The following is a 55,877-nucleotide window of genomic DNA, read 5'->3' on the forward strand; positions in this document are numbered from 1 at the left end:
CGCTTCCCCCGCATCGCGGGGGAAGGTGCCCGAAGGGCGGATGGGGGCATCGGTGATGCGCAGGCATGACGCACTCGCCATCGATCGCCTTCCCGCACGCAGCCCTGCAGAGTCAGTCAGGGCGCAGCGGATGGATTGGCGCAGCGGCTTTCGTCCAGCACCCGGCGCATCTGGTCGTAGCGCTGCTTGCGCTCTGCCGATTGCGCCTCGTCGGAGAAACGCCAGGTCGCTTCGGCCTGCTCGGCGCGTTTGCGCCAGGCTTCGCACAGGCTCTGATCCGGCACCGGTGCGCAGCGGTCGGTGACCACTTCGCAGGCGCTGCCGCCGCCGGTTGCCGGCCCGCCGGCCAGATTGGTGGTCTGCATCGGCAGGCAGCGTGTGGCCGGTTCGCGGTCTTCGGTGAAGTAGCGGCCATTGTCGTGTGCGGTGCATTCGAACAACGGCGGCGGAGGCAGCGTGGAGGTGGGCGTCAGCGGCGCTGGCGTCGATGCAGCTGCCGGCGCAGCAGGCACGGCAGCAGGAATAGCGGGCGGCTGCCGTGCAGCTGGCGCAGCACGTACTGGCGCGGGTGCAGGCGTGCCGCCCGGTGCAAACGGCACCGCCGCCGGTGCGGTCATCATTTTCTTTTGTTGCTGCATGCCCTTCGGGCACGGCATGTTCTGCACGGTGAGCGCGCCGGAGGGATCGGTGCAGCGGTAGATGGCCACGTCCTGGGCGTTGGCGCCCGATACCCAGCCCAGCAACAGCATCAGCCACAAGGCGCGGCTCATGCGCCGCCGCAGTCGCGTTGCTGACGCGCTTCGATGCCACGTTGTTCGCGGCTGAGATCCTGGCGTTCGCTCTGCAGCGCGCTGTTGTAGCGGCGGATCAACTCCCAGCGGCGGTCTGCCAGCCGCGCGCAGACCTCTTGTTCGGGCAGGGCATGGCACTCGTCGCGGATCTGCACATTGCCGTAAGGCACGATCACCGTGCCGCCGTAGCCGCCGCCGTGGTAACTGTCCTGATAGCCGCCCTGATAGCTACCGCCGCCAAAGCTGGCACTGCCGCGGATGCTGCCCCGCCCGGCGCCGCCCTGCACCGCAATCGCCGGGCGCGGGTTGACCGAGATCGGTGGACGCTGGATACCCCCGCCGCTGATCGGCGGGCCAACCGCATTGCCCACATAGGCCGGCCCCCAGGTCGGCACCCAGCGCGGATTGCCTTCCGGGCTGTCGCTGGTATAGCGCTCGCCGTCTTCGGTGGTGCACTCGTACATCGGCTGCGGCGGTTGCACGGTGACGATGCGCACTTCGCGCGACGGCGCAGCCGGAACCGGGGCAGGTGCCTCCACGCGTTGCGGTCGCGGCGGTGGGTCCTGCGGGCGCTGCATGTCCAGCACCTGCTGGCGACCGCTGCTGCACGGCGCATCCTGCAGAGCCACGGTCCCGGTACTGCTGACGCAGCGGTAGACCCGCACGTTTGGGTCCGGCTTGGCGGCGGTGCTCGCTGCCAAGGCAGGCAGCGCGCAGGCCAGCAACAAAAAGGTTGGAAGAGTGCGCATGCGCCGAGTGTGCGCGCTTGGCGGCCGCGCAGCAAAGTGTGCGGACGGGCGCTGCTCAGGCCCGCGTGCGGGAAAGCGGGCGGGCCGGTGGATTCTGCGTCTGGGGCGTGGCGATGTGGCCGTTCGGCGGCCTGCTGCGTGACGTTGTCAGTGAGCGCTGGCGCTAGACCTGGGGCACGGAGATCTGTGTACGCTGGTTTGAAAGCGCCCTCGCCATGACATCACGTCGGTGCACACCAGCAACAGCTTGGTGTGATTGAAGCGGTGACCTTCGGTCGGCGCGTAGGCGCCGTGCACGATCTTCATGGTGCCGGGCGTCTCTCACCCGGCAGATGCCCGCTGCTGCAGGGCCAGAGGCCGCCCACATACCGCAAGCTCAGTCGCGCAGGCTCTGACCGGTGCGTGCATCGCGGATCGGGGTGGGCTGCGCCAGCCCGCCGACATCGCCCGCCACCACGCCATCGATGGTCGCCAGCAGCGCCGGGTCCAGGGCGTCGCGGCTGCGTGCTGGTGGCTCGCCGGCCAGGTTGGCGCTTGTGGACACCAGTGGCGCCCCCCAGGCTGCGCACAGCGCTGCCACGACCGGGTGCGCGCTGATGCGTACGGCCAGCCCATCATGCGTGCCGGTGACCCAGCGCGGCGCACGGGTGGTGACTGGCAGGATCCAGGTATGTGGGCCGGGCCAGCTGGCCAACACTTCATCCCGGCGGGCCGGCTCCAGCGCGTCGAGATCGACCCAGTCGCGCAGCACCTCAATGCCGGATGCCACCACGATCACACCCTTGTCGACCGGGCGTCGCTTGATCTCCAGCAGGCGTAGCACGGCAGCCTCCTGGGCCGGGTCGCAGCCCAGCCCCCAGACCGCTTCGGTCGGGTACGCGATCACGCCGCCCTTCTGCAGGGTGGCGACGGCGCTGTCCAGGCCTAGCGTGTGGTGCATGCGGGGCCTCAGCCTGCCGCCTTGCTCACGGTTTTCTTGACCACGCGCTTGGCGGCTTTCTTGGCCGCAGTCTTCTTGGCCGGCGCCTTCTTCGCAGCGGTCTTGGTGGCCGCTTTCTTCACCGCAGTCTTCTTGGCTGCCGCGTCTTTCGCTGCGGCATCCTTGGCCACCTTGGCCGAATCCTTCACTGCATTCTTCTTGAGCGTGGCCTTCTTGGCGCCGAAGCCCTTGCGCACCGGCTTGCCGGTGTCGGCCAGCAACTGCTGCACTTCTTCGAACGTCAGCGACGCCGGCTCGCGGTCCTTCGGGATCTTGCCATTGAGCTTGCCATCGCTGATGTACGGGCCGAAGCGGCCGTTGAGCACCTGGATGTCGCTGCCGTCGAATTCCTTGATCACCCGGTTGCGCGCGATCTCTTCCTTCTCTTCGATCAGGAATACCGCACGCTCCAGATCGATGGTGTACGGGTCGTCTTCTTTCTTCAGCGACGCATACACGGTGCCACGGCGTGCAAACGGCCCGAACCGGCCGATGCCGACGCTGACGTCCTGCTCTTTGTCCTGGCCCAACGCGCGCGGCATCTTGAACAGTTCCAGCGCGTCCTCGATCGAGATCGAATAGATGCTCTGGCCCGGACGCAGCGAGGCGAACGTGGGCTTTTCTTCGTCTTCCACGGTGCCGATCTGCACCATCGGGCCGAAACGGCCGATGCGCGCGCTGACTTCCTTGCCGCTGACCGGGTCGGCGCCAAGCACGCGCACGCTGCCGGCGTCGGTCTTGTCCAGCGAATCCTTCTTGTCCTCGACCAGTTCCTTGAAGGGGCCCCAGAACTTCTCCATCAACGGAATCCACTCGGCTTCGCCGCGCGACACCGCATCCAGATCGTCTTCCAGATTGGCGGTGAAGTCGTAGTCCACGTAGCGGGTGAAATGCCCGGACAGGAACTTGGACACCGCGCGGCCGACGTCGGTCGGGCGGAAGCTGCGGCCTTCCATTTCCACGTATTTGCGGAACTGCAGGGTCTGGATGATCGAGGCGTAGGTGGACGGACGGCCGATGCCGTATTCCTCCAGCGCCTTGACCAGCGCCGCTTCGGTGAAGCGCGGCGGCGGCTGGGTGAAATGCTGATCGGTGACGATGCGGTCCAGCGGGATGTTGTCGCCGGCTTTCATCAGCGGCAGCTTGCGGCCTTCGTCCTCGTCCTCGCTGCTCTTGGTGTCCTTGCCTTCTTCATAAACCGCCAAGAAGCCCGACACCACCACGGTGGTGCCGCTTGCGCGGAACACGTGGTCGCTGCCGGCCGACAGGTCGACGCTGACGGTATTGAGCGTGGCCGGAATCATCTGGCAGGCCACTGCGCGGCGCCAGATCAGTTCGTACAGGCGGCGCTCGTCGTCAGACAAAAAGCGCGCCACCTGCGCAGGCGTGCGCAGCGCGGAGGTTGGGCGCACTGCTTCGTGGGCTTCCTGCGCGTTCTTGGATTTGGTGGTGTAGGCGTTGGGCTGATCCGGCAACGACGCGGTGCCGAAATCGCGCGCGATCACGTCGCGGATTTCCGCCAGCGCGTCCTGCGACAGATTCACCGAGTCGGTACGCATATAGCTGATCAGACCGACCGAGCCTTCGTCGCCGAGCGCCACACCTTCGTACAACTTCTGCGCCACCTGCATGGTCTTGCGGGTGGTGAAGCCGAGCTTGCGCGACGCCTCCTGCTGCAGCGTGGAGGTGGTGAACGGCGGAGCAGGGCGGCGCTTGCGCTCCTTGCTGGCCACATCGGTGACATGCAGCACGCCTTGCGCGGCCTGCTGGATGCGCAGACGCGCAGCCTCAGCGGTGTCGCCGTCGGTCACAGTGAATTGTTCGAACTTCTGCCCGTCCAGCTTGATCAGGCGGGCGTTGAACGGCTGCGAGGGATGCCGGCAATGCGCATCGATGGACCAGTATTCGCGCGCGATGAAGGCTTCGATCTCTTCTTCGCGCTCGACGATCATGCGTAGCGCCGGCGACTGCACGCGGCCGGCCGACAACCCGCGCTGCACCTTGCGCCACAGCACCGGCGACAGGTTGAAACCGACCAGATAGTCCAGTGCGCGGCGGGCCTGCTGGGCGTCCACCAGATCGACGGCGATCGCGCGCGGCTTGAGCATGGCTTCCTTGATCGCGCGCGGCGTGATCTCGGTGAACACCACCCGCTGCATGGTCTTGTTCTCAAGCAGGCCGCGCTCTTTCAGGATCTCGGCGATATGCCAGCTGATCGCCTCACCCTCGCGGTCCGGGTCGGTTGCCAGATAGATGTCGTCGGCGCTCTTGGCGGCACGGGCAATGGCTTCGACATGCTTCTCGTTTTTCTCGATCAGGTCGTAACGCATCGCAAAGCCGTTATCCGGATCGACCGCACCCTCCTTGGGGACGAGGTCGCGCACGTGCCCATACGAGGCCAGGACGGTGAAGTCCTTGCCGAGGTATTTATTGATCGTCTTGGCCTTGGCGGGCGATTCGACGATGAGCAGGTGCTTGGGCATGGTGGCAAATTCTTGGGGCGGAGCCCGGGGGGCAGGTAGCGTGGCCTAATTGGCCGGTTGAGGGAAGCAGATCGGCCGTTTCCCACACGTTAACGCCCGGGGAGTACTCCCGGGCGTTCAGTTCTCTTATTAGAAAGATCACGGCGGACGCCGCCGTGTCAAGCGGCGGGCGCGGCGAACTGCTAGCTCTGGCTCATTCCGATCGTCGCCAGCATGATCACCACGACCACGATCGACAACACCAGCATCACCCCGTAAATGGCCAGCACCACGATCGACACCGTGTCCAGGCCGCGCGATTGCAGCTCCGGGCGGTCGGTGAAGGCCCAGCGGTCCACAACCAGCGTGTCGCAGATCTTGTCGTGCGGAGTCTGCTTGCGCTGCGACATGCCGGCCATGAAGGCCGCCACGACCGCGCCGATCCCCAGGGTGAGGACGCTGATCAGCATGTAGGCCAGATAGCGCAACACATTGCGCCAGAACCCGACCCGCGCTCCGTTGCTGTCGGCGCGCACGACCTTGATGCCGCAGGCGAGCTTGCCCAGGCTGGCCTGAAGCCGGCTGGACTGCATCCAGGCGAAATACAGCGTGGGGATGGCCAGGCCGATGCCGTAGGACATCACCACAATGGCGATGCCCAGCGCACTGCCGTCGTCCATCGACGACGCGGAATCGCCCATGCTGGTGCCGAGCGCCACGACGAACACCAGCGGAATCACGATCAGATAGACCGCGAAGGTGGTGATCAGGCTATCCAGGATGCTGGCCGCCACACGCCGCCATAGGCCCGCGTAGACCACTGGCGCGTCATGGGTGACGACTGCAGCAGCGGGCAGTGCCGCTACCGGGGTGTCCCAGGCACTTGGCAACGGCGTGGCGGCCGGGGCTGGGGGCGGTGGGGTGGTAGCAGCGGTCGCCGCCGGGGTTGGCACATGCGCGGCGGGATCCACAGCGCCAGGCGTGCCGGGCCACGACTCGTTGCCCTCGGACGCGACCGGCGCAGAGGCGGTCAATTGACCTGCTGGCGCGTGCTCAGCCGTGTGCGGCGGATGGTCTGCGGCGCCCACAGGCGCGCCCGTCCAGGAGACGGCTTCCGGCGACGCGCCGGAGTGAGTCGGAGATGGCCCAGACAGCGCATCCGCATCCGCCGCGGCAGGCTCTACCTGTCTCGACCAAGCCTGCGACGGAAGGTCCGTCGCCGGGGCTGCGGCAACCGGTGTCGCATCCCGGAGCGCTGTGTCAGCAGGCAGTGCGACGGCCGGCGCAGTCTCGCCCTGTTCGGGCATCGGCGCATCGGCGGCGGTGGGCGGGGATGCTGGCGCCAGCGTGTCCAGGCCCAGTTCGGACGCAACCTCGCTCAGGGTCACCCACTGCGGCAGACCTTCGCGCCAGACCAGACTGGTGTGATCGATGATGCCCTGCGACAGGCGCGCGGCAAGCGTGTCCGTGTCGACCGGCCCCTGGCGTTGCCGCTGTGCGTCGGCGTAGTACCACTGCGTCATGATGTCCCCTTGGATGATGCGTTGTGCGTGCAGCGACCGGTCAGCCGCGGCAGTCCTGCGGAAGTTGGTTGTCGTCGATCTCGGAACTGCACTGCCAGGTGCCGGCATCCGCATCGAAATCCAGCCACAGCGCCTTGCCGTCGATCTTGGGCGAGCCCGGCGCATGCAGCAGGGCCTCGACACCGCAGGCGCTGGTGTCGAAACGGCCGATCTGCACGCTGGTCAGGGTGCCGTTGGCGTAGTGCTCGGGCGTCTGGAAGCCGGTATCCCCATTCTCCGGGCAGCGCCCTTCGCGCGCGAGAAAGTCGGCGATCTGCGGCTTCAGTGGCGCCAATGCAGCAACTGCCGCGGTGACCTTGGCCCGTGTCTGATAGTCCTTGTAGGCCGGCAATGCGATCGCCGCGAGGATGCCGATCATGGCAACGACCACAAACAAGCCTGCCACCGCGCCCAACACCAACAGCAGTGGCCATGCTGGCCCCTTGGCAGGCTGGCGCAGGTGCGGTGACGCAGGGTTGACCGGCGGGGCGCCCGCTGCTGCCATTGGCAATGGCGGCGGGACCGTAGCGGCATGCAGATCCGTGGAAATCGGCGGGCCGAGCGCGTCGGCACAGGCGGCCAGCGGCAGCCACTGGTCCAGGCCTTCGCGCCAGACCAGCGTGTCCAGGGCAATCTGACGATCGCGATACAGGCCCAGCAGAACCTCGTCGGCCACCGGGCCACGCCGCTGGCGGTTGCCTTCGGCGTAATACCAACTGCTCATCCCCGTCCCCTCGCACGCACGTCCGTGGCGGCTTCAGCCTTCAGTGTACGGGTTCAGGCTCGTCCAGGAACATCTGGGTTTCCATCCAGGCATAGGCCGCTTCCGCGCCCGGCTGGTTGAACAACACCATCAGCACCACCCATTTGAGGTCGTCCAGATCCAGCTCGTCCTGGTCCAACGCCATGGCGCGGTCCAGCACCAACTCGCGCTGGTCGGCATCGAGAATGCGGTGTTGTTCGAGGAACAGCAGAAATCCACGGCAATCGACATCGAGCTTGTCCAGCTCCGGGCCGTGATAGATACGCACGGGGCCATCGACATGCGGACGCGCCACGCTTGGGCGCTGCTCGGAGAGCGCGTCCAGCCAGTCGAACGCCTTGCTGATTTCTGCGGGACTGAAGCCGGCCTGGATCAGGCCATTCTGAAGCGAGTCACGGTCACGGACCAGGTCCGCGTCTTCGCTGAAATAATGTTCAAACAGGTACAGCAGTACATCGAGAATGCTCTCTTTCATTGCCCCTCGGCCTGCGTCGCGCGACGCTGTGGAGGTGAAGAAACTAGGGATTGCGGGTATAGCGACCGTGCTCGGTGACCACGTCTCCCTCCAGTTCCATGATGAGCAGCATGGAGGACAGCGCGGCGGCCGTCAATCCGGTGCGTTCGACCAGGGAATCCATAGGGGTAGGGTCGTGGCCTAGTGCCTGCCACAAGCGCTGGTAGTCGGGGTCCGGGCGCGTGGAAGTGGTGGTGCGCGTCGTCCTGGGCACTTGAGTGGGGGCGGCCAGGCGCTCGCGCAAGGCGGTGGCCAACTCGCCCGACAGCAGTTGTAGTCCCTCGATGACCTGGGCCGGTTCCTGCGCCAGCGTTGCGCCCTGGCGGATCAAGTGGTGGCAACCGCGCGCGAGCGGGTTGTGCAGCGAGCCGGGCAGGGCGAACACCTCGCGCCCGGCTTCGGCCGCCAGGCGCGCGGTGATCAGCGCGCCCGAGCGCATCGCCGCCTCGACCACCAAGGTGCCCAGCGCCAGCCCGGCAATGATCCGGTTGCGCGCCGGGAAATGCGCGGCCACCGGCCCGGTGCCGGGCAGGTATTCGCTGACCACTGCGCCGCGTGCGGCAATGCGATCGCGCAATGCCTGGTGATGCGCGGGATAAGCCACGTCGGCACCAGTGCCGACCACCGCCACTGTGATGCCGTCAGGCTGGGCGAGCGCGGCGTCGTGTGCGATCGCATCCACGCCGGCGGCCATCCCGCTGACGATGCCCAGGCCTGCAGATGCCAGGCTCGATGCGAAGGCGCGGGTGTGGTCGCGTCCGCCAGCGGTGGCGGAGCGGCTGCCGACCACGGCCACGCCGGGATGCCAGAGTGCGTTGGGGTCGCCGTCCACGAACAGCGCCAGCGGCGGGTTGGCGATGTGGCGTAGCAGTGCAGGGTAGTCCGTGTCTTGCCAGCCGATCAGGTGGTGGCCGGGTTGTTCGCACCAGCGCAGCGCCGCATCCAGCGCTTGCGGGTCAGGCGTCTGCAGCCGTTCCGATTGCAGGTCGTCACAGCCGGCCGCGCGCCAGGCGCCGGGCCCGGCAGTCAGAACGTCGGACAGGCTGGCGAAAGAGCTCAGCAGCGCGCGACGCGGTGGGCTGCGGCCGCCAGCCAACAGCAACATCAACATTGCGCGCAGATCGGGAGAAGTGAGAGCCATGCGCACAGCCTGGGCCGAAAACGACGACGGCGCCCTCAGGCGCCGTCGCGTTACCGCATCGGACTTTCGGATTACTGCGCGTCAGGATGCTTGACGAAGTAGCCCAGGCCGGTTGGCTTGACGCTTTCCATCACCAGCGCATAGCTGACCTTGTCGAAGGTGCGGAACACCATCGCGTGCGAGGCATATTCATCGGGCAGGCCGACGGTGGAGCCGGACGGGCCGCTGAAATCGTCATCGGTACGCGAGAAGCGCGAATGCTTCACGCGGTCGCTGACGGTGCGTCCCTTGCGCCAGATCGAAAACACCGTGCCGTTGTTGATGCCTTCGCGCGCGCCGCCGGAAATGGCGATCACGTCGCGGGTACCGCCAACGATGAAGGCGTCGGAAATGGCCAGCACGCGCAGCTCGGTCTGCAGCGCCTGGTCGGACGGCGGATGCGGGATGAACTGCAGATCGTACGGCTGCGCTTCCACTGCCACGATGCGATCGCCGGCGCGCACTTCACGGCCGCTGTCCTGCAGCAGCAAGGTCGCCGCCTTGGAATTGCCGCCCGCCGCGCTGCGGGTGATGGTGCCGACGTTGACCTGCGCCATCTCATAGCCGAGGAACTCACGGCGCGTGCTCGGCGCGATGAAGTTCTTCCAGATGTTGCCGGAGCCGGCGGTGATGTTGCCCGCCATATCCAGGTCTTCGTTGGGCTTGGGCAGGCTGAACTTCACGGTCGGACGCACCACCGCAAAGCGTTGGCCCGGCTGAGCGTCTTCCAGGCCGACCACATAAGCGACCTGCCCGGTGGTGGCGCGCGAGCGTCCGCCTTCCAGGCCGACCACGTAGGGCAGCTCGTCGAAGTCTTCGACCACGCGAAGATTCTTCAGGAACGGCTCGACATCGGCCAGCGGAATCGCGTTGATCGGCGCTTCCTGGCGCGGGCCGGGCTGGATCGTGCCTTTCCCCACACGGTCCAGGTAGGCCAGGCTGATCACGTCACCCGGATAGATCAGGTGCGGATTCTGGATCTGTGGATTGGCTTGCCAAATTTCTGGCCACAGCCATGGTTTTTGCAAAAAACGCCCAGCAATGTCCCAAAGGGTATCCCCCTTGCGGACCACATAGGTGTCTGGATGCTCGCCCACCGCTTGCGCGGCAGCGTAGGTCGCGACGGTCAGCATCGCCGCAGCGACGACCGTACGAAGTCGGTTCAACATGAGTGCCTTCTTGCCTGATTCCCCAACAGGTCCGCGCACTATAGTCCAGAAACCGGGGCGCCACGCAAGCATTGCGCTAGAATGCCCCCGTCTTGCCGGCGCCGCGCCGGTGTTTCTGGACGGGTAACCCCATGGCTTTGCTCCCTATTCTCGAATTTCCCGATCCGCGGCTGCGCACCAAAGCCGTGCCGGTCGATGCGACCGAAGTCACCAGCCCGGCGTTCCAGACGCTGCTGGATGACATGTTCCAGACCATGTACGAGGCGCCCGGCATCGGCCTGGCTGCCAGTCAGGTGGATGTGCACAAGCGCTTCCTGGTGATCGACGTCAGCGAGGAAAAGAACACCCCGCAGGTGTTCGTCAACCCGGAAATCATCACCAGGCAGGGCGAGCAGGTGTATCAGGAAGGCTGCCTGTCGGTGCCAAGCATTTTTGCCGATGTCAGCCGCGCCGATGCGATCACCCTGCGTTATCTCGACCGCCATGGGCAGCCTCACGAGCTGAGCACCGATGGGCTGCTGGCGGTATGCATCCAGCACGAGATGGACCACCTGGACGGCAAGTTGTTCGTGGATTACCTGTCGCCGCTCAAGCGCGAAATGGTGCGCAAGAAGCTGGCCAAAATGCGCAAGCATGTGGCTTGAGGTCCGGGATTGGGGATTTGTGATTCGGGATTGGAAAAAGCGGGTTGTTGCTGGTCGTTGAGTCTGCTGTTTCAAATCTTCGGGCGCGGATCCTGGTGTGGTCTGTTTCTTGGCGTGAGTCGTCGAGTCGCCACTGCCCCGGTCCGCGTGCGCAGAGCCTTGAGATTCGGGATTCGGGATTGGATAAGCCGCTGCCCGTCGCGGCTATCGAATTGCTGTTTGCAACTCCCGCTTCTCACCGCGCCGATTGATGCTGGGCAATGCCGCTTTCTGCGCCGGTCGCCAAACCTGCTCGCCCAGCTGTCCACCCCATCTATCAGTTCCCCGCCGCCACCGTCCCGGCTAGCACATCCGCCGTTGCCAATCCCCAATTCCGACTCCCAAATCCCAGCCCTATGAGAATTGTCTTCGCCGGTACGCCGGACTTCGCTGTCGCCTCGTTACGCGTTGCCGCGCAACGGCATGAAGTGGTGGCGGTCTATACCCAGCCGGATCGGCCGGCCGGTCGCGGTCGCGGACTGACGCCGTCGCCGGTGAAGCTGGAGGCGATCGCGCGCGGCATTCCGGTGTACCAGCCGCAGACGCTGCGCTCGCCCGAGGCGCTGGCCACGCTGCGCGGCCTCAATGCCGATCTGATGGTGGTGGTGGCCTACGGGCTGATCCTGCCCAAGGCGGTGCTGGCTGCGCCGACCCACGGCTGCTGGAATGTGCATGCCTCGCTGCTGCCGCGCTGGCGTGGCGCCGCGCCGATCCAGCGTGCGATCGAGGCCGGCGATACCGAAACCGGCGTGTGCCTGATGCAGATGGAAGCCGGTCTGGATACCGGCCCGGTGCTGTTGTCGCAACGCATCGAGATCGGCGAGCAGGAAACCGGCGGCCAGCTGCACGACCGCCTGGCCGCGCTGGGCGCGCAGGTGCTGTCCGATGGCCTGGGCTTGCTGCGTGCCGGCATTCGCCCGGTGGCGCAAGCGCAGCCGGCCGAGGGCGTCACCTACGCGCACAAGCTGGACAAGGCGCAGGCGCGGCTGGACTGGGCGCAGCCGGCGCAGGAACTGGCGCGGCGCGTGCGTGCGTTCAATCCGTGGCCGGTGGCCGAGGCCACGCTGGCCGGCGAGCGGGTGCGTCTGCATGGCGCGGTGGCGCTCGAGTTGGCCCATCAACAGCCGCCGGGCACCTTGTTGGCCGCCAGCAAGCAGGGCATCGACATCGCCTGCGGGCAGGGCGCGCTGCGGGTGCGCGTGTTGCAGCGTGAGGGCGGCAAGGCGATCACCGCCGCCGATTATCTCAACGCGCGCCGCGACCTGCCGGCGCTGCGCTGATGGCCGCCGACACCGCGGCGGCCGGCGTCGCCTCACGGCTGGCAGCCGCGAAGGTGCTCACGGCCGTGTTCGACCAGGGCCGTTCGTTGAAGGCCGAACTGACCGCTGCGCTGCCTGGCATTGCCGATCCGCGCGATCGCGCGCTGGTGGAGGCGATCTGTTTTGCGGTGCTGCGGCGCCGCCCAGCCTACGACGTCGCCTTGCGGCAATGGCTGGAACGCCCGCTGCCGCCGCGCGATGCCGAACTCAAGGCATTGTTGATGGCCGGCTTCGCTCAGCTCGACGTGCTGCAACTTCCCGCGCACGCGGCGCTGTCGGCCACCGTGGAGGCGTGCCGCGCGCTGGGCCGGCCGCGCCAGGCCGGCATGGTCAACGCGATCCTGCGGCGCGCGCAGCGCGAAGGATTTCCGGCGGTCTCGGACGATGCCGGTTGGCCGTCGTGGTTGCGCAAGCAGCTGCGCGCCGATTGGGGCGTGCAGGCCGAAGCGATCTTCGTCGCAAGCGCGCAGATGGCGCCGATGTGGCTGCGCGTGCATCGCGGGCGCAGCGACCCAGCCGCCTATGTGGCGCGGCTGGCAGAGGTGGGCATCTCCGCACAGATCGACACGGTGCTGCCTGATGCGCTGCGGTTGCACAGTGCAGTGCCGGTGAGCCAGTTGCCGGGCTTTGCCGAAGGCGAGGTCTCGGTGCAGGACGGCTCCGCGCAGCAAGTGGCCGACGCGCTGACGCTGACGCCGGCGGCGCGGGTACTCGATGCCTGCGCTGCGCCCGGTGGCAAGGCGGCGCATCTGCTGGAGCGTTACCCGCAGTTGCAGCTCACCGCGCTGGATGTGGATGCGCGCCGGCTGGAACGTGTGCAACAGACGTTGCAGCGCACCGTGCCGAACGCGCAGGTCGCGCTGCATGCGGCCGATGCGGCCGATCCGGCGGCATGGTGGGACGGTCAGCCCTTCGATGCGGTACTGCTGGATGCGCCGTGTTCGGCCACCGGCGTGGTGCGTCGTCAGCCGGATGTGCTGTTGCACCGCCGTGCCGACGACATCGATGCGCTGTGCGCCCTGCAGGCGCGTTTGCTGGATGCGACGTGGCGCACGTTGCGTCCGGGCGGCCAGCTGCTCTACACCACCTGCTCGCTGCTGGCGCGCGAGAACCAGGGGCAGGTCGAGGCCTTCCTGCAACGCACGCCCGATGCGCAGGCGCAGTCCTTGGGTGCGCAGTTCGGCCATGCGGCGGGCCCGGGACGTCAGCGGTTTCCCGGCGAGCAGCACTGCGACGGTTTCTTCTACGCGCTTTTGCTAAAAGCGTCCTGATCGCGCGCCGATGCCGGCGCTCCCTTTTCGCGTCCCATTGCCGCCCGCCATGCTCAAGACCCGTGCTTCAAAGGATTTCTGGTTGCTGGCCATCACCGCGGTGCTGGTGATCGGTGCCGGGCTGGGGTTGCGTGACCCCTGGCCGTCGGACGAGCCACGTTTTGCGCTGGTCGCCAAGCAGATGGTGCTGAGCGGGGACTGGTTGTTCCCGCATCGCGGCAACGAGCTGTATTCGGACAAGCCGCCGATGCTGATGTGGCTGCAGGCGCTGTTCTACACGCTGCTGGGCAATTGGCGGGTGGCGTTCCTGCTGCCGTCGCTGCTTGCGGCGCTGGGTACGCTGGCCTGTGTGTACGACCTGGGGCGGCGGCTGTGGACCCGGCGGGTGGGGGTGTATGCCGCGTGGCTGCTGTTGTTCACCCTGCACTTCACCTTCCAGGCCAAGAAGGCGCAGATCGACCCGCTGGTGGTGTTCTGGATCACCCTGGCCAATTACGGGCTGCTGCGGCACCTGTTGATGGGCCCGGCCTGGCGCTGGTGGACGCTGGGCTGGTTTGCCGCCGGGCTGGGTGTGATCACCAAGGGCGTGGGCATCATCGCGCTGCTGATGCTGATCCCGGCCGGCATTGCCGCCGCACGCGGTTGGCCGGGTGTGCGCGTGCATGTGCGCGACCGCCGCTTCTGGCTCGGGCCGCTGTTCTTCTTCGTGGCGATCGCGCTGTGGTTCGTGCCGATGATGGTCACCGCGCTGACCGCCGGCCAGCCCGAATACCGCGTGTATCTCAACGACATCCTGCTGCGCCAGACCGCCAAGCGCTACGCCAGTTCGTGGGATCACGCGCAGCCGATCTGGTACCACCTGCAGAGCATGGCCACGATGTGGATGCCGACCGTCCTGCTGTTGCCATGGGCGATTCCGGCGTGGCGGCGGCGGTTGCGCCGGCGCGATGCGCGCTATCTGCTGCCATTGGCGTGGTGGCTGCTGGTGCTGGTGTTCTTCACCATCCCCAGCGGCAAGCGCGATGTCTACATCCTGCCGGCGTTGCCGATGTTCTGCCTGGCACTGGCGCCGTTGGCCGCGGGTTTGCTGCGCCGGGTCGGGGTGCAGCGGGTGCTGTTCGGTTTTGCGCTGCTGCTGACTGTGGTCTTCGCCGCAGGCGGGGCGGCGATGCTGATCGGGCACCCCGTATTCGAGCAGAAGATCATGGATAGCCGCGGGGTCGGCAGCGAAGCCACCGACCCGCTGGGCTGGCTGCTACTGGCGGTGGGTACCTGGGGCGTAGCGAGCCTGCTGCTGTTGCGCGTGCGCCGCTCCGCGCTGGCGGTGGTGTCGCTGCTGGGCGCGTGGTGGGTGGCGTTCGGGCTGGTCTGCTACCCGATCTTCAATGATTCCAGTTCGGCCGGTGCGGTGATGCGCGAGGTCGGGCGCCGTATCGGCCCGGATGCCCAGCTTGGCCTGGTGGCGTGGAAGGAGCAGAACCTGCTGATGGCCGACCGCCCGGCGCAGACCTTCGGCTTCAAGGTGCCATGGGAAGAACAGCTGCGACGCGGCGTGGCCTGGCAGGCCGAGCAACCGGGGCAGCGTTGGCTGATGGCGCAGGAGACGGCGCTGCTGGGTTGCGTAGACCGCAGTCGCAGCCAGCTGGTCGGTGTGGCCAATCGACGTCGTTGGTGGCTGGTGCCGGGCGATGCGGTGCGCGGCGACTGCGTGGCCAGCTCCACGGAGCGGGCGGTCGAAGAAAAGGAACAGGGCAACCTGGACGTCGAATGAGCCCTTCACGCGCGCATTTCAGGTCCTGCCTGCATCACGCCACTGCAGTGGCTGGCGATTGTCTAGCAGTCATTCATGCGGGACATCGTTAGCTTGGTCGGCGTCGCTGACGTGCAGTGCCTGTCTCGCCCCCTTCCGCCACCGATCTTTCAATGAATTCACTGCGTACCCAGCCCACTTCGCTCCCGCAGTCCGCACCCGTGGCATCGCGCGCGGGCGTGGGCATCGCCGAGCTGGGGGTGTTCACGCTGACCGCGTTGGTGGTGAGCATGCCCAGCGGCTTGCTGCCGTTCGGCCTGTGCCTGTTGCTTGGCTCGCTGGTCGGCTGGCGCAGCCTGCGTGCCGGCATCGCGGCGCGCAGCGGCGCGTTGCGCGCGGTGGGGTGGCTGACGGTGGTCGTGATCGCAATGTCGCTGCTGTCGATCGCCTTGTTCGAGCACGGCCTGCGCGATGTCGACAACCGCTCGCGCTTTCTGGTGCTGCCCTGGGCAGCGTTATGGGCTTACGCCTTGCAACCCCGCCAGGTCTGGCTGTGGCGGGGCGCATTGGCCGGCGTGTTTGCGGCCATGTTGATCGCATTGCTGCAGGTGATGAATGGCGCCGACCGTGCAGAAGGCTTTACCAATGCGATTGTGTTTGCCGACATCGCGCTGATGTTGCTGGTGGTGGTGGCGTTTTGTCGTCCGGTCGGCGCTGTGCGCTGGCTGGTCGCTGCGGCGGTCGCAGCGGTGGTGGTGATCGTGCTCAGCGGCAGCCGCGGCGTGTGGCTGGCGTTGCTGGCCACCGTGGGCGTGCTGGCCTGGGGCGCGCCGTGGCATAGCGCGCGCATGCGGCTACTGACCTTCGTCGGCGGTGCGGTGCTGGCGGTGGGCGTGGTCGTCAGCGTGCCCGCATTGACCGACCAGATGCGCCTGGGCGAGTTGCAGAGCGATCTGCAACGCTACGAAGTGGGCGACAGCGATTCGTCTGCCGGGGCCCGCATCGAACGCCTGCATGTGGCCTGGGATACCTTGCGCGCGCATCCGCTGACCGGCGTCGGTGTAGGTCGGTTCGATGATGCGATGCGCGAGTTGCCGGTCTGTGCCAGCGGCACCTGGCTGCTGCGCTGCCATCTGGGCCATGCGCATAACGATCTGGCCGAATGGGGTGCCACCCAGGGCGTGCCCGGGCTGTTGCTGCTGATTGCGGTCTATGGCGTGCCGCTGTGGGTGTTCGTGCGCTTGCATCGGCGCAGCGGGCAGGTGCAGTTCCGCGGGCCGGCGGCGGCCGGGGTGATGATCGTGATCAGCTATGCGCTGTGCGGGTTGACCCAGTCGATGTTCGCGCACCAGGTCTCGGCAAGCTTCTACTCGGCGATGGTCGGCATATTGGTGGGCCTGGCTGCACGTCAGGCACAGCCGGCAATGCCGAAGGCTCTCGGCAACGCGTAGTGAGCGGATGTGAGTTGGAGACGCTTCGCGTGTTCGGAAACTGATCGGCTGGAGTGCGGCCAACAAGCATCAAGACCTGCGCAAGCCGTCATGCGTCTGCCCGCCCATGCGAAGCGACTCATCTGTGCGACGAGTACGTGGCCACCGAGCGCATCGGTCGCGCCGCCTGGCGATGAGCGCAGCAGCCGTGCTGACCGCGCTCAGTCGCTGCGTTGATCCGCGGCGCGCGGCGGGTCCTGTACCGGCTGGTTGTGCTGTAGCAGCCACAGCATGATGGTCTTCTGGCGTACGTAATTGGCACGCACGTAGGCGTAGATCAGCCCGTGCCAGCCATCGCGAAACCCGCCGCGCAGCAGATAGCCGCGCCAGAAGCGCCAGGCCGGCGCCAACACCAGCTTGCTCCAGGTCGCGCGCTTGCCACGGGCGTAGTCATGCTCGGCCATCATCTGTGCGTAGCGCTGGGTCTTGGCCAGCTGCTGCATCAGCGACCGATAGGGGTAGTGGACCAGGTCGCCGCGCAAGGTGACCACGGCACCATCGACGCTGGCCGCTTCGTGGATCTCGCGCTTGCCGCGCCAGCCGCCACGGCGTCGGTCGAACAGGCGCAGCACGCGGTCCGGATACGCATTGCCGTGGCGCAAGAAGCGGCCGAAATACTCGGAGAGCCGCGCGAACCGGTAGCCGGCCGCGTCGGCAAAGCCGGCATCGCGTGCCGCCAGGATCGATGCGCGCAAACTGTCGCTGACGCGTTCGTCCGCATCCAGGCACAGCACCCAGTCGTGGCCGGCTTGCGCGACGCAATACGCCTTCTGGCTGCGGTAGCCATCGAAGGCGCGTTGCAGCACGCGCGCGCCATGCGCGCTGGCAATGGCAGCAGTGGCGTCGGTGGAACCGGAGTCCACCACCACGATCTCATCGCAGAATGCCAGCGAGGTCAGGCAGTCGCGTAGGCGATCGGCCTCGTTGAACGCGATAATGCAGGCGCTAATGCGAGGCCGTTCGTCGGGTGCGGTCGAAGAGGACATGTGATGGCCGATTACCTGCTGTTCGCAACGGAGCGTTACGCGTTGCCTATTCTGGCGCCATTGGCGCAGGCATTACAGGCCCGCGGCGACACGGTTGCCGCCTGGTACGAAGGCGGTGCGCGCGGACTGGTGCTGCCGGGCGTGCGCGAAGTGGGGTTGCGCGAGGCGTTGGCCCTGCGTCCGCGTGCGGTGTTCAGTGCGGCCAACTGGGTGCCGCCGTTTATTTCTGGCGCCAAGGTGCAGCTTTTCCACGGCTTCAACGTGCAAAAGCGCGAGGACAATCGCGGCCATTTCCGTGTGCGCGGCTTGTTCGATCTGTATTGCACGCAAGGCCCGGCCACCACTGCGCCGTTTCGTGCACTGGCGGCGCGCGAGGGCCATTTTGTGGTGGTGGAAACCGGCTGGCCCAAGCTCGATCCGGTGTTTCGCGATGACGGCGGGCACAGCGCCACGCTGCGTGCGCCCGCTAACGGGCGGCCGGTGATCCTGTTCGGTTCCACCTTTACCGAGCGCCTGAGCGCGGCACCTGTGCTGTATGAGGAAATCGCCGCTGATATCGCGCGCGGTGCGCACTACTGGCTGCTCACCTTGCATCCCAAATGCGCGCCGGAATTGTTCGACCGCTATCGCGCGCTGGCTGGTGCCAATGCGCGGTTTGTCGAGCCCGAAGAGGTCGTGGCGGCGCAGCGTGCGGCCGATGTGCTGGTCTCCGACACCTCGTCGATCGTCTCCGAGTTCGTGGTGCAGCACAAACCGGTGGTGACCTTCCGCAACCGCGTGCCGCAGCCGCATATGCTGGACTTTCAGCAGCCTGCGCAGTTGCCGCAGCAACTGGCGCGCGCGCTGGCGCCGGATGCCGAACTACGCGGCGCGCTGGCCAGTTATGCCGATGCGATCCATCCGTATCGCGATGGCAGATCGTCCGAACGGGTGATTGCCGCCACTGAGGATTTCATCGCCGGCAAGCTCGGCACACTGCGACGCAAGCCGCTGGGCGCCCTGTGGCGAGCGCTACAGATTCGGCGCGAACTCGGCTATTGGGGTCCGGCGCAGCGCTGATCGTCGGTCGTGGGCGATCTCCCTGCCGATCAGCGAGGCTGGTCCAATCAGCCATCACCAATCACCAATCACCAATCACCAGCGCAGCTTGCGCCGTGCCAGCGCAGCGCCCAGTTGCGTTTGCAGCGCCTGCGCCTGCGCCAAAGGCACAAAGCGCAAGCGCAAGGCCGGGCCGGTGGGACTGGCGCCGGCGGTGTCCAGCCACAGCGTGGCAGTGCCGGTCAGGCGATCCAGCGGCGAGCGTTGCAGCTGCAGCGCCTGCAGCTTATCCAGCTCGGCCAGCCGCCACCAGCGCTTCCACCAGCCGCCGCGTACCGCCACATAGCGCGCATCCACCGCATAGCCCATGCGGTGCACTTGGCGATGCGCCTTGAAGGCGCTCCAGGGCAGCCACAGCAGCAACCACGCAGCCTGACTGCCGAACTGCCACGCCAGCCCGGCCACCAGCGGCAGCAACATCAGCAGCGTCGGCAGGCTCAGCCGCCACCAGCAGTGCGTGGCGATTGCCTGCCACTGCGCCGGCGGCCACGCAATACCCGGCAGCAGACGCTGCAACAAGGCATCGCACCGCTGCGGCTCGGCGATCGGTGCCAGCTCTTTCAGCGCGCTATCGTGGTTGTCGCCGGTGTTGGTCACGGCGGTATCCACGCGCAACTGGCGGCGGCCAAACAGGCGATGCAGCCGGCTTTCATACACCGTCCACGACTGGATCCGCCGCAGTGCAACGCTGCTGCGGATCCGCGTCAGTAGGCCGCGCTCCACGGTGAGGCGCCGCTCCGATTCGCTGAGATGAAAGCCGTGGTATTGCGCCACGGCCAGGGCCACCGAGAGCGCGCGCATGGCCAGCAGCACTGCCACGGCGGCAATCACCACCAGGATCGTGGTCACCGCCGCCCCCGGATGGATCTGGCTGACGTAGCGGTACGCGATCTCGCCATTGGTCTCGATAAAGCTGGACGCCACGCGGCGCGGAATCATCTGATAGATCACGCCGAAACTGGCGGCAACCACCACCATGCCGCGGTTGGAAATCAGGCCCAGCCGGATCACTTCGCCCATCGGCAGGCGCAACAAGGTGGTGCGGTCGTCGGTCTGCACGGCAGCTGCAGCTGCATCGGCGTGGTGGGCGCGGCGCCGTATCAGATCTTCCAGCGCCAGCGCCTGATCCAGTCGCAGCACGCGCATTTCTGCTTCGGGTTTGTGCCCGCCGGCCGATTCCAGCCGCACTTCCGCCACACCGGCCAACCGGTGCAGCAGCGATTGATGCACCACCACGTTGTGGATGCGGGCGAATGGAATGTCGCGCCGGCTGCGCTCCAGCAGGCCGCTGCGGATCGCCACGCTGTCTTGCCCGATGCGATAGCGATAGGTGAAGTAACGCAGCACCGAAATCGCCACCAGCACGGCGATCACCACGGCGGTGGCGATGTGGTCGGCAAAATCGCGGCTGCCGTCGCGGCTGCCGAACACGACCAAGGCGACCAACGGAATCAGGAACTGGCGAATCTGCTGCAGCAGCACGAACACCCACGACAGCGGATGCAGGCGCTGCTCGTCGTGGCCGGGGTGCTCGATGGCATTCACAGCGCGTCGTCGTGGTGATCGAGCTGGCGGGCGAGGCGGTCGCGCAGATGTTCGGCATCGGCCTGATCCAGGCCGGACAGTGCCACCGCATTGAGCCGGCTGCCGGCGGTGTGCACCACCAGCGTGGTCAGGCGCGTGGCGCGTTCGATCGGGCCGCGGCGCAGATCCACGTGCTGCACGCGCGAGATCGGCACGCGCGTGTCGCTCTGCCACAGATGCCCGCGTTGCAGCGCCAGGCCATGCTGGTCGAGTTTCCACAGCGTGAGCCGGTGCCTTTTGACTGCCAGCCATGCGCACAGCATCGCCAGCACCAGCGTCACGCCCAGCACCGCCGGCCAGTAGTGCCAGGCATGCAGCGCAGTGACGATGACACCGGCCGCGATCAGGCCGGCACAGCCACCGCCAAGTGCGCCATTGACCGCGGCCACGTAGGCGCCACGGCGTGGTAACTGCTGCCAGTGCGCGTGGTCCACCGGCGGTGTGTCGGCAGGCGCGGCGCTGACCAGGATGTCGGGGTGCGGCGGTGGAGCGTCGTGCACGAGGCGTGCCTGCAGAAGCGGTGCGCAAGCATAGCCGGGTGCCCGGTCAGGGCGCATCCGCTCTGGCCTTGGGTTGCAAGGAACTGGGTTGGACGGCTGACAGACGCCGTCGTGGTGCAGCGGGCAACCACGTTCGGGGGTCGAGAGTGTTTCTAGAGCGGCTAACGAAACGTAGCGAGCAATCGTCAGGTGGGCGTGGGCGGCGCATTAGAAACCGGAGTGTACGAGTGGTATATGCCGCACCGAGCACCGGCAGCGCCCGCCTGGTGGCTGCGCAGTCGTTTCGTTAGGCGATCCTCATCAGTGCGCGCGTTTGCGCTACACGGCGGGTCTCGCAGACCGACACCCACGCCGATGGCGCGCAGCGATGACGATCGAAACACGGAACTTCGTCAGGCAGACGTCAAAAGTAGGTACGCATTAGGCGCCGATGGCCGGATGCATCGGCCCCGGCACGCGCCTCCTGCGTGCCGGTGACACCCAGCCAGGCAGCCTGCTGCCCGCGCTTACTGCGCAGCCAGAATCAGCGCATCCACATCCAGCGCATGGCCGGCGCGCGCGGCCTTGGTGCGCAGATACTGCTCGTTTTCAGGGGTGATATCGCCGGTGATCGGGATGCGATCTTCGACAGCGATCCCCGCGGCGCGCAGCCGCTCGGCCTTGGCCGGGTTATTGGTCAGCAGGCGGATGCGGCCGATGCCCAGGCCGCGCAACATCGCCACCGCGCTGCCGTAGCGGCGCTCGTCCGGGCCGAAGCCCAGCTGCGCATCGGCATCGATGGTGTCCAGGCCTGCATGCTGGTAGCCGTAGGCGCGCATCTTGGCGGCGATGCCGGTGCCGCGGCCTTCCTGATCCAGATACAGCAGCACACCGCCGCCGAGATCCTTCAACTTGGCCAGGCCGTGCCGCAGCTGGTCGCCGCAGTCGCACTTGAGCGAGCCGAACAGGTCGCCGGTGAGGCACGACGAGTGCACGCGCACCGGTACCGCGCCCGACAGGTCGGGCTGGCCCACCACGATCGCCACCTGGTCGCGCTGCGCGACGCCGCCACGGAACACCACGAATTCGCTCATGCCCAGGCCGCGCAATGGCACCGGCGTGCGGGTGACGAGCTCAAAGCTGGCCGCAGCCGATTTGGCGCAGCCACTGCTCAGATCGTCCAGGCTCAGCGACTGGCATCCGGCAAAGGCGGCGTGGGCGTGCACGTCGCGCAGCTCCACGGCCAGCAGCGCCGGCAGCAACAATCCCAGCCGCGCGATCTCCACCCCGCCGGCATCCAGCGCATCGCCGGCCGCCCACTGCGCCGGCACCGGGGTGTCGCGCAGATAGGCCAATGCGGCGAGTTGGTCGTAGCTATAGTCGGCCAGGGCCACGCGCGCGCCCTGCGGCGCAGTCAGCCCCAGCACCTGGGCGCGGGTCGGCGTGACGAACAGATAGTGACGGCCCTGCGCGGCACGTGCGAACGCGGCATACGACTGCGCCGTGCTGCTGTCCAACGCCAATACCGCACGCGCCTGCCCGTCGGCGGCGGTCAACAGCACCGGCCGGCCGGCGCGCAACTCGGACGCGGCGCGCTCGCAGCGGATGGCTGCCGGGTCGCCGAAGGCCTGCGCGCTGGAGGAGGGGACGGGGCTGCTCATGCACGACTCCAGATGGGGATTGCCACGGCCGCTTCAAGGCGGACGCCGCCGCGCCAGTGCCGGCCGCATGGCGCCATTGTCGCGTGGTTCGCAACTGGCGGCTGCCACTGTCGGGTGGAACGCTGCATCCAGTGGCTGCGATTGAGTGACAGCACAGGCGCCGATTGGTTGTGCGCCGCGCGCGTTGTTCAGCGCCCGGCAATGCTTTCTAATTCGATCACCTCTCAGCTCAGCGGATCCCATGCGTCTTATCGACTGCAGCGAAGCGCGTCACGCCAGCGCGATCCTGGACATCTTCAACGAGGCCATCGCCAACTCGACCGCGTTGTACGACTACCGGCCGCGTCTGCCGGAGAGCATGGTCGGCTGGTTCGCCACCAAGCGCGCGGGCGGCTTTCCGGTGATTGGTGTCGAAGATGCCGATGGCACGCTGATGGGCTTTGCCAGTTACGGCACCTTTCGCGCCTGGCCGGCGTTCAAGTACAGCGTCGAACATTCGATCTATGTGCACCATGACCATCGCGGCAAAGGCCTGGGGCGCACGTTGTTGCAAGCGCTGATCGCCGCGGCCGAGCAGCGTGGCGTGCATGTGCTGGTCGGTGGCATCGACGCCAGCAACCAGGCCAGCGTCGCGCTGCACGAACAGTTCGGCTTTACCCATGCCGGCACCGTGCGCGAGGCCGGGTTCAAGTTCGGGCGCTGGCTGGATCTGGCGTTCTATCAACGCATTCTGGCGACGCCTGCAGACCCGCACGACGACTGACGCACCCGGCCCGGCTGCCGCGCTCGATCAGGTCGGCGCGGCGCGACGATCAATGCGGATGCCGCTCGGTCGCGTAGGGGTTGGCCTCGCCGCTGCCGGGTGGGCGCAGCGTGTAGCGCTTGTAGGTCCACTGATACTGCGCCGGGTCGCGCCGGGCGATCTGTTCGATGCCGGCATTGAGTGCGCTGGCGGCACGCACCGGGTCGGGGTCGGCCACTGCCGGGTCGGCCGGTTGCACGTGCAGGGCAAACTGCAGATCCCCGCCAGTGCGTTCGCACCAGCCGTACAGCACGGTGGCGCCGGTGCGCTCGGCCAGCCGGTTGACCAGGGTCATGGTCAAGGCCGGGATGCCGAAGAACGGCGCAAACACACCATCGCCCATCTTCGGCTGTTGGTCGGGCAGGATGCCGACCGCGCCGCCGTCCTTGAGTACCTTGAACAACTGCCGCACCGCCGGGCCTTCGGCACGTACCTGGCGCACGTTGTCGCCGCCGCGCGCCAGCTGCAGAAATCCATCGACCGCCTCCGACTCGGGCGGCCGGTACACGATGGCGATCGGCCCGCGCTCGGACAGCCACTGGTTGAGCAGCTCCCAGTTGCCGAAGTGCGGCGCCGCCACGATCACGCCACGTCCGGAGGCCAGCGCCGCGTCGTAGAGCTCCTGCCCGTTGCGTTGCAGGCGCGCCAGGTTGTCGGCCGGCGGGCGGGTCCAGGTGCGCAGCACTTCCAGGGTCTGGCGCGCGGTCGATTGCAGGATTTGCGCGTGCAGCTGCGCGCGCTGCGCGGCGGGTAATTCCGGGTAGGCCAGTTCCAGGTTGCGGCGGGCCACGCGGGCTTCGCGCGCGTTGAGCTTGCGCCAGCTCCAGGCCAGCGCATCGGCCACGCGTTTGAGCAGCGGCCACGGCAGGCGGCCCACGGTGGCGGCGGTGGCATAGAGCAGTCGGGCGCGGACATCAGGTTTCATCCGCGCAATTCTAAACAGCGCAGCCGGCGAAGGCCCGCGCGTGACAGTGCGGACAGCGCCGGGCATGCTGCGCGGCACAGTTTGCTGGGCGAGAAAACCGATGCTTGCATTGATTCAACGCGTTACCCGGGCCTCGGTCAGTGTCGAGGGCCAGGTCGTCGGGCAAATCGGCCCCGGGTTGCTGGCGCTGGTCGGCGTGGAGCCCGGCGACAGCGACGCGCAGATCCGGCGCCTTGCCGAGCGCCTGCTGAGCTACCGGGTGTTCGGCGACGATGCCGGCAAGATGAATCGCTCGCTCACCGACACTGCCGGCGGTCTGTTGCTGGTCAGCCAGTTCACCCTGGCCGCCGACACCAGTTCCGGTAACCGGCCGGGCTTCAGCACTGCGGCACCGCCGTTGGAGGCTGAACGGGCGTTCAATCAATTGGTGGCGATCTGCCGCGAAAATCACCACGCCGGGGTGGAAACCGGGCGCTTCGGTGCCCATATGGTTGTCGACCTGGTCAATGACGGCCCGGTGACCTTCCTTCTCAGACCCTAGCCAGCGCAGTTCTACCAGCGGTCCCGTCTTGATTCCGGCAGACCGGGCTTCACGCTGGTATAATGCTAGGTTCTCTTTCCAATCTCAAAGCCGGTGGCGCGAGCACTCATGGCCAACGAACGTCCTGCCCAGCAATCCGACATCAAGCTACTGATCAGCAAGGGCCTGGAACAGGGCTATCTGACCTACGCCGAAGTCAATGACCATCTGCCCGACGACCTCGTCGACCCGGAGCAGATTGAAGACATCATCAGCATGATCAACGGCATGGGCATTGATGTCCATGAAGTTGCCCCCGATGCCGAAACCCTGCTGCTCAACGATGGCAACACCGGCAACCGCGAGGTTGACGACACTGCCGCCGAAGAAGCCGCCGCAGCGCTGACTGCCCTCGATACCGAAGGTGGCCGTACCACCGACCCGGTGCGCATGTACATGCGCGAAATGGGCACGGTCGAACTGCTGACCCGCGAAGGCGAAATCGCCATCGCCAAGCGCATCGAAGAAGGCCTGAGCCAGGTCCAGGCAGCACTGGGTGTGTTCCCGCTGTCGACCGAAATGCTGCTCGCCGATTATGAAGCGCACAAGGAAGGCAAGAAGCGTCTGGCCGAGATCGTGGTCGGCTTCAACGACCTGATCGAAGAAGCCGATGCCGCCGCTGCCGCGTTGGCCGCCGCCGGCCCGGTTGCCGTCTCCGAAGACGATGCTGCCGACGACGACGACGCCGAAGATGGCGACGACGACGCTGCCGAAGAAGAGGCCGGCCCGACCGGTCCGGACCCGGTCGAAGTCGCCACGCGCATGGAGAACCTGGCCAACGAATACGCCAAGTTCAAGAAGATCTATGCCAAGAACGGTGCCGAGCACAAGCTGGTGGTCAAGGCGCGCGAAGACATGGCCGCCATCTTCACCACGCTCAAGCTGCCGCTGCCGCTGACCGACGCGCTGGTCACCCAGCTGCGTGGTGTGGTCAACGGCATCAAGGACCACGAGCGCAAGGTGCTGCACCTGGCGACCACCGTGGCACGCATGCCGCGCAAGGACTTCATCCGCTCCTGGGAAGGCAACCAGACCAACCTGGAATGGGTGGAAGACGCACTTAAGCGCAAGCAGAAGTGGTCGTCCGCGCTGCGCGACGTCAAGGACCAGATCGTGTCCGAGCAGCAGGGCTCGATCGAGATGGAAAAGGCCAACTACCTGACTCTGGGCGAGATCAAGGAGATCAGCCGTGCGATGGCCTATGGCGAAGCCAAGGCGCGCAAGGCCAAGAAGGAAATGGTCGAGGCCAACCTGCGTCTGGTCATTTCCATCGCCAAGAAGTACACCAACCGCGGCCTGCAGTTCCTGGATCTGATCCAGGAAGGCAACATCGGCCTGATGAAGGCCGTGGACAAGTTCGAATACCGTCGCGGTTACAAGTTCTCCACGTATGCGACGTGGTGGATCCGTCAGGCCATCACCCGTTCGATCGCCGATCAGGCGCGCACCATCCGTATTCCGGTGCACATGATCGAAACGATCAACAAGTTGAACCGCATTTCCCGTCAGATGCTCCAGCAGTTCGGCCGCGAGGCCACGCCGGAGGAACTGGCCAAGGAAATGGACATGCCGGAAGACAAGATCCGCAAGGTGATGAAAATCGCCAAGGAGCCGATCTCGATGGAAACCCCGATCGGCGACGACGAGGATTCGCATCTGGGCGACTTCATCGAGGACACCAATGTGGAGTCCCCGATCGACAACACCACCAACATCAATCTCTCCGAGACGGTGCGTGACGTGTTGGCCGGCCTGACCCCGCGCGAGGCCAAGGTGCTGCGGATGCGCTTCGGTATCGACATGAACACCGATCACACGCTGGAAGAAGTCGGCAAGCAGTTCGACGTCACCCGCGAGCGGATCCGGCAGATAGAAGCCAAGGCGCTGCGCAAGCTGCGTCATCCCAGCCGCTCGGAACAGTTGCGCTCGTTCCTGGACATCGACTGACCCTAGTCGTTGTTGGAAAATGGTCGCACAACAGCCCCGCACATGCGGGGCTGTTGCGTTTCAGGCACCTGCCCGGCGATGCTGGCCGGCAGCAGCGACGCAGATTCGGACGGCGTGGCTTCACGCCTTTGCGACGAAGCCGCACCGCAACGCACTATTAAGTGGATGTTTCCTGCAATCTCACGCGAGATTGCAACCGGCGCCTTACCTTCGAGCGCGACAGGAACCTGAGACCGTCCGATGAGCAGACAAAGCCGCTTCGAAACCACCACGTACTGCGAGCATGAAATCCGTGTACGCGTCGAACAGGCTTCGCCGACAGCCAAGTGGACACTGTGGGTCGATGTGTACGCTGACGGTGGCGGCACCCGTCTGCCACGCATCAACGACCGGACCCAGACCTGGGACACCTACCAGGACGCCATCGCGCAGGGGTTTCGCGCAGGTCGCCAGTTGATCGATAAGCAACGTCAGACAGTGGATGCTTGATGGTGCGGGTGTGTGGGTGTGTGGGCGCGTTTGTGTTGTGCAGGCATCTATCTACCAAGCGTCCAGCAGACACCAGGCGCCTGCAGAATCGCAGCAAGCGGGCGCAGATGCGAACACCCGCAGAGAAGACGGCGCCGCAGCAGACAAGCTCGCGGACAGACAGGTAAACTTGCTCGACTCCTGAGGGCCCGACGCATGGCATGCGGCACCAGCGAGCGCTGTGCAGCAGGGCCTATAGCTCAACGGTTAGAGCAGAGGACTCATAATCCTTTGGTTCCAGGTTCGAATCCTGGTGGGCCCACCAAAAAACAGTCCATGAATCGCTCCGGCTTTCCTACGACACCTTGCAGCCGTAACTCACGGTAGCAATAGGGGTGTCTATGAGCAGCAAGCGATACACCGAAGCGTTCAAGGTCGAGGTGGTCAAGCAGGTCACCGACCGTGGCCACTCAGTGGCCGATGTGGCCAGCCGGCTCGGCATCTCAATCCACAGCCTATATGGTTGGCGGAAGCACTAGGCCTACCCATCGTCCACGCATTCGGCGGCAATCGAACAGACCTCGGAGTTGCGGCGGGTCACCGACGAGCGAGACACACTAAAAAGGGCCGCAGCGCACTTTGCCAAGCTGGCCGGATGAAATACGCGTTTATGCTCGATCATGAGCGGGACTTTCGCCTTCGGAATATGTGCAGGGCGTTCGGCCTACACCCCGGCGGATACGACGCATGGCGGAGCGCGCCGATGTCGCAACGTGACAAGAATGACGCGCGCGTTCTCGGTCTGATCAAGCCGTCCTTGCTGGAAAGCGGCTGTGTGTATGGTGACCGCAAGATCAACTGTGACCTTCGCGATATAGCTGAGTCGTGCGGCAAGCATCGGACAGCGCGACTGATGCGACATGAAGGCTTGCGTGCCCAGGTCGACTATGGCCGCCGGCCCGGTGTTCGTGGCGAGAAACTGGCCGCCGTGACCAGCAATCAACTGGAGCGTCAGTTCGATCCTGGCGTGGCTAATCAAGCATGGGTCACCGGCATCACCTACATTCGAACGCACGGGGGTGTACCTGGCCGTGGTGTTGGATCTTTCCTCAAGGACGATCGTGGGCTGGGCGATGCAATCGACCATGCATACCGACCTGGTGCTACACGCATTGATAATGGCCGTATGGCGACGTCAGCCGCCTGCAGGACTACTGGTCCACTCCGACCAAGGCACACAGTTCACCGGGAACGACTGGCAGGACTTTTTGAAGGCACACGGCTTGGTCAGCAGCATGATCCGTCGCGGCAATGGCCACGACAACGCAGTTGCTGAAAGCTTCTTCCAGCTCCTGAAACGTGAGCGCACCAAGCGACGGGTCTATGTGATACGCGAGGAAGCCAAGTGCGATGTCTTCAGCTACCTCGAGATGTTTTACAACACGCGGCGACAGCACGGTCATAACGACGGGCTGTCGCCGGTAGAGTTTGGAAAGCAGCAATCATCATGAGGCTGCGGGGTGTCTACAGAAGTCGGGGCGATTCATTGCGCTGCTGGCACTTGAGCGCAACAAACCGAATTTGAAGCGCTTACGGGGTCCGTTCTGCGATGGCGGCTATGTCGGTGATCGCTTTGCAATGAGTGCGCGAGATATTGGGGGAGAAGTGCAGATCGCAAAGCAAAGCGAACTGCACACCTTCCGACCATTCGAATGCGATGACGCTCAATTTCTAATCCGCAGAGTGCCATCTCTTTTCGTATCAGCGGGTCCCCGCTTTACACGCCTTGACGAGCGTCGTTTATGGTTTGCTGTCGTAATTTTTGTCTTCGTAAATGGAGAAGCCGCCCCTGATTTCCTTTGCCTTCAATGGCGTACTCGAGAGCATCAAATCGAGCGCTTTGCGGGGAGTCAGCTTACCTTTCACGATGAAAGTCGGAAGTTCTTTCACATCCGTGTTTGCGACTTCGTCAGCATCGATCGATACTGGGCAACGTGTCAGTTCTGTGAACCGAGCAACTGCCTTGCCTAGGGGCATAGATGGGATGTTCACTCGGATCGCTTTATTTTGACAATTGTAAAAGCTTGGTTCCTGCGCAAGCACGGTCTGGGAACTTATCGCCGATGCTAGTAGCGAAACTATCAGGTAGATTTTCTTCAATTTATTATCCAAGCGTTATCATGGGATTTATCATTTAACTACAAATCCGGGCTGACATCCGCAATGCGCAAGTCATATTCAGCCTATGGATAGGGATGGTGGGGAGATATAATATAGTTAATAACTATACATTTAAAATATAGATTTGGCCCTGGCAACCTGCGCTACCTATCAGAGCCCGTTCAAAGTCTTCCGAGCAGCAAAGTCAAGTGGATCATCTGCAAACTGGCATTGAGCTTGCGCTCGCAGTTTTTCCATAGCCTTGGGTTCTTCTCCAACCATGCAAGTGGGTCGGCAGTGATTCGGTCAAGCCAGTCAATTGATTTCGTAAAATGTTACGTACCTCGTAATTACGTAATGCCGGCCGTCGCAGGAGGAGCCAGTGAGAGGCGGTTCTCATGCGTGATAATTCTGGCTGATTCCGTTGACAGTCAGGGCCACAGCTGCGCTCTGTTGTCGCATCCCGCGCCGCGCCGCGATGTTGGCATGGGCGAACCAATTGCCGCCGGTCGTCAAGACTGAACCCGTTGGGAGATCGGTAGCGCGTGAGGTGACAAACGCCTTGGGTTGGATTGGCATTGATTAGTCCTTTGGCGGTACTCAATCAGTATAGAGCTGAGTTTTGCACGCCCTCGCCAAGCTGCGCGAAGCTGCTGTCGCAGCTTACTTTTTTTCTATTAATTACGTTACCTTGCGCTTGATTTTCTTGGGCATGGCGCGTCGACGACAAACTCATAATCCTTTGGTTCCAGGTTTAAATCCTGGTAGGCCACCAGGCGATGCAAGCGATTTCGTCAGGTGTAGTGCCGATAAGCATCACGCCGGACCGGATCCAAGCTGCGTTCAAGTTCAATGGCATGTATGTGCCCACGATTTCGATAGATCGGCACAGTGGATCCATGACGATGAAAGCTCGGACACCTTCGAGGGAACTTGCACTGCGGTTGAGCCAGACCTCACAACTTCTGAGGCGTAGCCCGGACTTCGGGCTGCACGAAGCACACGCTGCTGTGTGCAGCTACGAGGCAGGTGCGGCAACGCGGCGGTACCGGCAGGTATGAACATCTCTGCCCGTGCCGCGGCTCGGCCGCAATGCTTAAGAATGCGCAGCCTTCTATAGGCAGCCATTGATTAGCGCTCACGATCACGCAGTTGCCGGCGCATTACAGGCTCAAACGATGCCTGTACTGCGCCGCCGGTTCAGCCGGGTAGTCACTGCACTAGCCGTCATCGTTAGCCGAGCAGATCTTTTAACCACTGTTCGACGCTGCGCGGCGTGCTGCCGAGCAATTGCTGGGCGCTGGTGGCGGGATTGATGGTGTTGGCAGGGGTTTGCCAAAGGGCCTGGTAGAACCCGGCGATGGCCATGGCAGCGGGGCCGAGCAGGGGCTGCAATTGCTCGCCGAATGCTTCGGGTTGCACGGATTGAAAGTGCACATCGCGCTTGAAGTGCTTGGCCATTGCTGCGGCAAGGTCTGCGCCCAGCAGGCCTGGTAGCTGGCCGACGCCGACCACACCGGTGATGGCAGACTGATCGAACAGCTGCGCAGCAACGTCGGCGATGTCCAGGTGCGAGCTCCAGGACACCGGGAAATCTTCCCGGATCGGATAACCGAGGACGCCGTTGGCGTGCACGCCGCCGATGACCATGGGCAGCAGCAGGTTTTCCAGATACAGGCGTGGGGCGATGACGGCGCTGGAGACGCGGCTGCGCTGCACGCCATCGATCAGGAGGGCGATGGCCGAGTCTGGGGCTGCCTGCAATGCGTTGTCCGGTTCATCGACGATGCTGCCGCTGGTGGAGATCAGCACGCGCGCGGGCTTTGCGGCGTCGATGGCCTGGACGATATTGGTGGCGTAGGCCACGCGCACGTCCTCGGGCGCCTGAGGCAGGTGTATGAAGACGCCCTGCGCGCCGCGATAGGCATCGGTCAATGAACGGACGGAGCCATTATCGATCTGCACCGAGGGGCCGGTGACCGCGTCGGCGTTGCGTACTGCGGCCACGGCCTGCTTGCCGGCCTGCAACAGCACATTGAGCAGCGGGGCGCCTTGTGCGCCGGTGGCACCATGGATGATGTAAGTCATTGGCATACTCCTGTGGACGTGAGAGGGAAGCTGTGGCGCAGGAGCATGGACGGCGGACTTCGGTTACTTCAACTGCACTAATGGCGCGCTGCTGAATGCAAGTCGGCGCGGAGAACAAGATGACATCCAGGCAAAGGGTCGAGGTTGGTGTGGTGCTGTATGCCAATGCGCAGCAGGCGGCCGTGCTTGGCCTTACCGATCTGTTTGCGGTGGCTAACCGGCTTGCAAGCGCGAGCGGTGCAGCCGAGAGCGCATCGATCCAGGTCACGCATTGGCAGCAGGCAACGCCCAGCGCTGTGCCGTCGCGTGTAATTGAGAGCGATACACACGTTGGTGCGCGCCTGTGTGCGTTGATCCTGCCGCCAAGTCTGGGCGATGCGCCCGATGAGGAGCGCAATGGCAGCCTGATTGGCTGGCTGCGCGCGCAACATGCCCAAGGTGTCATGCTGTGCTCGGTGTGTGCGGGTGCGTTTTTGCTGGCCGGCACCGGCGTGATGGATGGACGTCGCATGACCACGCACTGGCTGCATGCAGACGCATTGCAGCAGCGCTTTCCGGCGGTCAGGGTTGATTCGGACGAGATGCTCATCGACGAGGGCGATGTCATGTCCGCCGGTGGCGTGATGTCGTGGACCGATCTGGGTCTGCGGCTGGTGGATCGCCTGCTGGGGCCGGCGGTCATGCTGGAAACCGCACGCGTGCTGCTGGTCGACCCGCCGGGCCGGCAGCAGCGCTATTACAGCGTGTTTTCGCCACGTTTGACGCATGGCGACGCGGCCATCCTGCGGGTGCAGCACTGGCTGCAGGAGACCGGTGCGCAGGATGTGGCGCTGACCCGTCTGGCCGCACACGCGGGGCTGGAGGCACGCACCTTCTTGCGCCGGTTCCAGAAGGCGACCGGCATGACCAGCACGGAGTATTGCCAGCGGCTGCGGATCGGCCGGGCGCGTGCCTTGCTGGAAGCAAATGCCATGACCATCGATGCAATTGCGTGGGACGTCGGTTACCAGGATGCGGCGGCGTTTCGCAAGGTGTTCAAGCGCATTCTTGGACTGTCGCCCAGCGACTATCGGCAGCGGTTTGCGGGTGCAAGCAGTGCCAAGGCGACCTGAGCTTACCGGCCACTTTCTTCTTCGACGCGTGGCTCCAGCACGTCGAGCGGCGGTGGGATGTCGCTACCGGCCCGGTGATGTCGGTGGTGCCACTCGTCGTGATCACCGGGCGGGCGCATGCTGATGCATGGCATTCAACGCGAGAAACACCATGACCAAGGCCGTCATCGTCATCGATCTGCAGAACGATTATTTTCCCGGCGGCAAACTGCCACTGACCGGCATCGAACCGGCCGCAGCAAATGCGTTGTCGGTGATCGCCAATGCGCGCGACACTGGCGTTCCGGTGTTGCATGTGCGTCACGAGGCGGCTGCGGGTGCTCCGTTCCTTGTTGCCGGTTCGCAGGGCGCGCAGACCCATGACACAGTTGCGCCACAGGATGGCGAAGTGGTCATCGTCAAGCAGCACGTCAACGCCTTTCGCGAGACGCAGCTTGCGCAGCAGCTACAGCAACGCGGTGTGACGGACGTAGTGATTGTCGGCGCGATGAGCCACATGTGCGTGGATGCCTGCGTGCGCGCTGCCGCCGACTTGGGCTACACGGTGACAGTGCTGCACGATGCCTGCGCCACGATGGACCTGGACTTCGATGGCACCAAGGTGCCTGCGGCCCACGTGCACGCGACGATGATGGCGGCGTTTCAGTTTGGCTATGCGGCGGTGCGATCCACACAGGAGTATCTGCAGGGTCAGTGAGACAACGGCGCGCCCGGTACTGATGATGCAGACCGATTGCCGCGCGGGATGCGCGTGGCCCGGATGCGGTGCGCAGTGCATACAGTGCGCACCGCCGCGCGAATCCAGGTGTCCGGCTGCGACGAAGGGTCGCAGGTGGCGTGCGGTTTTTTCATTACACTTCGCGGGTGCGCTTCCGTTCCTTGCCCTTGTTCAGCATGATGCAGCGTCTGGCTTGCCTGGCGCTGCTATTGCTGTTGGTCGCGCCCTTGGTCAGCCGCACGCTCGAGAACGCCTCCGGCGTTCTGGACGGGCCGCTTTGCCACAGTCAGCCCTGGCCAGTTGGCGAGGCGGCCGATGCCGTCGGTGTACATGCCGCGCAGCTGTCGGCAGACGCCCAGGCCGGGACAGCCAAGCGGTGGCCGAGCGCCCAACACGGTCTGCACCATACCGATGGCGGCCATGCGTTTGCCTGCGATTACTGCCTGCTCGCCGCGCGGCTGCTGCCCTGGCTGCTGATGGCGTGCGTGCTGTTTGCGCTCCGTCGGGGTCGGCGTGCAGTTGAGCGTCTTGCCGCTGAGGCTCCATCAGCCGCACGCTGGTTGGCACATGCGCCACGCGGCCCACCGCTGTTTGCCTGAAACATCGGATGGAGAGCCGCACCCGTCAGCGGGTGTGATGTTGGATGTTCTGGAGCGTGTAGATGACCTACTTTGCTTTGCCGCCCCGCGCGGCGGCGACGCCTTGCCTTGCTCTTTTGACGCTGGTGCCGACACTGGCGTTGATTACCCCTGCCCAGTTGCGCCGGCTAACTGCAGCCGAGCCACAACAGCCGAGTCGGATTGCTTCGAGCGATGGCGTACCGAACGCGGAGCACTGCGACCACGCAGTTGGCGTACAACCGTAGCAGCGCCGGTGAATGACACGACGGACGAATGTGTGCGGCAAGGGCTGCGATTGCTGCCGATTCGCAATCAATGGCGCGCGATAGAACGGCATGCGCAAGGCCGCTCTTAATGGATGGGAATCAGGATGCAAGCAATGCGATCTGTGTGGAAGCGACGACTGTCGCACCTAATGCTGGGCTGTCTGGTCTGCGTATTGGCGGGATGTGGGCAATGGGGCGGCGGGTCCGCCCCCAATGGCGCAGACCTCAGCGCGATGGCGCGCGGAATGGATTTTTACCTTTACGACACCGAAGGCACGCCACGGCCATTGCGCAGTTTTCGTGGCAAGGCGTTGGTGTTGTTCTTCGGCTTCACCCATTGCCCGGATGTGTGCCCGACGACGCTGGCGCGTGCGGCGCAGGTCAAGCGCAAGCTGGGTGCGGATGCGGCGAAGGTGCAATTCGCGTTCGCCACGCTGGACCCGCAACGCGATAAGCCAAACGTGCTCAGGACCTACGTGAAGGCATTCGATCCGGACTTTATCGGTTTGACCGGGAGCGAGGGCGACATCCGGGTGGCGGCAGGCAATCTGAAAGTGAGTTATGCAAAAGTGCCGATGGGGCCGACGTACACCATCGATCACTCCACCCGCAGTTTTCTTTTTGATCGCGACGGACAGCTGCGCGTGGGCCTGGCCCACGAGCAGACGGTGGACTCGGTTGTGCACGATATCCGGCAAGTGCTCTAACTGACGTAAGAGCGACCTGCCGGCTTCCCGAATTTCAACGTCGATGACCGCGATGCAATGCGCTGTGGCGTACGCACGGCTCGACCCAAGGAGAACGAAATGAAATTACATCTGCTGATGGTGAGTGCATTGTCTGCTTTGTCGATAGTGGCCTGCGAGCGCGCACCTGCGCCCGAGGCCAGCCCGGCGCCCGCTGTTGTGGCACCTGCTTCGACCACGGCGCCGGCTATGGCTCCTGTGGTGGTAGCGAGCGGCGCATGGTCGCGCGCCACGCCGCCGGGCGCGCCGGTAGCGGGCGGCTACCTCACCTTGCGTAATCAGTCGGCAACGCCGGATCGCCTGGTGGCGGTGGAATCGCCGGCCAGTGCACAGGTGGAAATCCATGAGATGACGATGGATGCGGGTGTGATGAAGATGCGCCATCTGGAACAGGGGTTGGTCTTGCCGCCTGGAAAAGACGTGGTGCTGGGTAGCGGCGGCACGCATCTGATGTTCATTGCACCGCACGCGCCATTCGAACAAGGCAAGCCGGTGGTGGCTACGCTGGTATTCGAGCATGCGCCCCGCGTCGAGGTGCAATTCGACGTTCGTCCCATCGGCGCATCGGCGCCCGATGCCGAATCGCATGACCAGCATATGCACTAGGCAGCGTCGTTGGGAATCGATGTGCCAGCACGGCGGCGTGCTGGCAGCCAGGGGTCGTTCACTGCCAGGATCAGCTAGCCGATGGAAAGGTCAACAACTCCGTGTTGTGGTGTCGCGCGTTTTTTCCGGTTGCTGGAGGGGCCATGGGCGTCGTTGATCGTGCGCGAGCTGCTTGCGGGGCCGCGCCGGTTCACCGAACTCAGGCAGGTATTGCAGGGCATCAGCGCACATACACTGACCAGTCACCTGCGGCGCTTTGAGGCCTCCGGTCTGGTGGCGCGCACCGCGTATGCGCAGACGCCGCCGCGCGTGGTGTACGAACTCACGCCATTGGGTGAAGGGCTGCATGGCGTCTTCGATGCACTGCGAAAATGGGGCGAATCGCTGCCAGCAGACACTGTTGCGGTGACGCAACCGGAGGATGGCGTGGCAATGAGCATGCGGGAGATTGCAGCGGTCTGCCCGCTTGCCAGACCTTGAGCAAGCGTTTGGCACAAGCGCCACGGCATGGTCTGCAGATGCGGGCGGTGTCGTCGGGCGATTCCAACGGTTGATGCGTCGACAGCTGCAAATCCAAAGCAGCGAGCAACGTAGCGCGTCGATCGCTACCTGCAAACAGCATGTGGCTGGAACACAGCCACATGCTGCGCGACAGGTTGCCTAGAAGCGATGGTTCGCGGTGAATTCGACGCGTCGATCCGGGCCGTACAGCCACTGTGTTTCGGTGTAGTACGCGGTAGTGAAGTACGCCTTGTCGAACAGGTTATAGATACGTGCCGTCAGCGCCGTGTCCTGACGTACCTGCCAGCGTAGCGATACATCGGTGGTGGTGTAGCCGGGCAGTGCCAGCGCGTTGGCGGTATCGGCATAGCGCGTGCCCACATAACGCAGGCCCGCGGCGGCTGTCCAATCGGGCTGAAAGTTCCAGCTGAGCCATGCATTGGCGAGCCGTGCGGCGACATTGGGCGGGACGTTGCCTGCCCGCGAGATCGCAACTGCAGGAGCACCGGTGGCCTCGGTGAAGTCGTCGTAGCGGGCGCGTAATGCGGTTGCGTTGAGATCCAGTTGCCAGCCGTTGTGCGTGGCGAGCGAGAGCGATGCTTCGATGCCGCGCGTGCTTTGCGCACCGACCTGCACGCGCAGATCGGGGTCGATGGGGTCGCGGGTGAGCAAGTCGGATTTGCGGATGTGATACGCGGCCAGCGTCCATTCGCCGCGTCCTTGCGCAAATGCCTGTTTCAGGCCCACCTCGGTTTGCCGGCCTTGCGACATCCCAAACCGGCTGTTGGCCGGGCTGAGCATCAGCAAGCCGCCGACCGGGTCTGCGGCGCGCGCGTATTGCGCGTACAGCGCCAAGCCGGGCTGCAGATCGTAGACCGTGCCGATACGCCAGCCAACGTTGGAAAACGTGGTACTGAAGGCCTGCGTGCCGACGACAAGGTTCTGCCGATCGAGCGTGGTGTGGTCATAGCGCATCCCGCCCAGCACCGACCAGGCCGTGCTCAGTGCGAGCCGGTTCTCCAGGAATACCGCGTACTGCCGGGCACTGTTGCGATACCGCGGAATGGTGGGAATGTCGCTGCTGAAACGCCCGGGCACCGGTGCGTACGGGTCCACCGGACCGGCGCTGCCGACATAGGTGTTGTTGGTGTGCTGAAAGCGGCTGTCATTGGCATCGACACCGAACGAAAGCGTGTTGTCGAACCCTCCCACGCGTCCTCGCACGACGCTATTGGCGGTAAGCCCGGTCTGTTGTTGGTCGTGACCGATGGCCGTGTTGTCGGAGCGGTCGATCAAGCGCGTGGCGGTGTCGTAAAGATAGGCTTCGGCGTTGCGCCAATCGCGCTGGCTGTCGATGTGGTACAGGCGCATGCTGAGCGTGAGTGCGGAGGTGGGCGTCCATACTGTGTCCAGCTGGGTCCACTGGTCGCGGAAGCGGATGACGCCATCGCCGATGTTGTAATTCTTGTGGCGCAGCGCCGGTAGCTGGCGTCCATCCACCAGTGGCGTTCCGAAGTAGCGCATCGGCGTCTGATAGCCGTAGGCGTAACGCAGGGTGGTGTGCAAGGTGGGGGCGATCTGCCAGCGCAGTGCGCCGGAAAAAGTGGCATCTGCGGCGCGGCCACGGTCTACCCAACCGCCGGTGGTATTGCCGCTGACATCCATGCGGTAGGACAGTTCATCGGTCAGGCCGCCGCCGCTGCCGAAGGCCAGGCGTGCGGTGTCCTGGGTCCCGAGAGTGGCCTGGATGTCGTTTTGAATGGCACCGGCGCTCGGCATTTTCGGGATGATGTTGACGACGCCGCCAATGGCGCCATCGCCATAGATCACCGAGGCCGGTCCACGCAGGACTTCGATGCGTTCGATGGACCAGGTGTCGAATGGAAAGGTGACGCCCACGCCGCCGTATTGGCGCAGGCCGTCATATAGACGCATGACCGATGCGCTGTCGGTAAAGCCGCGAGTGGAGAGCGCGCTCAGCCCGTTGCCTGGATGCGCCATGGCACTGATGGCACCGGCGCGGGTAATGGCGTCGGTGACGTTGCTGTCGCCGCGTGCATCGAGTTGATCGCGGGTGATGACGTCCAGGCTTGCTGGTGTCTGGAACGGGCTCAGCCCCAGCGACGTTCCGGTCGATGCAGGTGTGTCGCGTATGGCTTGGTCCTGGCTGACGAAGATGGTGGACAGTGTGTTGGGCGTGTCCTGTGCGATTGCAGATAACGCAGTGCAGAGCAGTGGCGCGGCCAGGGCGCTGCGCAGCGCCATGGAAAGGCGGTGCGGGTGGGGCAAGTCGGTGTGCATGGACAGATCCAGGCAAGCGGCTCCCGTGACGGGTGCCGGTATCGAATAAGAAACAGGTACGCGAGTGCTGCCGCCTGCGCTGGAGCCCGTGTGCAACACAAGGCAGCCAGGCACCGCGGTGGTGTGGTCGGACGCGCGGGGCAGCGACACGTGGACGGCGACGAGTGCCGCCGATGCCATCCCTGTCGGTTGGACGTTTAAGCGCTGGCCGGCGGCCCGCGTGGAGCGTGCGCGTAGCGGAATCGCCCGGTATCGATCGGCAGCGTATCGGGCGAGGCGAACACCGGCGGAGCGGGCGCAGCAAGCGGCAACCATGCGGCAAGCAGCACCGGCAGCATGCGCGCCGCCAATGCGCAGTAATCGCATGCATCGTGTTGCCGGGTGTGGTCGCTGCCGATTGGCGCGCCGCCCCATGCGTGTGCAGTGGGTGTGGCTGCTTCGGCAATCGCGGCAACTGCTGTATCGCCGTGATGGCAAAGCTCGCTGACGATGGGAGGTGCGACGGCAGCCGCCTGCGCCAAGCGTGAGACAACCGGTGCCACGGCCATCAGCATGGCAGCCATGATGGCCAACCATACAAATGTGCGTAGAGGTCTCCGCCGCTGTCTCATACTGCGGATTCTATGTCAGCTGTGCGCACGTGATGCGGCAAGGCGATGCGTCGGCGGCATTTGGCGTGCTGATGACGATCCTGCTTTGCGCCGTGGTCGCCCGTGCTTGCCGCGCGGAGTATCTGTTCGGTTTTGTGCTGGGCATGACCTTCGTGTTCGGCGCGGTATTGCCATGCATCGTGTTCGTGGTGATTGCAACACTCTCTGCCGTTGCGCATTTCATGCTGTGGCCGGCGCTGCTGTGGGGCGTCGGCAAAGTGCGCGTGCGCCAGCCCCAGGTCTGATCCTGCGTCGGCATGCAGGGCTCTACTGGTGAGCTTCCTCAGGCCACCGCCGATGCGTACCGAACCTTGCCGCGCGGACTGCTCATCCCATCGCGCGGCTTGTCGTCGAATATACGGTTCGTATACGATGCGTATATTCCAAGCCGGGAGCCACCATGGGCATCGTCAATATCGATGACGACCTGCACGATCAACTGCGGCGCGCCTGTACCGTCACCAGCCGGTCGATCAATGCGCAGGCCACTTTCTGGATCAAGGTCGGCATGTTGTGCGAGATGCATCCGGAATCCTCGTTCCAGGACATCGTGGCGCAGGAGCTGCGCGCGGCGGGAGTGCGGCCGCAAACCTTGAAGCCGTCCGCGGCAAAACCAGGGCGCGCATGATCAAGTCGCCGGATGAGATCGCACTGATGGCGATCTCCGGGCAGCTGCTTGCGCAGGTGTTTCATGCGCTGGATCGGCTGCCGCTGGAAGGGCGCAGCACGTTGGAGCTCAATGCCTTTGTCGAGCGCATGATTGTGGATGCGCTCGACGCACGGCCTGCAAGCAAGGGGCAGTACGGGTTCGAATTCGTGCTCAACGCGTCGATCGACGATGTGGTTTGCCACGGTGTGCCGTCGGCAGACGATGTGCTGCGCAGCGGGCAGATCGTCAATCTGGATATCACGCTGGAAAAGAACGGTTTTATTGCGGATTCCAGCACGACGTATCTGGTGGGCGAGGTTGCCTATCCGGCGCGGCGGCTGGTGCAGACCGCCTATCAGGCGATGTGGAAAGGCATCGCTGCGGTACGGCCCGGTGCGCGCCTGGGCGATATCGGCCAGGCCATTGCGCGGCATGCGCGCGACCACGGCTATAGCGTGGTCAAGGAGTATTGCGGGCATGGCATCGGGCGCGAGATGCACGAAGAACCGCAGATCCTGCATCACGGCCACGCAGGAACCGGTTTGACGCTGCACGAAGGCATGGTGTTCACCATCGAGCCGATGATCAATCAGGGCCGCGCAGCGATCCGTTCGCAGCCTGACCAGTGGCCGGTGTACACCCGCGATGGCAAGTTGTCGGCGCAGTTCGAGCACACGGTGGCGGTGACGCGCACCGGCGTGCGTGTGCTCACGCTGCGGCCCGACGAAAAGCCGCTGTGCCCGGTGGAGTGATGCACCGCAACGCGTGGCGCGCGGCAGCTGTCATTCTGGCGATGCGCGCCTGGACCCGTCGGGGAGGCGTGGGATGAGCGGAGTGGTGTTGGTCTGCAGCAGCGTCTGTACGGTTGTTTCGACACCGATAAACCGTCTGCGTTGCAGCAGATAAACCACCATGAGCAGCGCCAAGAACATCAGCGTTACGCCTGGCTTGATAATGATTGCGGGGACCAGAATCCCAGCCACGATATACGCCATGGTCCAGTTGCAGTAGCCGGTGATAGTGATCTCGCGGTGCCTGCGGTCGACCGCGATGTGCCCGCGCATGATCGGTGGGTACATCGGGCCGATGATCACCAGAAACGTCTCGCGAAACGCGTAGACATGTTCGGACAACGGATGGAATCTCAGTTCCGGCCAGCGCGACTGATCGAGCGCATGTTCCACCTGCGCCAATGAAAAACAGTCCAGTGCCTGACGGCTTGCCGGAATCCGGCGCCGGAACACCGGCAATCCCCATCCGAAGTACATGCGGTTCCAGCTGATCGACAGAACGCCTTCGATCGCGATCACTACCAGCAGCAGGTTGAACATCGAGGCTCCTTATCGTGTATCGGCTACTGCTGCGGGGTATGGCGAGGGACTGCAGTCACTCGGTGCCACCGCCGACTGTAGCAACCCCGCATGTGGCACAGGCCATCGCGCATCCAGCGCGCAGCATTCAGGGGCGCTGTGGCTGCCAGATTGCGTCAGGTCAGCGAAGCTGATGCACACTAAGGGCGGCAAAAATGTAGCGAGTCGTCGTCAGCTGGGTGTGGACGGCGCACGCAGAACCGCAGTGTACGAGTGATACATGCCGATTCTGAGCAACCAACACACCCCCTCGACGGCTCCGCAGTCGTTTTGTTAACCACTCTGATTTTCATAGTTGAGGTCGCTACTCGCGACGTGCCGATCCAGCGACCCCCTGGTGCCATGCAGCCACAGTCTCACAATATCCTTCCTGCGCAGTCGTCCACTGCCGCGCAGCTGCGCCGACCCGTCGAGTGGTTGCGCCGGCAGTTACGTGCCAACGACCTGTGGTTTATCGGGCTGGCTGCGCTGGTGGGATTGGTCGCTGCCGCATTGATGGTGCTGCAGGCCGGGATCGCGCACGCGTTGCAGGCCTGGTTGTACGGGTTGGGGCCGGATGCGCGGCTCAGCACGGCAACCTCGATCACGCCCACGCAATTGCTGGTGCTTCCGCTGGGCGGGCTGCTGGTGGGCCTGGTGGCGTTGATGGCGCGACGGCGCAAGCGGCCGTTGGTGGATGCGGTGGAAGCCAATGCGCTGCACGGCGGGCGCATGTCGATGCGCGATAACCTGATCGTTGCGGTGCAGACCTTGTTGTCCAACGGCTTCGGCGCATCGGTCGGGTTGGAGGCGGCGTATACGCAAATGGGATCCGGCGCCGGCTCGCAGCTCGGTCGCATCCTGCGGGTGCGCCGCGCGGACATGCGCACCCTGGTCGGTGCCGGTGCGGCGGGTGCCATTGCCGGCGCCTTTGGTGCGCCGCTGGCGGGTGCGTTCTACGCGTTCGAGATCGTGATCGGCGCGTACACGCCATCGGCGTTGGCACCGGTGGCAGCTGCGGCATTGGCCGGCGCGTTCATGGCCAGCGCGCTGGGTGCAGCGCCGTATTCGTTACCGGCGGCGGTGGCGTACCAGTTGCAGCCACGCGACTACGCGATCTACGTTGCGCTGGGGTTGGTGTGCGCGTTGATCGGCATCGCTGTGATGCGTCTGGTGGCCGGCATCGAACGCAGCGTGGGGCGCTTCAATCTGCCGCTGTGGGGCCGCCCGGTCATCGGCGGGTTGCTGCTGATTCCATTGGCGATGTACTCGCCACAGGTGCTGTCCTCCGGCCACGGCGCGCTGCACCTGGATATGACCAGCAGCACCACCTTGCAGGTACTGGCCACGCTGTTGGTGCTCAAGTGCATTGCTTCCGGCATTTCGTTGGGCTTCGGCTTCCGTGGCGGCTTGTTCTTCGCGTCCCTGTTCATGGGCTCGTTGGTCGGCAGCCTGTTCGCAGTGGCCGTGAACCTGTTGGTAGGCGCGGCGGTGGTGGACGCGACCAGCGCCGCATTGGTCGGTATGGCCGCACTGGCGGCGGCGATCGTGGGTGCACCGATGACCATGGCGATGCTGATCCTGGAGGGCACGCACGACTTTGTGCTGGCCAGCGCGGTGATGGCGGCGGTGCTGGTGGCCAATACGGTGGTGCGTCAGGTGTTTGGTTATTCGTTCTCGACCTGGCGGCTGCATCTGCGTGGCGAAAACATCCGCAGCGCACGCGACGTGGGCTGGGTCCGCAATCTGTCGGCCGGCAAGATGATGCGCAAGGACGCCAACCACACCGCGCACGACATCAGCGTTGGCGAGTTTCGGCGGCGTTTTCCGCTGGGCTCTACCCAGCGCGTGGTGCTGGAAGATGCGGCCGGGCACTATGCCGGCGTGGTGCCGCTGGCGGTGCTGTATGCCGACAACGTGCAACCGGATGCGCCGGTCAGCGACTACGCCAGACATCGCGATGCGGCGTTGCTGGCAGACACCGACATCGTGGCGATCATGAAGGTCTTCGATGCAACGCAGGCCGACGAGCTGGCGGTGATCGATACCGACCGCCGGGTGCTGGGCGTGTTGTCCGAAGGCTTCGTGCGCAAGCGCTACGCCGAAGAGCTGGAAAAGCGCGAGCGCGAATTGATGGGCGAACGGGCCAGCGGCGACGACTGACGCCGTGTGCCGAACCCGGTGCGCTCGCGTGAGTGCTGGATTACGCCGACCAGTGCTGCGATGCGCGGCATCTACGACCACGCGACACGCGCCGGCCAGTGCGTGCACCGCGACGCGCGTGCGCCTACGCGAGTGCCACTACACGGCAGCTGGCGAGTTGGCTCGTCCGTTGGCTGTCGCGGCGGTGTCTGATGGGTGTGGCGCAAGCGCATGCGCGGCCATCAGCGCGGTGAGCCGGCGGTGGCAGTCGCGCAGGGCAAGTGCGGAGGCCGGCATGTTGCAGGCGTCGAAGGTGTGCGCTTCCGCCTTCCAGGCGGCGAGCAGGTCTTCCAGGTCACAGAGCAGGCTCGGCATGGGGAGGTTCTCCGATGGGCGTTCTGTACCTACGGCTGCTGACAGCGGACGGATGCAAGACCGCTGTGTTGCAGGCTGACTCGGTTATTTAACAGCGGCTAACGACACGACTGCGCTCATCGCCAGGTGGCGCTGCCGGTGCTCGGTGCGGTATAGACATGCGTACACGCCGGTTCTGAGCGTGCCGTCCACATTCACCTGACGACTGCTCGCAACGTTTTGTCAGCGGCTCTAAAGCCACAGCGCGGTGAGCCGCCCCAACGTGGGCACATCGCAATCGACATCAGCCGTGTGCCCCTCCGGCATCTCGCGGCCACCCACCGTTGTGTGCAGAGCGCCCGCGCCTTCGCTGGCCCGCGCACGTGATAACGCTGCATGCCGCTCACGCCGCCGTGCGCAAGCCACACGTGCGCGTCACGGCGGCGGGAGGAGGGTGTCTGTACGGCTTTCTGCTACAGGAGACGCGCATGCGCACTCAAGAGAACGATAACGTCCGGATCGACGATCCCAGCCCGCCTGCCGGGATCAAGGCGCCCGGCAAGAACGATGATCTGCTGCAGGATGGCCCCGCGCAGGACAGCGAGATCGATGACGACGACAGCATCGATGGCGATCGCGACGAAGACCAATAGGTCTGGATGCGTGGTGCTGCACGGCGCCGTGCACACGTGCAGCGGGGGCGTGATCGATGAGAAGCACCGCTGTGCGGATGTAGCCACCCGCTGTTGCGGATGCATCTTGTTGCGACGGTCCAGACGCCGCCATCGGCCTCTCGCCCGTCTGTGCTGCGCCGCTGGCATCCCCAGTGCAGCATGGGACGCGGATACGGCAACCGCCATGTGCGCATCGACCTCACTCGTAAGCACGCAGCGTCCGACCTACACTGCACAGCCTTCCAGACTGTTGAGTGCCATGGAAACGTTGCCGCCATTACCGACAATCGCACTGGGTGAATATCGCCACTTCAAGGGCGGTCGCTACGAGGTGCTGGGCGTTGTGCGCAGCAGTGAAACCCTGGAGCCGCTGGTGCTGTATCGGCCGCTGGACAGCGAGATCGGCCTGTGGGTGCGGCCGTACGCGATGTTCATGCAACAGGTGGACGTGGATGGCGTGATGCGTCCGCGCTTTGCGCCGGTGGCGTGATCGGCGCGTGCCGTGATGCGGTAGCTTGCAAGCGCCCGATAAGGCAGCCATGAGCACGGCCAAAGCGCCGCTCACCACGCCCGACGGGCGCTACCTGATCGTACGTGGCCGGTTGTGGCGCACCTCCGATCCACAGCTGAGTGCAGCGGTGCGCGCGAGGTTGGTCGCCGAGCTGATGGATGCACGTCGTGCGGTCAAGGCAGCCAAGCGTCACGACGATGCGCAGCAGCTGGCGCGCGCACGCGCCGAGGTCGATGCCGCCAAGATCGCCTTGGGAGAGCGCGGCCCGGTATGGTGGACCGACGGTGCCGACGACCTCACTCGGCATCTGGTCAAGAACACGCCGTATGCGGACTGGTTTGATGGTCTTGACGCCGCGCACTAGCGTGCACGCGGCAATATGCTGCGGAGGGTGATCGCCAACCGAGGCTACGGAACCGCAGCGATGGCAGTGCTGCACAGCACTACGCACATCCGCGTGGCGCAACCTTGCAAGAATCTGTCGGCTCAGTACGCAAGCTGCCACACGCACAGCCGCGACCAGTTGCAACGACCCAGCTCGATGCCGCCGGGCTGGGCCGTTGCTGCCTGCGTAGGCGACTCAGCCCAGGTCGCAGTTGCTCGGCTGCGGCCAGGTGGTGGCGGGCAGCATCGCCTTGACGGCTGCCGGTGCGGTGATGCCGATGGTGCTGGCACCGTACAGATCTTCAAGCTCGTCGATGCTGACGATGTAGCTGTCCAGCGAACCCAGATTGGCGCTGTTGGGAATCAGCCAGCTGATGGCGCGCGTGCCGCCGCCGGGGTTGGCGGTGATGATGGTCTTCCAGAAGAAATCCGGCGTGCGAATGCCGTGGCTGCTCAGAAAATAGTCGTTGCTGGTATCGCTGTAGATCACCCCGCCGTAGACCTGCACGCTGGCGATATCGCGGTAGCACTCGGCCACGTTCTCTGCGCGCACCCAGATGCCCTGATTGAAGCTGGACACCTGCGGCACGATGTTGGACATCAGGTTGGCGCGACGGATGTAGGTCGCGTTGTAATCCATGTGGTTGGAGGTCACCAGATGGCCGCGGTCGTAGCCGCTGCGCACGCTGGCATACGACGCCGCAGTGGTCTGTCCGCCGCAACCGCTGGGCAGCTCGGTGTCCAGATTGAAACTGGATGGACGCGCGGCCGATCCGGTGTCGGCTTGCAGTACGTATTCGTAGCGCAGCGCGGTGTGGTTGGTGCAGTCGTAGCGCAGCGTGTAACCGCCCTTATTGAGGGTGACGACTTGTGCCTGGGCTGCGGCACTGAAACCGGTGAGTAGCAGAACGGCAAGCAGGGTCCTGAAGCGCATGGGAGTGAATCTCCTAGGAATCGTTCGGACGCACAACGCCACCGCCGATTGCTCATTGAGCAGATCGACGTTCAGCGGAAAGTGCGCTGGTCGGGGGACAGGTTGGCTCGGTTTCTAGCGAGCACAACAGCTATCGCATGCAAATGTTTCTCGTTGGTGACGTAGGCGTGAGGAATGTGCACTTGCACCATTTTTTTCGATGAAGGTGCGATGTTCATCACACATTTTCGTGCATACGTCGCGCAGGCGATAAGCCAACGGTTATGCCTGGAACACATGCAGACGCGACGGCATCACACTTCACACCGCGGGCCGACAAGCACGCCGCGATTGGCGTCTGGGTAGCCACGGACGCCGAGAGTCGACGGTGGCGTCCGTACCCTCTGGTGCGTGGACACGATCGGTTTCCAGACTGCGAAGGTCATCGATGCGCCAAGCACGCGCGCGTCGCCAGGCAACGGCGCCGCATCACCACATCGTCGCGCCGGCGGACACAAAAACCCCCCTTCCGCAGTCCGTGCGAAAGAGGGGTATTTGCGCGTGTCGTGAGACACGCCGTTCGAGCGGTGGAGGTGCTATGCGACGTTTCTTTCCAGGTGCTGTCCGCTTGCAGGCTCCAGCTGGAACAGCGACACCAACTGCGTCAACGTGCCGGACTGCTTTTCCATTGCGCGTGCTGCGGCCATGGCTTCTTCCACCAATGCGGCATTTTGCTGGGTGGTTTCGTCCATCTGGATGACTGTCTGGTTGACCTGCTCGATGCCGGTGGACTGCTCGGTGGAGGCGGCGGTGATCTGCCCCATGATGTCGGTGACCCGATTCACGCTAGCCACGATCTCGGTCATGGTGGTGCCGGCGGTGCGCACCAGCGCCGAACCCTCGGCGACCTTGCCCACCGAGGCATCGATCAATTCCTTGATCTCCTTGGCCGCGCCGGAAGAGCGTTGTGCCAGGGTGCGCACCTCAGAGGCCACCACGGCAAACCCACGGCCCTGCTCGCCGGCACGCGCGGCTTCCACCGCCGCATTCAAGGCCAGGATATTGGTCTGGAACGCAATGCCGTCGATGACGCTGATGATCTCGGCGATCTTTTTGGATGAAGCCTCGATACCGCTCATGGTGCCGACCACCTGACTGACCACCTCGCCCCCCTTGGATGCCACGTCAGCGGCGCTGCGTGCGAGTGCGTTGGCCTGCAGGGCGTGTTCGGCATTCTGTTTGACGGTGGACGTGAGTTCTTCCATCGATGCAGCGGTTTCTTCCAGATTGGCCGCCTGCTGCTCGGTACGACGCGACAGATCCTGATTGCCGGCTGCGATTTCACCCGCAGCAGTATCGATCTCCGCCGAAGAATACTGGATGCGCCCGACGATATCGGTCAGACGGTCCACCGTGGTGTTGGCGTCTTCGCGCATGCGTGCGAACACGCCTGCAGCGTGTCCGTGCATGCGCATGGTCAGGTCGCCGCCGGCAATGGCCTGCAACAACTGCGACAGCTCGCCCAGGTTCTTGTCCGCAGTGCTCATCAGCTGATTGAGGTCGACCACGATCTGGCGGAAGTCATACTCAAACGCGGTTTCGTCGCCACGTGCGCTGAAGTCGCCTGCCGCTGCGGCCGCAGCCAGGCGCTTGATCTCGCCATTGACCGACAACAGGCTGGCACGCACATCGTTGATCGACTGGCTGATCACCGCTTTTTCGCCAGGCAACGGCTCCAGCTGCTGCGACAGATCGCCGGCGGCATAACGTTCGGTCAATGCCACGATCTGCATAGTCACCGCGATATGGCTGGACACCAGCGTGTTGCTGGCGCGCACCATGGTGCCGAACTCGCCCGGAAATTCCTGCTCGGCGATACGGTGGCTGACGATGCCTGCTTCGTGCTTGTCGCCCATCTCGGTCTGCGCCTGGATCACCCGACGTAGCTGATGTTGCATGCTATCCATCGCCTGCAGCAGCTGGCCGACTTCGTCGTTGCGGTCGATCGAAATGGTGTTGTCCAACTTGCCCGACGACACCGCATGCGCGATGCCTACCGCGCGATTGAGCGGCTGGGTGATGGCGCGTGCCACGATCCAGCCGAACCCGATGCATACCACCGCACCGACCAGGCCCAGCACCAGGCCACCGATGCTGGCCGCCACCGAACTATCCACCGCTTCCTGCACGGTCCCGCGGAAACGTGCATCGGCGCGCTTCTGCATGGCGGTGAGCGTAGTGCGGTAGCTGTCCAGCGCCGGTGCCATGGCGCTCATCTGTTGCGCATCGGGTTCGCGCTGCTCCACGAAGGCTGCCGCCACCCCATGGGCCAGCTGGTAGTACTCGTCGAACTGCTTGCCCAGCTGCGCCAGTTCTTTCGCATTGGCCGGGTCGGCCTTCTGCAATTTCACATAGGAGCTGTGGATGTCGTCAGCCACCGGTTTGGTGGCCGCCAACATGTCGGCATCGCCTGCGGCGGCCGCGCCGTTGAGCCCATTGATGAGCTTGTCCAGCGCGGCGACGTTGCGGGTCATCGCATCGAGCATCGGGAAATGTACGTCGCGCATCGCTTCCAGGCGATCGTTGTTGCGATGAAACACCAGCGTGCTGAAAGCGACATAGCCCGATAGGCAAATGATTGCCACCGCTGCCGGCATCAGGATTTTCCAGAACAACGGTAACGACAGAATGCGGCGCATGATGTGGCTCTCGAGCAGGAGGTGGATCACGGCTTCAGGACGACCTTGACGCTGGCATCCACGGCGGCGGCACTGATGTAACCGATCGCGCCCGGCGTGGCGGTCACCGCCTTCTTGACTGCATCGTCGCCGCTCACACGCTTCGGACGCTGCGCCTTGCCGGTGAACATCAACTGCGACCAGTAAGATTTCAGCTGCGCCGAATCGCGCGAGGCGACCTTCTTGTAGAACTCATCGCGCACCGCGACGCCTTCTTCCTGATCGATCGGCACGGCTGCGCCGCCGCCTGGCAGGCTGTTGGACTTGGCCAGAAAGATCTGCGACACCTGCGCCGCACTGAGACTGTCGGGGCCACCCTTGGCGGACATCACCACCACCACATCGGCATTGGCCGAGAACGCAAGCGACGACAACAGCGCAAGCATGCAGCCTGCGGAACACTTGGAAAATTTCATGGGGGCTCTCTTAGAACACGAAGTCGACGGACGCCGACAGCAGGTTGTAGCTGCCGCCCGGACGGAAGCCCGGCTGGATGTTGTTCAACGACCCGAACGAACCGGCGTTGTTGTTGATATGGCTGGCCTGCAGCTTGACCGCCATGCTCTCGCGCGCGTCCCAACGCAGCGATGCGGTGAAGCTGTGACGGCCGCTTTCGGCCTGCGCCAGCGCACGCGTCATGATGCCAACCGGGTCTTGGCCAGGCGCGATGGTCGGGCCCTTGCGATCGACGCTTCCGTAGGTGACCGACGGGGTCAGCGTGCCGAACCGGCCGCCGACGCTGAGGTAACCGGAGGTGGTCTTGCCGTTGAGCGAGGGCGAATAATCGGCCTGGATCACTTCGGTGCGCAGGAACCAGTTGCCCGGATCGTAAGCGTAGCCCACGCTGGCGAAGCTGCCGTCCACGTCATAGGTGGTTAAGCGATTGGCCAGTGCCGGATTGATGCGCTGGTAGGCGGTGAAGAGGCGGTCAAGCGACGGTGTATCGAAGTCGGTGGTGCCGACGATGTAGGCCGCACGAAACGTTGATGCGCCCGATTCCAGACCCAGTGCCAGGCCGCGCATGGCATGCACGTCGGCTTTCTTGGAGTCGATACGGCCGTAAAAACCCTGAACGCTGACCACGCTTTCGCCGGCATTGATGGTGTACACGCCTTCGATGCCGTCCATCGGCAATAGATAGTTGTAAACCTCATACGGTGGGCGCACCCACGGCGTGGCATAGCCCACACGCTGATATTCGGAGAGCATGTACAGCGGCGCGGTGATGCGGCCCAGACGCGCGGCAAACTGCGGGCCGAACTGGTATTTCACGTGCGCCAGCGTCACCTTCGGCGCGTAGTCGGCGCGCTCGGCGTACTCGCTGGTCACCTGCAACACGCCGGTGAACTTCTCGGTGAAGTTGGCATTGACCTGACCGGCAATCCGCGAATCCGGACGGGCCGAGGTGGAATGGCTTGCGCCAGCGCCTTGCTCGGTCTGGATGTCGGGTGTGAAGTCGGCCTGATCCTCGGTCGAGTGCACCACGCCCAGCGTGCCGAAGCCGCTGAAGGAAAACATCGAATCCTGCTGCGCATACGCGCAGGTCGACGAGGCCAGGGCGATAGCGCCGCTGAGCAGTTTGACGGTCAATTTCATTGCGGTCTCGGCTAAAAAGATGATGGACGCAGCGCCGGAGCGCAGCGGGCAGAACGGTGATGCGCGTCTCGGTGCGCTGATCCCCGGTAGCGGCCGCCTGTGTCATCGCTTTAGCGAGTTTTTTACAAATCGACGAAATGGTTAAGTTGCTGGGAAGATATGGAAATGAACGATAGTCCTACGCTATCGAACTGCGTCGCCAGAGTGTTTGGTGGCAGATCGCTGGCTGAGCGCGGACGGCACGTTCCGCAGCTCCTAGTGTTTGACACAGGCCAGGACCCATGACGGAACCATCGGTAGATCGCGCCTGTCGACACGGTGAACGGCATCGGCACCCGCATCGAGTTATCCAAGTCGACAGCAACATCGCTACGCCCAAGCAAGCAGGGCGTGGCGATGTTGTCCAGTCAATCGACCAGCGGTACTAATACGTTTTCGCTAGTGCTGCCGCTGCCACCGACTGAGTGCCATCGCTGCAGATCCGGCTGCAGCGCGCGATGCTGCGCGTTGGATCAGCTTACTGACCGGCAGTCGGTAACTTGACCACCACCTTGATCTCGAAGCGGAAGCCGGCCAGCCAGGTCACACCGACGGCGGTGACGGCGGGGTAGGGCGCCGGGCCCCAGTAGCTGGCCCAGCGGTCCCACGCAGCGTCGAACACGACTTCGGGGTTCACCATGAACCAGGTGACATCGACTACATCCTGCGATGTGCAGCCGGCGGCGCTGAGGATGGCATCGAGATTGGCGAACGCACGCGCGATCTCTGCGTCCAGCTCCGGCTCGGGCGAGCCGTCGTCGCGGCTGCCGACCTGGCCGGCGACGAACATCAATCCATCGGCACGCACCGCGGGCGAATACCGATGACGCTCATACAGCGCGTGGCGGCCCTGCGGAAAAACAACGTCACGTGTAGCCATGGGACTCTCCTTGGAAATGCAATAAAACGGATGCCCACCCTAAGCGCCTGGCCGCGCGCGATAAATCCGCAGCCTTGAGCAACACTGTTTGTAGAATCCAACTAATCTTGGCGCAGGAGTGGCGATGGATCGGTTCGATGCGATGCAGGCGTTTGCGCGTGTGGTTGAGACCGGCAGTTTCACCAAGGCGGCAGACACGCTGGAGATGAGCCGGGCCAGCGTGACGCACCTGGTGCAGCAACTCGAAGCGCGGTTGCGGGTGACGCTGCTCAACCGCACCACCCGCAGGGTGCACGTGACCGCCGACGGCGCCGCCTATTACGAGCGCGTGGTACGCCTGTTGGCGGACATGGACGATGCCGAAACCAGCTTGTCCGATGCATCGACGCTACCGCGCGGACGCTTACGTGTGGATGTGCCCAGCCCGTTTGCGCGCTTGATCCTGATGCCGGCGGTGCCGGCGTTTCATGCGCGCTATCCGGATATCCAGCTGGATATGGGCGTCAGCGACCGGCGCGTGGATCTGATCGGCGAGAACGTGGATTGCGTGGTGCGCGGCGGCACCATCGCCGATCAGTCGTTGATCGCGCGGCGGGTGGGTGATCTGCAGACCGGCGTGTATGCAGCGCCAAGTTATCTGCAACGGCTGGGCACGCCTGCGCATCCTTCCGAGCTGGAAAACACCCGCCACCGCTGCGTCGGTTTCATGCGTTGGGGTACCACCACCACCGTGCCCTACGCGATGCAACGTGGCGACGAAGCGGTGACCGTGCACGGCCGGCATGTCGTTGCCGCCGACGACGGTAATGCCTATCTCGCCGCCGGGCTGGCCGGTATGGGCGTGTTGTGGCTGCCGGTGTATATGGCCACCGCACACGTGGCCAGCGGCGAGCTGGTACCGGTGTTCGAAGACTGGCAGCTGGAGCCGATGCCCTTGTCGATCGCGTTTGCACCCAATCGCCACGTGAGCGCCAAACTGCGGGTCTTCATCGATTGGGTGATCGAGCTGATGGCCGCGCATGTGCATGTGGTGCGCCCGAGGTCGCGCTGAGTCGCGCGTGATGCGTTTGGTTTACGCAAGGGCGATGGCGCGGGGCATGTGCTACCTCACGTCTCATGGAAAATTGGGCAGCGCCTCCGAAGTGGCGGGTCTGATGCAGGTGCCGCTGGTTTATGCGTTCAAGCTCACTTCCTACGACTGACGTTCCGTCTCAACAGTCGACATGTCGAGGCGATGATTTGACCTCATCTGCAACTTGCACACAGCGACGCAGGCCCGGACGCACGCGCCGCGTCGTGAGAACATGCACGCCGTGGAGACGCAAGCGTGCGCTGCGCACGACGCAGCCAGTTCAACGCACGACCAATCCCATTGTCTTACTCTGCCAGTTCGCGTCGGACCGGATAACGCCAGCCGCTGATCGCCGCGAACGGCGAGCGCGCGTAGATCCATTGCAGGCGTGCATCGCCATCGGCGCGGAATGCGGCATCGCTGGCGAGCTTGCGGTCGAATTCGGCGCGCAGTGCGGCGTCGTGTTGCAGCAGCCCTTCGGTGAAAGTCACCAGCTCGGTGCCATACAACCCGCTGTCGGGACTGCCGGCATTGCGGAAGCGCCCACTGACCAGTAGCGAATCGCTGCTCTGCGGTTCGAGCAATGCAGCGGCCAACATGCGCATCGGTTGATCGGCTGGCACGCGAACGCTCCCCGCCGGGAAGGTTTCTTCCACGCGGCTTGGATGCGGTTGTTGCGTGTCGGCGTCCTTGAGGATGCGGATCTGCTGCACCACGCGTGTGCGTGGCTGCGACAGACGCTCGTGGCGGATGCCGTGGGCCTTGAGCAGGTCCACCACGTCGTCGTTGCCCGGTGGAATCCACCACGCCAGTGGATACTGCACCGCCTGCGTTTGCCGGTAGCCAATCACCGGCATCGTCCAAGTTTCATCGCGGCCTTCCCAGCGCAGCTCCTGGCGACCGGAAACCGGCGACAGCGCACGGGTATAGCTCACTCCCTTGAACGGTACCTGCGCTATCGGCTGCGGCAGGCGTTCCCATGCCACCATCAGCTCCTGCGGCCGCGCCGCGCGATCTGCCTGCTTGGCTGCTGCGATGGCATGCGCATCCCGGCCGACCAACCGCAGCGCCGCTTCCAGCAGCACGTAATCGCCGAGCACGCGTTGCCGATACGACTTCAGGTGGTGATTTTCCACCAGCACAGTGGGAATGCCGGCGAAGTCACCGTAGCCGGTGGAGTAGCGCGGGCCTTCCGGCGCGTGGCGCAGCCCGGAGCGCGGGTTGTCCTTGTCGACCAAGCTGGGGTAGATGGCGGGGGAATGGCCTAGCTTGCGCAGTGCGTCGCTGACCACCGGCGTGAAGCGCTGCTGCAGCCAGTCGGCGGTGGCACGTGAGCGCGCGTAGGTACCCCAACCGGCGTAGGTAAAGGTGATGTCATATTGATGATCCAGCCCATCGCTGACGTGCAGATCCAGATATAACGCCGGGTCGAGTGCGTGCAGCAGCGCCACCATCGCACGCGTTTCCGGCGCTTCCAGCGCGAGATAGTCGCGATTGAGGTTGAGGCCGCGCGTGGTGCTGTTCCAGCCCATCTGTTGCGGGCCACGCAGTGCTGCACCAATCAGCGGGCCGCGCTGTTCGTGCCCGTCGATATTGAGGATCGGCACGAAGACAAAATCCACATCGTCGAGCAGGTGGTCCTTGCCGCGCTGTGCGATATCGCGCAACAGCATCAATCCCGCGTCCTTGCCGTCGATCTCGCCGCCATGGATGCCGGCCTGCGCCAACACCACCGGCTTCCCGGGCTTGCCCTTGTGCGCACGGACCAGCAGCAACTCGCGCCCTTCGCCCGTTTTGCCGAACACTTCCAGCGTCAACACCGACGAGGCGGCGACCAGGCGCTCCAGCCATTCACGCGTCTGCGCATAGCTGGGCGTGCTCGCAAAATCGCTGCGTTCCACCGGGGTGCGCCACGGATCGCCTGGCCCGGCAATGAATGCTTCGCTTGCACCCTGCCACGCGCGCACCGGCGGTAGCAGCGCGGTGGTATCGATGGGCTGCGCGCCGAGCTGTGCGGCACTGAATAGCGCTGCGAGCAGGACGGTGGCGGAGGCAGCGTTGATGCGGCGCGTAGCGCGACTGACCGTAGGGCACGTGTTCGGTTGCGATGCCAGTGCGTCGAACAAAGGAGGATGCACAGCGGTCGTACGTGGATCGGGGCTCATGTGGGGCGTCGTGATTCCGTAGGTAGAGGCTGCAGTGATGACGCGCGAGACGGGTGTAGCGGTCTGCGCAAAGACATTGGGCGCGATGGACAGCGGCTGTCCTGATCAAGCGTGTCGGCCTTGACCAAGCGCGTTGCACGGCGGCTATGACGATGCCTGGAAATGCGAGCGCAGCGTGGTGCTGTTTGCGTAATATTGTAACAAGTATGTCGGCGCCCTCAAGGCAGCGGCACTGCAGTTGGAGTCTCACGGACGGCACATCCGACTCACTTTGCGAGCACGCACGCACACCAGATTGCCTCGAAGTAATCGCAGCCAAGCTCCCTCTGCACTGGGAGAAGGTCTGGGGTAAGAGGCCGCCGGCCAGCAGACAATCGCTCGCAGATAAGCGCTTTGAGCGGCGCTATCGCAAAGCCCCAATGCTGCAATAAGCCCACTCATGCAACGCTTGTTACGTGTGACGCCGAACCATCCTCAAATCAAGGTTGCCGACATGCGCGTCAACGCAGTCCAGCAACTACAAACTCAAGCAATCCGAGCTATGTGATAACGTATCACTTTGCTCGCCCACCCCATGCCATGCTCCCAAACCTGCAGCCAAACGCCGCGATTTCCATCCACGATCTGCACGTCGCCTATGCCGGGCGCGCGGTGGTGAAAGGGCTGAATCTGCACATCGCGCCCGGCAGCGTGTACGCGCTGCTCGGCGGCAACGGCGCCGGCAAATCCTCCACCCTGTCGGCACTGCTGGGCTTCGTCAAACCCGTCTCCGGCAGCGTGCGGGTAGACGGCATCGACCCGGTCGCCGCGCCTGGCAAGGCACGCGCGCGGCTGGCGTATCTGCCGGAAAACGTCGCGCTCTATGAGCATCTGAGCGCGCTGGAAAATGCCGACTACTTGCTTGCGCTCGCAGGGCAGCGCTGCAGCCAGGCCGACATCGGCCAGGCGTTCGCGGCCGCAGGCTTGCAGCGCGAAGCCTGGAGCCAGCGCCTTGCCGGATTTTCCAAGGGCATGCGCCAGAAGGTGGCCATTGCCGTGGCCACGCTGCGGCAGGTGCCGGTGCTGTTGCTGGATGAGCCGACCTCCGGTCTGGACCCGCGCGCCATTGCCGACTTCAACCATCTGGTCAGCGGCGTGCGCGAGCGAGGTGGCGCGGTGCTGATGGTCACGCACGATCTGCTGGGTGCGGTGGACGTGGCCGACCGGATTGGATTTCTCGAAGACGGCCGCATCGTCGAAGACCTCGGCGCCGGCGACAGCGGCTTCGATGTGCGCACCTTGCACGCACGCTTTGCACGGCCGCAGGAACGCGCTGCATGAGCGTGCATGCATGAGCCCTGTGTGGTTGGTCGCGCGCGAAGAGCTGCGTTTCATGGCCCGCAATCGCTCCGCCGCCATCGGCGTGGTGTTGCTGATGCTGCTGACCTTGGT

52 protein-coding genes, 1 tRNA gene, 3 other RNA genes and 2 pseudogenes (1 of these 58 only partly in view) are annotated in these 55,877 nt (G+C 64.5%); 29 read left to right on the top strand and 29 right to left on the bottom strand.

The features are described from left to right. Positions 1 to 116: 116 nt before the first annotated feature. The 9 genes from ABQZ00_RS00390 to ABQZ00_RS00430 form a co-directional block, all read right to left on the bottom strand. The gene (locus ABQZ00_RS00390; RefSeq protein WP_323522578.1) at positions 117 to 770 is read right to left on the bottom strand and encodes a DUF4124 domain-containing protein; all 654 of its coding nucleotides are present in this window, start codon (positions 768 to 770) and stop codon (positions 117 to 119) included. Then, complete coding sequence (locus tag ABQZ00_RS00395) at positions 767 to 1,540, bottom strand: DUF4124 domain-containing protein (protein WP_311240676.1); 774 nt, start codon at positions 1,538 to 1,540, stop codon at positions 767 to 769. Before ABQZ00_RS00395 ends, ABQZ00_RS00390 begins: the two co-directional genes overlap by 4 nt. 376 nt (positions 1,541 to 1,916) lie before the next feature. After that, positions 1,917 to 2,480, bottom strand: a complete 564-nt coding sequence (gene tsaC, locus ABQZ00_RS00400; RefSeq protein WP_323537897.1) for an L-threonylcarbamoyladenylate synthase type 1 TsaC — start codon at positions 2,478 to 2,480, stop codon at positions 1,917 to 1,919. Between the two features lie 8 nt (positions 2,481 to 2,488). Next, entirely contained in the window at positions 2,489 to 5,002 is a 2,514-nt protein-coding gene (locus ABQZ00_RS00405; RefSeq protein WP_115529047.1) for a DNA topoisomerase I, read from the bottom strand. A 182-nt stretch (positions 5,003 to 5,184) separates the two neighbouring features. After that, positions 5,185 to 6,504: an RDD family protein gene (locus tag ABQZ00_RS00410; RefSeq protein ID WP_323537896.1), complete on the bottom strand. Its 1,320-nt coding sequence runs from the start codon at positions 6,502 to 6,504 to the stop codon at positions 5,185 to 5,187. Positions 6,505 to 6,544: 40 nt separating this feature from the next. After that, a complete protein-coding gene (locus ABQZ00_RS00415; RefSeq protein ID WP_323537895.1) occupies positions 6,545 to 7,267 on the bottom strand; it encodes a pilin in 723 nt (240 codons plus the stop codon). Positions 7,268 to 7,307: 40 nt separating this feature from the next. Next, positions 7,308 to 7,781 (bottom strand): DUF494 family protein, encoded by a 474-nt coding sequence (locus tag ABQZ00_RS00420; protein WP_003484452.1) that lies wholly within the window; start codon positions 7,779 to 7,781, stop codon positions 7,308 to 7,310. A gap of 43 nt (positions 7,782 to 7,824) precedes the next feature. After that, positions 7,825 to 8,961: a DNA-processing protein DprA gene (gene dprA, locus ABQZ00_RS00425; protein ID WP_323537894.1), complete on the bottom strand. Its 1,137-nt coding sequence runs from the start codon at positions 8,959 to 8,961 to the stop codon at positions 7,825 to 7,827. Positions 8,962 to 9,032: 71 nt separating this feature from the next. Continuing rightward, complete coding sequence (locus ABQZ00_RS00430) at positions 9,033 to 10,169, bottom strand: LysM peptidoglycan-binding domain-containing protein (protein WP_055847644.1); 1,137 nt, start codon at positions 10,167 to 10,169, stop codon at positions 9,033 to 9,035. A 131-nt stretch (positions 10,170 to 10,300) separates the two neighbouring features. Here ABQZ00_RS00430 and def point away from each other — a divergent pair, with 131 nt between their 5' ends. The 5 genes from def (at position 10,301) to ABQZ00_RS00455 (ending at position 16,643) form a co-directional block, all read left to right on the top strand. Further along, positions 10,301 to 10,813, top strand: a complete 513-nt coding sequence (gene def / locus ABQZ00_RS00435; protein WP_115514054.1) for a peptide deformylase — start codon at positions 10,301 to 10,303, stop codon at positions 10,811 to 10,813. Between the two features lie 395 nt (positions 10,814 to 11,208). Next, positions 11,209 to 12,132, top strand: a complete 924-nt coding sequence (fmt, locus tag ABQZ00_RS00440) for a methionyl-tRNA formyltransferase (protein WP_115554730.1) — start codon at positions 11,209 to 11,211, stop codon at positions 12,130 to 12,132. Further along, positions 12,132 to 13,442 carry a 16S rRNA (cytosine(967)-C(5))-methyltransferase RsmB gene (gene rsmB / locus ABQZ00_RS00445; RefSeq protein ID WP_323537893.1) on the top strand — a complete coding sequence of 437 codons (1,311 nt, stop codon included), beginning with the start codon at positions 12,132 to 12,134 and terminating at the stop codon, positions 13,440 to 13,442. Before fmt ends, rsmB begins: the two co-directional genes overlap by 1 nt. A gap of 49 nt (positions 13,443 to 13,491) precedes the next feature. Then, positions 13,492 to 15,213: an ArnT family glycosyltransferase gene (locus tag ABQZ00_RS00450; protein ID WP_323537892.1), complete on the top strand. Its 1,722-nt coding sequence runs from the start codon at positions 13,492 to 13,494 to the stop codon at positions 15,211 to 15,213. Positions 15,214 to 15,365: 152 nt separating this feature from the next. After that, the gene (locus ABQZ00_RS00455; protein WP_323537891.1) at positions 15,366 to 16,643 is read left to right on the top strand and encodes an O-antigen ligase family protein; all 1,278 of its coding nucleotides are present in this window, start codon (positions 15,366 to 15,368) and stop codon (positions 16,641 to 16,643) included. A gap of 200 nt (positions 16,644 to 16,843) precedes the next feature. Here ABQZ00_RS00455 and ABQZ00_RS00460 read toward each other — a convergent pair whose 3' ends face one another. Continuing rightward, a complete protein-coding gene (locus ABQZ00_RS00460) occupies positions 16,844 to 17,668 on the bottom strand; it encodes a glycosyltransferase family 2 protein (protein ID WP_323537890.1) in 825 nt (274 codons plus the stop codon). Between ABQZ00_RS00460 and ABQZ00_RS00465 the strand changes: the two genes are divergently transcribed. Beyond that, entirely contained in the window at positions 17,669 to 18,727 is a 1,059-nt protein-coding gene (locus tag ABQZ00_RS00465; protein ID WP_323537889.1) for a CDP-glycerol glycerophosphotransferase family protein, read from the top strand. A 75-nt stretch (positions 18,728 to 18,802) separates the two neighbouring features. Here ABQZ00_RS00465 and ABQZ00_RS00470 read toward each other — a convergent pair whose 3' ends face one another. From ABQZ00_RS00470 to ribA, 4 genes are all read right to left on the bottom strand, one after another. Then, complete coding sequence (locus ABQZ00_RS00470; protein ID WP_323537888.1) at positions 18,803 to 20,311, bottom strand: PH domain-containing protein; 1,509 nt, start codon at positions 20,309 to 20,311, stop codon at positions 18,803 to 18,805. Next, the gene (locus ABQZ00_RS00475) at positions 20,308 to 20,784 is read right to left on the bottom strand and encodes a PH domain-containing protein (RefSeq protein ID WP_055850214.1); all 477 of its coding nucleotides are present in this window, start codon (positions 20,782 to 20,784) and stop codon (positions 20,308 to 20,310) included. The genes ABQZ00_RS00470 and ABQZ00_RS00475 overlap by 4 nt, the downstream gene beginning before the upstream one ends. A 225-nt stretch (positions 20,785 to 21,009) precedes the next feature. Beyond that, positions 21,010 to 21,086: non-coding RNA, sX9 sRNA (locus ABQZ00_RS00480), on the bottom strand. Positions 21,087 to 21,356: 270 nt separating this feature from the next. After that, a complete protein-coding gene (gene ribA / locus ABQZ00_RS00485) occupies positions 21,357 to 22,490 on the bottom strand; it encodes a GTP cyclohydrolase II RibA (RefSeq protein WP_323537887.1) in 1,134 nt (377 codons plus the stop codon). A gap of 241 nt (positions 22,491 to 22,731) precedes the next feature. Between ribA and ABQZ00_RS00490 the strand changes: the two genes are divergently transcribed. Beyond that, positions 22,732 to 23,253, top strand: a complete 522-nt coding sequence (locus tag ABQZ00_RS00490) for a GNAT family N-acetyltransferase (protein WP_323537886.1) — start codon at positions 22,732 to 22,734, stop codon at positions 23,251 to 23,253. A gap of 49 nt (positions 23,254 to 23,302) precedes the next feature. Here ABQZ00_RS00490 and ABQZ00_RS00495 read toward each other — a convergent pair whose 3' ends face one another. Beyond that, positions 23,303 to 24,319: a lauroyl acyltransferase gene (locus ABQZ00_RS00495; RefSeq protein ID WP_323537931.1), complete on the bottom strand. Its 1,017-nt coding sequence runs from the start codon at positions 24,317 to 24,319 to the stop codon at positions 23,303 to 23,305. Here ABQZ00_RS00495 and dtd point away from each other — a divergent pair. From dtd to ABQZ00_RS00520, 5 genes and pseudogenes are all read left to right on the top strand, one after another. Then, a complete protein-coding gene (gene dtd / locus ABQZ00_RS00500) occupies positions 24,318 to 24,758 on the top strand; it encodes a D-aminoacyl-tRNA deacylase (RefSeq protein WP_311239047.1) in 441 nt (146 codons plus the stop codon). The genes ABQZ00_RS00495 and dtd overlap by 2 nt on opposite strands. A gap of 108 nt (positions 24,759 to 24,866) precedes the next feature. Further along, positions 24,867 to 26,744, top strand: a complete 1,878-nt coding sequence (gene rpoD / locus ABQZ00_RS00505) for an RNA polymerase sigma factor RpoD (RefSeq protein ID WP_055847682.1) — start codon at positions 24,867 to 24,869, stop codon at positions 26,742 to 26,744. A gap of 240 nt (positions 26,745 to 26,984) precedes the next feature. Next, positions 26,985 to 27,233, top strand: coding sequence for a DUF6566 family protein (locus ABQZ00_RS00510; RefSeq protein WP_323537885.1), 249 nt, complete (start codon positions 26,985 to 26,987; stop codon positions 27,231 to 27,233). A gap of 228 nt (positions 27,234 to 27,461) precedes the next feature. After that, positions 27,462 to 27,537, top strand: a tRNA-Ile gene (locus ABQZ00_RS00515). A gap of 76 nt (positions 27,538 to 27,613) precedes the next feature. Then, a pseudogene (locus ABQZ00_RS00520) lies at positions 27,614 to 28,797 on the top strand (IS3 family transposase). Positions 28,798 to 29,012: 215 nt separating this feature from the next. On the opposite strand, the gene ABQZ00_RS00525 reads toward ABQZ00_RS00520, so the two are convergent. From ABQZ00_RS00525 to ABQZ00_RS00535, 3 genes and pseudogenes are all read right to left on the bottom strand, one after another. Then, the gene (locus ABQZ00_RS00525; RefSeq protein ID WP_323537884.1) at positions 29,013 to 29,372 is read right to left on the bottom strand and encodes a hypothetical protein; all 360 of its coding nucleotides are present in this window, start codon (positions 29,370 to 29,372) and stop codon (positions 29,013 to 29,015) included. A 182-nt stretch (positions 29,373 to 29,554) separates the two neighbouring features. After that, positions 29,555 to 29,656, bottom strand: a pseudogene (locus tag ABQZ00_RS00530) (IS5/IS1182 family transposase); the annotation flags it as partial. Between the two features lie 949 nt (positions 29,657 to 30,605). Then, entirely contained in the window at positions 30,606 to 31,460 is an 855-nt protein-coding gene (locus ABQZ00_RS00535; protein ID WP_323537883.1) for an NmrA family NAD(P)-binding protein, read from the bottom strand. 119 nt (positions 31,461 to 31,579) lie between these two features. Here ABQZ00_RS00535 and ABQZ00_RS00540 point away from each other — a divergent pair, with 119 nt between their 5' ends. The 6 genes from ABQZ00_RS00540 to ABQZ00_RS00565 all read left to right on the top strand — a co-directional run bounded on the left by ABQZ00_RS00540 (position 31,580) and on the right by ABQZ00_RS00565 (position 36,008). Then, on the top strand, positions 31,580 to 32,572 hold the full coding sequence (locus tag ABQZ00_RS00540) for a GlxA family transcriptional regulator (protein ID WP_323537882.1): 993 nt from the start codon (positions 31,580 to 31,582) through the stop codon (positions 32,570 to 32,572). 151 nt (positions 32,573 to 32,723) lie between these two features. Beyond that, the gene (locus tag ABQZ00_RS00545; RefSeq protein WP_323537881.1) at positions 32,724 to 33,269 is read left to right on the top strand and encodes a cysteine hydrolase family protein; all 546 of its coding nucleotides are present in this window, start codon (positions 32,724 to 32,726) and stop codon (positions 33,267 to 33,269) included. Positions 33,270 to 33,469: 200 nt separating this feature from the next. Beyond that, positions 33,470 to 33,889 (top strand): DUF2946 family protein, encoded by a 420-nt coding sequence (locus tag ABQZ00_RS00550; RefSeq protein WP_323537880.1) that lies wholly within the window; start codon positions 33,470 to 33,472, stop codon positions 33,887 to 33,889. A gap of 532 nt (positions 33,890 to 34,421) precedes the next feature. Continuing rightward, on the top strand, positions 34,422 to 34,883 hold the full coding sequence (locus ABQZ00_RS00555; RefSeq protein WP_236699221.1) for an SCO family protein: 462 nt from the start codon (positions 34,422 to 34,424) through the stop codon (positions 34,881 to 34,883). Positions 34,884 to 34,982: 99 nt separating this feature from the next. Further along, positions 34,983 to 35,528, top strand: coding sequence for a copper chaperone PCu(A)C (locus tag ABQZ00_RS00560; RefSeq protein ID WP_323537879.1), 546 nt, complete (start codon positions 34,983 to 34,985; stop codon positions 35,526 to 35,528). Positions 35,529 to 35,609: 81 nt separating this feature from the next. After that, positions 35,610 to 36,008 carry a winged helix-turn-helix transcriptional regulator gene (locus tag ABQZ00_RS00565; protein WP_323537878.1) on the top strand — a complete coding sequence of 133 codons (399 nt, stop codon included), beginning with the start codon at positions 35,610 to 35,612 and terminating at the stop codon, positions 36,006 to 36,008. A gap of 180 nt (positions 36,009 to 36,188) precedes the next feature. Here the strand turns inward: ABQZ00_RS00565 and ABQZ00_RS00570 are convergent, their stop codons facing one another. Beyond that, complete coding sequence (locus tag ABQZ00_RS00570; RefSeq protein WP_503064260.1) at positions 36,189 to 38,336, bottom strand: TonB-dependent receptor; 2,148 nt, start codon at positions 38,334 to 38,336, stop codon at positions 36,189 to 36,191. Between the two features lie 191 nt (positions 38,337 to 38,527). Next, complete coding sequence (locus ABQZ00_RS00575) at positions 38,528 to 38,941, bottom strand: DUF2946 family protein (protein ID WP_323537876.1); 414 nt, start codon at positions 38,939 to 38,941, stop codon at positions 38,528 to 38,530. A gap of 65 nt (positions 38,942 to 39,006) precedes the next feature. On the opposite strand from ABQZ00_RS00575, the gene ABQZ00_RS00580 reads away from it, so the two are divergent. From ABQZ00_RS00580 to map, 3 genes are all read left to right on the top strand, one after another. Beyond that, positions 39,007 to 39,225 carry a hypothetical protein gene (locus ABQZ00_RS00580; RefSeq protein WP_323537875.1) on the top strand — a complete coding sequence of 73 codons (219 nt, stop codon included), beginning with the start codon at positions 39,007 to 39,009 and terminating at the stop codon, positions 39,223 to 39,225. Between the two features lie 155 nt (positions 39,226 to 39,380). Continuing rightward, entirely contained in the window at positions 39,381 to 39,608 is a 228-nt protein-coding gene (locus ABQZ00_RS00585; RefSeq protein ID WP_323537874.1) for a ParD-like family protein, read from the top strand. After that, entirely contained in the window at positions 39,605 to 40,381 is a 777-nt protein-coding gene (gene map / locus ABQZ00_RS00590) for a type I methionyl aminopeptidase (protein WP_323537873.1), read from the top strand. Before ABQZ00_RS00585 ends, map begins: the two co-directional genes overlap by 4 nt. A gap of 30 nt (positions 40,382 to 40,411) precedes the next feature. Here map and ABQZ00_RS00595 read toward each other — a convergent pair whose 3' ends face one another. Next, positions 40,412 to 40,960, bottom strand: coding sequence for a hypothetical protein (locus tag ABQZ00_RS00595; protein ID WP_115514030.1), 549 nt, complete (start codon positions 40,958 to 40,960; stop codon positions 40,412 to 40,414). Between the two features lie 187 nt (positions 40,961 to 41,147). After that, positions 41,148 to 41,221: non-coding RNA, sX9 sRNA (locus ABQZ00_RS00600), on the bottom strand. Between the two features lie 120 nt (positions 41,222 to 41,341). Between ABQZ00_RS00600 and ABQZ00_RS00605 the strand changes: the two genes are divergently transcribed. Continuing rightward, positions 41,342 to 43,141 carry a chloride channel protein gene (locus ABQZ00_RS00605; protein ID WP_323537872.1) on the top strand — a complete coding sequence of 600 codons (1,800 nt, stop codon included), beginning with the start codon at positions 41,342 to 41,344 and terminating at the stop codon, positions 43,139 to 43,141. 138 nt (positions 43,142 to 43,279) lie between these two features. Here ABQZ00_RS00605 and ABQZ00_RS00610 read toward each other — a convergent pair whose 3' ends face one another. Beyond that, complete coding sequence (locus tag ABQZ00_RS00610; RefSeq protein WP_323522548.1) at positions 43,280 to 43,495, bottom strand: hypothetical protein; 216 nt, start codon at positions 43,493 to 43,495, stop codon at positions 43,280 to 43,282. 158 nt (positions 43,496 to 43,653) lie between these two features. Here ABQZ00_RS00610 and ABQZ00_RS00615 point away from each other — a divergent pair. The 4 genes from ABQZ00_RS00615 (at position 43,654) to ABQZ00_RS00630 (ending at position 45,023) form a co-directional block, all read left to right on the top strand. Beyond that, a non-coding RNA gene (locus ABQZ00_RS00615) (sX9 sRNA) lies at positions 43,654 to 43,723 on the top strand. Between the two features lie 239 nt (positions 43,724 to 43,962). Beyond that, a complete protein-coding gene (locus ABQZ00_RS00620; protein ID WP_164497846.1) occupies positions 43,963 to 44,127 on the top strand; it encodes a hypothetical protein in 165 nt (54 codons plus the stop codon). A 280-nt stretch (positions 44,128 to 44,407) separates the two neighbouring features. Continuing rightward, positions 44,408 to 44,638, top strand: coding sequence for a DUF1653 domain-containing protein (locus ABQZ00_RS00625; RefSeq protein WP_055847756.1), 231 nt, complete (start codon positions 44,408 to 44,410; stop codon positions 44,636 to 44,638). A gap of 49 nt (positions 44,639 to 44,687) precedes the next feature. Continuing rightward, complete coding sequence (locus ABQZ00_RS00630) at positions 44,688 to 45,023, top strand: hypothetical protein (protein ID WP_115529022.1); 336 nt, start codon at positions 44,688 to 44,690, stop codon at positions 45,021 to 45,023. Between the two features lie 216 nt (positions 45,024 to 45,239). Here the strand turns inward: ABQZ00_RS00630 and ABQZ00_RS00635 are convergent, their stop codons facing one another. The 5 genes from ABQZ00_RS00635 to ABQZ00_RS00655 form a co-directional block, all read right to left on the bottom strand. Continuing rightward, a complete protein-coding gene (locus ABQZ00_RS00635; protein ID WP_323515043.1) occupies positions 45,240 to 45,977 on the bottom strand; it encodes a DNA/RNA non-specific endonuclease in 738 nt (245 codons plus the stop codon). A 575-nt stretch (positions 45,978 to 46,552) separates the two neighbouring features. Beyond that, positions 46,553 to 48,685 (bottom strand): methyl-accepting chemotaxis protein, encoded by a 2,133-nt coding sequence (locus ABQZ00_RS00640; protein WP_323537871.1) that lies wholly within the window; start codon positions 48,683 to 48,685, stop codon positions 46,553 to 46,555. Next, the gene (locus tag ABQZ00_RS00645) at positions 48,682 to 49,110 is read right to left on the bottom strand and encodes a type 2 periplasmic-binding domain-containing protein (protein ID WP_323537870.1); all 429 of its coding nucleotides are present in this window, start codon (positions 49,108 to 49,110) and stop codon (positions 48,682 to 48,684) included. Before ABQZ00_RS00645 ends, ABQZ00_RS00640 begins: the two co-directional genes overlap by 4 nt. 10 nt (positions 49,111 to 49,120) lie before the next feature. Then, positions 49,121 to 50,290 carry a hypothetical protein gene (locus ABQZ00_RS00650; RefSeq protein WP_323537869.1) on the bottom strand — a complete coding sequence of 390 codons (1,170 nt, stop codon included), beginning with the start codon at positions 50,288 to 50,290 and terminating at the stop codon, positions 49,121 to 49,123. 517 nt (positions 50,291 to 50,807) lie between these two features. Further along, positions 50,808 to 51,209: a Rid family hydrolase gene (locus tag ABQZ00_RS00655; RefSeq protein WP_311239063.1), complete on the bottom strand. Its 402-nt coding sequence runs from the start codon at positions 51,207 to 51,209 to the stop codon at positions 50,808 to 50,810. 124 nt (positions 51,210 to 51,333) lie between these two features. Here ABQZ00_RS00655 and ABQZ00_RS00660 point away from each other — a divergent pair, with 124 nt between their 5' ends. After that, complete coding sequence (locus tag ABQZ00_RS00660) at positions 51,334 to 52,260, top strand: LysR family transcriptional regulator (RefSeq protein ID WP_323537868.1); 927 nt, start codon at positions 51,334 to 51,336, stop codon at positions 52,258 to 52,260. Positions 52,261 to 52,586: 326 nt separating this feature from the next. On the opposite strand, the gene ABQZ00_RS00665 is transcribed toward ABQZ00_RS00660, so the two are convergent. Continuing rightward, the gene (locus ABQZ00_RS00665; protein ID WP_323537867.1) at positions 52,587 to 54,446 is read right to left on the bottom strand and encodes a M14 family metallopeptidase; all 1,860 of its coding nucleotides are present in this window, start codon (positions 54,444 to 54,446) and stop codon (positions 52,587 to 52,589) included. A 579-nt stretch (positions 54,447 to 55,025) separates the two neighbouring features. Here ABQZ00_RS00665 and ABQZ00_RS00670 point away from each other — a divergent pair. Together ABQZ00_RS00670 and ABQZ00_RS00675 are read left to right on the top strand one after the other, a co-directional pair. Beyond that, positions 55,026 to 55,766 carry an ABC transporter ATP-binding protein gene (locus tag ABQZ00_RS00670; RefSeq protein WP_323515039.1) on the top strand — a complete coding sequence of 247 codons (741 nt, stop codon included), beginning with the start codon at positions 55,026 to 55,028 and terminating at the stop codon, positions 55,764 to 55,766. Between the two features lie 10 nt (positions 55,767 to 55,776). Next, on the top strand, positions 55,777 to 55,877 hold the 5' portion of the coding sequence (locus tag ABQZ00_RS00675) for an ABC transporter permease (RefSeq protein WP_323537866.1). 1,336 nt of this gene lie beyond the right edge of the window; 101 of the gene's 1,437 nt are visible here — the first part of the coding sequence; it begins with the start codon at positions 55,777 to 55,779; the stop codon falls past the right edge of the window.

It is taken from the genome of Xanthomonas sp. WHRI 10204 (assembly GCF_040202875.1).
GTDB lineage: Bacteria > Pseudomonadota > Gammaproteobacteria > Xanthomonadales > Xanthomonadaceae > Xanthomonas.

Excerpts from the sequence above, each read along its gene's own strand:
- ABQZ00_RS00390 (WP_323522578.1), bottom strand. The coding sequence starts at position 770 with ATGAGCCGCGCCTTGTGGCTGATGCTGTTGCTGGGCTGGGTATCGGGC.
- ABQZ00_RS00395 (WP_311240676.1), bottom strand. The coding sequence starts at position 1,540 with ATGCGCACTCTTCCAACCTTTTTGTTGCTGGCCTGCGCGCTGCCTGCC.
- tsaC (WP_323537897.1), bottom strand. The coding sequence starts at position 2,480 with ATGCACCACACGCTAGGCCTGGACAGCGCCGTCGCCACCCTGCAGAAG.
- ABQZ00_RS00405 (WP_115529047.1), bottom strand. The coding sequence starts at position 5,002 with ATGCCCAAGCACCTGCTCATCGTCGAATCGCCCGCCAAGGCCAAGACG.
- ABQZ00_RS00410 (WP_323537896.1), bottom strand. The coding sequence starts at position 6,504 with ATGACGCAGTGGTACTACGCCGACGCACAGCGGCAACGCCAGGGGCCG.
- ABQZ00_RS00415 (WP_323537895.1), bottom strand. The coding sequence starts at position 7,267 with ATGAGCAGTTGGTATTACGCCGAAGGCAACCGCCAGCGGCGTGGCCCG.
- ABQZ00_RS00420 (WP_003484452.1), bottom strand. The coding sequence starts at position 7,781 with ATGAAAGAGAGCATTCTCGATGTACTGCTGTACCTGTTTGAACATTAT.
- dprA (WP_323537894.1), bottom strand. The coding sequence starts at position 8,961 with ATGGCTCTCACTTCTCCCGATCTGCGCGCAATGTTGATGTTGCTGTTG.
- ABQZ00_RS00430 (WP_055847644.1), bottom strand. The coding sequence starts at position 10,169 with ATGTTGAACCGACTTCGTACGGTCGTCGCTGCGGCGATGCTGACCGTC.
- def (WP_115514054.1), top strand. The coding sequence starts at position 10,301 with ATGGCTTTGCTCCCTATTCTCGAATTTCCCGATCCGCGGCTGCGCACC.
- fmt (WP_115554730.1), top strand. The coding sequence starts at position 11,209 with ATGAGAATTGTCTTCGCCGGTACGCCGGACTTCGCTGTCGCCTCGTTA.
- rsmB (WP_323537893.1), top strand. The coding sequence starts at position 12,132 with ATGGCCGCCGACACCGCGGCGGCCGGCGTCGCCTCACGGCTGGCAGCC.
- ABQZ00_RS00450 (WP_323537892.1), top strand. The coding sequence starts at position 13,492 with ATGCTCAAGACCCGTGCTTCAAAGGATTTCTGGTTGCTGGCCATCACC.
- ABQZ00_RS00455 (WP_323537891.1), top strand. The coding sequence starts at position 15,366 with ATGAATTCACTGCGTACCCAGCCCACTTCGCTCCCGCAGTCCGCACCC.
- ABQZ00_RS00460 (WP_323537890.1), bottom strand. The coding sequence starts at position 17,668 with ATGTCCTCTTCGACCGCACCCGACGAACGGCCTCGCATTAGCGCCTGC.
- ribA (WP_323537887.1), bottom strand. The coding sequence starts at position 22,490 with ATGAGCAGCCCCGTCCCCTCCTCCAGCGCGCAGGCCTTCGGCGACCCG.
- ABQZ00_RS00490 (WP_323537886.1), top strand. The coding sequence starts at position 22,732 with ATGCGTCTTATCGACTGCAGCGAAGCGCGTCACGCCAGCGCGATCCTG.
- dtd (WP_311239047.1), top strand. The coding sequence starts at position 24,318 with ATGCTTGCATTGATTCAACGCGTTACCCGGGCCTCGGTCAGTGTCGAG.
- rpoD (WP_055847682.1), top strand. The coding sequence starts at position 24,867 with ATGGCCAACGAACGTCCTGCCCAGCAATCCGACATCAAGCTACTGATC.
- ABQZ00_RS00510 (WP_323537885.1), top strand. The coding sequence starts at position 26,985 with ATGAGCAGACAAAGCCGCTTCGAAACCACCACGTACTGCGAGCATGAA.
- ABQZ00_RS00535 (WP_323537883.1), bottom strand. The coding sequence starts at position 31,460 with ATGACTTACATCATCCATGGTGCCACCGGCGCACAAGGCGCCCCGCTG.
- ABQZ00_RS00540 (WP_323537882.1), top strand. The coding sequence starts at position 31,580 with ATGACATCCAGGCAAAGGGTCGAGGTTGGTGTGGTGCTGTATGCCAAT.
- ABQZ00_RS00545 (WP_323537881.1), top strand. The coding sequence starts at position 32,724 with ATGACCAAGGCCGTCATCGTCATCGATCTGCAGAACGATTATTTTCCC.
- ABQZ00_RS00550 (WP_323537880.1), top strand. The coding sequence starts at position 33,470 with ATGCAGCGTCTGGCTTGCCTGGCGCTGCTATTGCTGTTGGTCGCGCCC.
- ABQZ00_RS00555 (WP_236699221.1), top strand. The coding sequence starts at position 34,422 with ATGGATTTTTACCTTTACGACACCGAAGGCACGCCACGGCCATTGCGC.
- ABQZ00_RS00560 (WP_323537879.1), top strand. The coding sequence starts at position 34,983 with ATGAAATTACATCTGCTGATGGTGAGTGCATTGTCTGCTTTGTCGATA.
- ABQZ00_RS00565 (WP_323537878.1), top strand. The coding sequence starts at position 35,610 with ATGGAAAGGTCAACAACTCCGTGTTGTGGTGTCGCGCGTTTTTTCCGG.
- ABQZ00_RS00575 (WP_323537876.1), bottom strand. The coding sequence starts at position 38,941 with ATGAGACAGCGGCGGAGACCTCTACGCACATTTGTATGGTTGGCCATC.
- ABQZ00_RS00585 (WP_323537874.1), top strand. The coding sequence starts at position 39,381 with ATGGGCATCGTCAATATCGATGACGACCTGCACGATCAACTGCGGCGC.
- map (WP_323537873.1), top strand. The coding sequence starts at position 39,605 with ATGATCAAGTCGCCGGATGAGATCGCACTGATGGCGATCTCCGGGCAG.
- ABQZ00_RS00595 (WP_115514030.1), bottom strand. The coding sequence starts at position 40,960 with ATGTTCAACCTGCTGCTGGTAGTGATCGCGATCGAAGGCGTTCTGTCG.
- ABQZ00_RS00605 (WP_323537872.1), top strand. The coding sequence starts at position 41,342 with ATGCAGCCACAGTCTCACAATATCCTTCCTGCGCAGTCGTCCACTGCC.
- ABQZ00_RS00610 (WP_323522548.1), bottom strand. The coding sequence starts at position 43,495 with ATGCCGAGCCTGCTCTGTGACCTGGAAGACCTGCTCGCCGCCTGGAAG.
- ABQZ00_RS00620 (WP_164497846.1), top strand. The coding sequence starts at position 43,963 with ATGCGCACTCAAGAGAACGATAACGTCCGGATCGACGATCCCAGCCCG.
- ABQZ00_RS00625 (WP_055847756.1), top strand. The coding sequence starts at position 44,408 with ATGGAAACGTTGCCGCCATTACCGACAATCGCACTGGGTGAATATCGC.
- ABQZ00_RS00630 (WP_115529022.1), top strand. The coding sequence starts at position 44,688 with ATGAGCACGGCCAAAGCGCCGCTCACCACGCCCGACGGGCGCTACCTG.
- ABQZ00_RS00635 (WP_323515043.1), bottom strand. The coding sequence starts at position 45,977 with ATGCGCTTCAGGACCCTGCTTGCCGTTCTGCTACTCACCGGTTTCAGT.
- ABQZ00_RS00645 (WP_323537870.1), bottom strand. The coding sequence starts at position 49,110 with ATGAAATTTTCCAAGTGTTCCGCAGGCTGCATGCTTGCGCTGTTGTCG.
- ABQZ00_RS00650 (WP_323537869.1), bottom strand. The coding sequence starts at position 50,290 with ATGAAATTGACCGTCAAACTGCTCAGCGGCGCTATCGCCCTGGCCTCG.
- ABQZ00_RS00655 (WP_311239063.1), bottom strand. The coding sequence starts at position 51,209 with ATGGCTACACGTGACGTTGTTTTTCCGCAGGGCCGCCACGCGCTGTAT.
- ABQZ00_RS00660 (WP_323537868.1), top strand. The coding sequence starts at position 51,334 with ATGGATCGGTTCGATGCGATGCAGGCGTTTGCGCGTGTGGTTGAGACC.
- ABQZ00_RS00665 (WP_323537867.1), bottom strand. The coding sequence starts at position 54,446 with ATGAGCCCCGATCCACGTACGACCGCTGTGCATCCTCCTTTGTTCGAC.
- ABQZ00_RS00670 (WP_323515039.1), top strand. The coding sequence starts at position 55,026 with ATGCTCCCAAACCTGCAGCCAAACGCCGCGATTTCCATCCACGATCTG.